Genomic DNA, 57671 nt, shown 5'->3' with positions numbered 1-57671 from the left:
ATGTGGTCTTGCCACAGCCGGACGGCCCCACAAACACCGTGAAGGAGCCCTTGGCCACGGACATGGTGAGTCCGTCCACGGCGGGAGCGCCGCCCTGGTACTGCTTGGTGACGTTCCGGAATTCGATCATCGCCTGGTCCATGATGCGGGTTTTACCTGTTCTGTTGGACAGCAGCTGACGGTGCCGGGACGAGGTCGTCAGCACACTGATAGTTACGGTAACCCAATCTGCGGCACGCAACACCCGCCATGACGGAGATCGGCGCAAATGGAATCCCTACTGTGACCATTCGGCGTGGCGGTGGCTCGGGATGGCCGATGACCTAGGCTTCTTCGGCCAGGAGGTGGGGGACGCCAAACACCGGATCCTGGTCGAGGATCCTGACATCGGTAATTCCCTGGCCCCCGAGATGGGTCCGGAAGGCCTCCTGCAGGGCCGGCACGTTCATGCCGAGTCCACTGCCCAAGATCACCGGCCCCGGCAGTCCGAGTTGGCGAAGCACCTGGGCCGCAAGGTTCGCCAGGTCCGCCCCGGCCTGGTCCACCATGGCCAGGCTGGCTGAATGCCCCTGTTCGGCCTGCGCCACCACATGCCTGGCCTGCTGGGCCCAGAAACGGCGACCCTTGGCGGGATCGTGGAACAGGGCGATGAGTCGGTTGGGGTCATCCACCTGGCACGCGGTGAGGAGCGCCGCTGTCAGCGCGTCCACCGGCTGGCCGGAGTTCATCCGCTGCAGGCTGTACCTGACGGCTTCCCTGCCCAGCCAGTAGCCGCTCCCCTCGTCGCCGAGAAGGTATCCCCAGCCGCCTGCCCGGGCCTCGCCGCCGTCGGAATTCCTGCCCCAGGCGGCGGATCCGGTCCCTGCGATCACGGCCACCCCTGTGGTGGTGCGGCCAGCAGCAAGCAGCAGCCGGGAATCATGCACCACGGTGACGTCGGCTTCGGGGACGTGCGGCTGGATCAAGCCGGCGAGCGCCGCTGCGTCCTCTGGCGTGTCGATCCCGCCCGATCCGGCGTAGACCCGCGTGACGGCGCCCGCGCCGATTTTCGCGAACAGCTCGGCAAGGTTGGCGGCCGCTTCGTCCCGGCTGACGTTCTGGACATTGGCGCTGCCTGCAGATTCGTCGGCGACCGGCTGGCCGTCCTCAAAACGGACGCCGCGGGTCTTGGTGCCACCGATGTCCAGACCGATCACCACCCCTCGCAGGGCAGCGGGCACGGCGACGCTGGCGGAGGTGTGGTCTGGGATGCTGGCGCTGGTGGTCACGGCACAAGGCTACTGGCTGCGGGATACGCTTGCGCCATGCCCAGCGATACCCAGCCTGAATCCAGCGAAAACTCACCCCAGGGATGGGTTGGGCATCTGAAAGGTACGACGGCGTACTCGCGGGTCCTGGCCGGTCTCGCCTTTGCCGGGGTGGCCACCTTCGCCCAGCTCTATTCCACCCAGGCCATCCTGCCGCTGTTGGCGGCGGACCAACGGGTCAGCGCGGCTGCTGCCGCGCTCACGATCTCGCTGGCGACAGTGGGCCTCGCCATCACTGTCATTCCGTGGTCCTTTCTGGCCGATCGGATTGGCCGGGTGAAGGCCATGACGTGGGGGATCTGCCTGGCCACCGCACTGGGCCTCCTGGTTCCGCTGGCCACCAGTTTTGGCATGCTCCTGGCGCTGCGCCTGCTGGAAGGGATGGCCTTGGGCGGAATCCCGGCCATTGCCATCGCGTACCTGAACGAAGAGGTCAATAAGGTCAACGTCGCTGTCGCAGCAGGCAGCTACGTCGCCGGCACCACCTTGGGTGGGCTCGCTGGCCGCCTGGTGGCCGGGCCCGTGGCGGAGCTCTGGGGGTGGCGGGCAGCGACCCTGGCGGTCTCCGTCCTGGCGACCGTGGCCGCCGTCGCTTTTCTCTTGTTAATCCCCAAGGCGCGAGGATTCGTGGCGGTTCGGGGCGCCGGGTTCCGCGGCTCCATGAAGGTACTGGCCGGACACCTGGGAAACGTTCGCCTCCTGGCCCTTTACCTTCAGGCGTTCCTCATGATGGGCGGGTTCGTGGCCGTCTACAACTACCTGGGCTTCAGGTTATCCGCGGCACCCTTCGGTTTACCGGCCACGATCATCAGCTTGCTGTTCCTGGCCTATCTGGCGGGGACCATCACGTCCCGCTGGGGCTCCGGACTGACCATCCGGTGGGGCCGCCGAGCAGTGCTGCTGGCCGGGCTGGCCCTGTCCGTGGCGGGCTTGGCGTTGACGTTGACCACCTCGCTGCCGGTCATCATCATTGGCCTGGCCCTGTTCACCGGCGGCTTCTTCGCCGCGCACAGCATCGGCGCCGGCTGGACCGGCGCCATCGCCACCACCGGCAGGGCCCAGGCCGCCTCGCTCTACAACCTGTCCTACTACGTGGGGTCCAGCGTGCTGGGCTGGGCCGGCGGACTGGCCTTCCAGGCGTACGGCTGGACGGCGTTGGCGAGCGCCGTCATGGTCCTCGCCTGCATCACGGCGGTGAGCGTCGCCGTCGTGCATCCCCGCCGCGGACTAGGATGAATGCAGAAACGTGTGTGGAAGGAACTGCAGTGAGCACGAACGCAAGGAATGGCCGTCCGGTCCAGCCCCTGGAGCCTTTGGATGCCATTGACGAGCGACTGCTCGCCGCGCTGGTGGCAGACGCCAGGATCTCCAACAAGCAACTCGCCGAGCTCGTGGGAATTGCCCCTTCCACGGCTTTGATGCGGACCCGGGCACTGTCCGAACGCGGCATTGTGCAAGGCTACGAAGCCAAGCTGAGTCTTTCCGCGGTGGGCCGCTCGGTCCAGGCGCTGGTGGCCGTCCGGCTGCGCGCCCATGATCGGGACCAGATTGACCGGTTCACTGCCCGTGTGCCGCAGCTGCCCGCCGTCCTGTCCACGTTCCACACCTCGGGTTCGGTGGACTACCTGCTCCACATCGCCGTGGCCACCACCGAGGACCTCCGCGACTGGGTGTTGGATAATCTGGCCACTGATCCCGTGGTGGGCCACACCGAGACCACCCTGGTGTTCGAACACATCCAGGGCAACCGCGGTCCGCTCCCGGTCTAACGGCTGCGGAGCACGCTCCGGAACGTGCCGGCGGCCAGCAGCAAGGCTGCAGCGCCGCATAGCGACACGAACCCCAGGACGGCTGGCTCCAGCCCAAACTGTGCCGTGGCCCAGCCCAGGCCGAGCACCGGAACAGCGCTGCCCAGGTAGGTGATGACGTACACGGTACTCACGATCTGCGCGTGCCGGTCGGCTTCCACCTTCATGGCAACATCGTTGAACACTGTCCGGAACGCGATTCCCTGCCCCACACCTGCGGCGAGGGCAGCGACCACCAACAGCCACGGACTCCGCCAGGCACCAGCGGCACCCAGCAGGATCACCGCAACACCCAGGACTGCCAAACCCGCCGGGACCACCCAGCGCCCGCGCACCGCCAAAAGCTGGCTCAGCGCGGACGCACCCAGTGTGAGCCCAGCCAGGACACCGATGAGCGGCCGCGAATCGGTACCCAGGACCTCGGCGAAATAGCCGGGCGCCAGGGACAGGCAAAAGCCGAACACCGCGAAGCTGAGGAAGCCGACGCCGGAGGCCAACCAAAACGCTCCCCGCGCCGATTGGGAAACGAAGGGCCGCCGTGGCGCCAAAGCCTGGAACGCCCGGGACGGAACCGGCGGCTTGATGGCCGGGCGTGCCCGCAAAAGGTAGAGGGGCACCAGCAGCCCCGCCAAGAGCAGGGAGTGCACGTAGTACGGCGTTGCGGTGTGGTTCGGCAGCAGGGACATGACGCCACCAAGCATGGGCCCGGCAGCCACCCCACCGGCTGAGGCCAGCAAGGTGAAGCGGGAGGCCCACTCCGGCCGGGACGGGAGCAATTCGCGCAGCGCTGCCGAGCTGGCTCCAGTCGCCAATGCCACGGCGACGCCCTGCAAGGCTCGGCCGGCGCACAGTGCCGCCAGGGACGTTGCTTCGGCAAAGACCCACCCCCCAACGAGGCCGGCAAGGACTGCCAGGATGAGCGCGGCGCGGCGGCCGATGTGGTCGGACCAGTGGCCGGCCAGCATGAGCGTTGCCACCAGCACCACCACGTAGCTGGCAAACGCAGCCGTCACGGCCAGGCTGGAGAGTCCCAGCTGAATCTGGAGCAGTGGATAGAGCGGTGTGGCCAGGTTAGCCCCGACCAACAGCACGAAAATGACCGTCCCGGCCATGACTAGTCGCGCCGTGGTGGAGGCGTCCCAGCCGCGCACGGCCGAAGCGGGCGCGGGGCGCATCCTGAGTTCGCTGAAGACTGTCATGGTGCCGCCTTGATTGATCCCGGCGGGGTGGACCTTGTGGGCGCCCGGCCGGAGTGTGAATCTGATAGCACCAGAATGGGGCAAACCTGCTGGATCGAAGTGAATTCGATGGCAGAATTGAGCATAAGTATCAATTTGGTGCCCACGAAGCGCTGAGGAGTGCCGAAATGAACAGTCTGGATGCCACTGACCTCAAGATCCTCCTGGCCCTGATCCAAGACCCGCGGATCCAGATCAGCGAGCTGGGCGACTCGTTGGGGGTGGCCCGGAACACGGCACAGAACCGGGTTCGGCGGCTGATCAGGGCGGGCGTCCTGAACCCCGGCGGGCGTGAGGTGGACCTCGAAGCGGTGGGGTACGACGTCGTCGCCTTCATCACCATCGAGGTCTCGCACCGGGAACTGGACGGCGTGGTGTCCGCCCTGCGCACCATCGCCCAGGTGCTGGAGGTCCACGAAATCTCCGGGCGCGGAGATGTCTGGTGCCGGATGGTGGCCACCGACACGCACAATCTGCAGGCGGCCCTGCGCCAGGTCCTCCGCATCAAGGGCGTCATCCGGACGGAGACCGTCCTTGCCCTCCACACGCACATCCCCTACCGCACGGAGCCGCTCATCAGCGGCCTGGTCAAGGCGGCAGGGAACTGAAGCGCCCATGCTGAGTGCTGCCTGAGCGGCCCGCGGGGGCCGGGCGGCTAGGATTCGAACCGAGGACCGGCTTGGGCGCTGACCCCGGCACCACCAACCGTGATTGCACAAGGAACCACCATGACTATCATCGACAACGCCGTGTACGTAGACGGCAAGCGGCACACGGAACCGGAAACGCTGGAACAGACCTCAGAGGTCTTGGCCAGCTGCGGCGGGATGGCATGGATCGGGCTGTACCGGCCAACCCGCGAGGAGATGTTCGCGGTGGCCGCAGAGTTCGGCCTGCACGGACTGGCTGTCGAGGACGCGATTTCGGCCCACCAACGGCCCAAACTGGAACGCTATGACCACAACCTGTTTACCGTGCTCCGGCCGGCCCGTTACCTCGACGCCACGGAGACCGTGGAGTTCGGTGAGCTGCACATCTTCACGGGCAAGAACTTCGTGGTGACCGTCCGGCACGCGGAAATGGCAGGCGTGGCCAAGGTACGGCACCGGCTGGAATCCCGGCCAGACCTCTTGGCGCACGGTCCCGAGGCGGTGCTCTACGCCCTCCTGGACCAAGTGGTGGATGACTATGCCCCCGTGGTTGCTGGCCTGGAGAACGACATCGATGAAATTGAGGACCAACTCTTCAGCGGCGATTCGCAGGTTTCCCGGCGCATCTACGACCTTGCCCGGGAAGTCATCCACTTCCAGCGAGCCATCCACCCACTCCCGGAAATGCTGGAACAGCTTCGGCGCGGATTCGAAAAGTACGGTGTCGAGGCCGAGCTGCAGCACAACCTGCGTGACGTGGGCGACCACGTCCAGCGGGTCATCTCCCGGGCGGATTCCTTCCGGGACATCCTGCAGAACGCGCTCACCCTCGACGGCACCTTGACGGCAAACCGGCAGAACGAGGTCAGCGCCGAACAGAACGAACAGGTCAAGAAGATTTCCTCATGGGCCGCCATTCTCTTTGCCCCGTCCTTCGTGGCCGGCGTCTACGGGATGAACTTCGAGGAGATGCCCGAACTGCACTGGGCTTTCGGCTACCCCATGGCCCTCGGCCTGATGGTGGTCATTGCCGGGGGCATGTATGCGATCTTCAAGAAGAAGGGCTGGCTGTAAGCATCGCTGCGGCGGAATCCTCTGAGCTCATCAATAGGTCGCCCCGGTAGGCGTCCGCGAGCGCTCGCAGGGACCTGCCGAAGGTGTCCTGCGGGAGGCCCGCGCTGGCATCGGTCAGCGCGTGGTTTGCCCGGTCCCAGCTCGAAGGTGCGGCAGGCACGTCGGCCGGCCCGCAGCGCCAACTCCCGGCGGCCGCAGTCACCAGGCCCAGGGCGCGCCCCACAGCCGCGGCCGCGGCGGTGAAACTGTCGGTGCGGCCAGCCCAGCGTGCCCCCAACAGCACCGGGAGTTCGAAGAGGGTCCCGGTGCGCAGGAGCGCCACGTCGTCGGCTTCGTTGGTGCCGCGGTGCAGGCCAAGCAGCGTGCCGGCGCAGACATCGGCGCTGGCACGGCTCATCAGTTCCACGTAGCCGGCCCCCACCTGCGCGGACAGCTCAAACGAGCGGAACAGCAGGAAGTCCCCCACCGAGACAGCGAAGCGGTTGGCAGATCGGGTGGATGCGTGCCCGTCCGCTGGGGAGTCCAGGACATCCTCGTGGGCTACAAGCGCCAGGCAGGCCAGTTCGGTGGCCACGGAAAGCTGATGCGGGCCATCCCCTGCTTCCCGGGTTGACGGTGCGGCACCGGCGCACAGCAGGAACAGCGCCGTCCGGACGCGCTGGGCGGCACGATTTTCCAAGGCACCGACGGCGGCTGGCAGCATGGGGAGCTCATCCGCCGCCATGGATTCCAGGGCCTGCTCGACGGCGGCCACCGGCTCGCGCAGCCCGTGGCCGGCAAGCCACTGGTCCACTCCCGTGGCCGGGACTTCGGGGGGTCTCGAGGGGCGCTGGTAGGAGAAGATGGAACTGCGCACCGCCTGGTAGAGCGGCCGGTCCACGGTGGCGGTGTCGCTGGCTACGCCCCACACGAATTCGCGGTTGTTGACCAGGGACCACGCGGCGCGCATCCGCTGGCCGAAGCGGCGTTCCAGTTCGGCCCCGTAGCCGGGCACGTCCTCTGCACCGCAGTTCAGTGCCTCGCTGATGGCGTGTGCAGCGAGCGCGCCGGACTCAAGGGCCGTGTCGATTCCTTCCCCGGACAGCGGATCCACCAGCCGGGCGGCGTCGCCCACCAGCACCACTCCCCCGGCGGCGACCCGATCGGCGTCGAAATCGCAGGGCAGGGGCGCGCCGCTCAGGGGACCCCGCTGGACCATTCCGCGCCACTGCGGCTGCCGCGCCACCAGGCTCGCGCAGAATTGGTTGAACACCGTGCGGAGGTTCACGTCCTTATCTTCAGGCCGGGTCCTGAGGATGCCGACGCCGATGTTGGCTGCGTCGTTCGCCTCCGGGAAAACCCAACCGTAGCCAGCGAGGGTGCAGCCGGTGGCCGGATCGCGCAGGGGAATGAAGACGTGGAAATTGTCCCCCGCCCCGGGCACGTGGTCCATATAGGCGCGAACGGCGAAGCCCATGCGATCTCCGCGCCGGGACAAGCCGCTGGTCCTGGCAATCGCTGAGGTGGCGCCGTCGGCCGCGACCACGAAGCGGCACGTCACCGTCCGGGACGCAGCACCGCACTGGTACGTGACCCCGGAAACCCGGCCGTCGGCGTCGCGCGTCAGCCCTGTCACCTTGGCGTCATGCTGCACCACGGCCCCCAACGCCGCGGCGCGCTGGCTCAGGAGCAAGTCGAACTCGGCGCGGGGTACAACCCTGCCGGGATCTATGATCGGGGCGTGGTGCGTCCCGCCCGTCCCATCGAGGATCAGGTTGGTGCCTCGGACGGGCGCGTAGGCTGCCATCGTTGGCGCCAGGCCCAGCGACGTCAGTTCCCGCATGGAGGCAGGGGTCAATCCGTCGCCGCAGGCCTTGTCCCGCGGGAATACCGAACGTTCCAGGACGCGGACGCTGTGCCCGGCCGCGGCAAGCGCTGCCGCTGTTGCCGAGCCGGCCGGACCTGCCCCCACCACCACCACGTCAACGTCGAGATCACGCCGCATGCTGTGCCACCCGGAGCCAGACATCGTCCACCATCGTGTGGAGGAGGTCCCGCGACCACGACGGCGGCAGCGCGGCCAGGCCGTCATGGGCGGCGTCCGTGAGCCGGACCAGGGTTGCCCGCGCGCCGGCCGGGCCCGGGCCATCCAGGATCAAGAACCCGGCCTGCCGGGCTTCTTCAGCGGAGAGCCCGGACCGGCCCAGGAGCGCCTTGAGCTCCCGGGCACGGTCGCCGCCCGCCGCGAGCGTCAAAATAACCGGGAGCGTGTAGACGCCCTCGCGCACGTCGGTGCCTGCTTTCTTGCCCAACCTGGTGGTGGAACTGGTGATGTCAGCGATGTCGTCAGCGAGCTGGAAGGCCGAGCCCCAGAGCTTGCCGAACCGATCCCAGCCCGCAGCATCCGTCACCGACATGCCAGCCGCCATGGCCCCGCTGAAGCAGGCCAGGCCAATCAGCGAGCCGGTCTTGTCGCTGATGACGTCCAGGTATTGCGCTTCGGTCCGGTCGGTCCGGTACGCGCTGACGAGTTCGTTGGTTTGTCCGCGCCAGAGCGCAGCGGTACAGGCGGCAGCGGCCCGGGCGAACGGTTCGCCGGCCCGGGCCACCAGCTCGGTACCCCTGGCAAACAGGTAGGTACCGGCGAAGGTGGCGGCCCGGTTGCCCCGCAGTGCTGCGATGGTGGGCTGGCCACGCCGGAGGGGCGCCTGGTCTGCCACATCGTCGTGATGCAGCGTGGCCAGGTGAAGGAGTTCGATCCCGGCGGCCAACTCCACCGGCGGCGGCCCATCTGGAGAGACGGCCGCTGCTGCCAGGATGGTCATCCGCGGCCGCACCCCTTTGCCAGCCACTGCGGGGAGGTAGACGACGGTCTGGTCTACCTCCGGCAGGCAGTGGGCGGCCGCGGCCAGCACCGCCTTGGACACCTGGTCAAGCACGGCGCCAAGGTCCCGGACCGGCTGGCGGGAGGTGGGTGGCGCACTCACCTGAGAACTCCCACCACAACGTAACCTCCCAGCATCCTGCCGTCCCAGGCCTGGCCGATGTCTGCCACGATGAACTGGCCTGGCTTGAGCTGGTCCGGAACACCGATGCTGACTTTGAGCTGACGCCGTTCGCCAGCCTTGAGCTCGGCGCGTGACACCACTGCCAGGTCCTTCAGGTCACCGTTGCCGGCCGGGAGGTGCTCCACCAGGCGGGCCGCAAACCGCCGGTTCTTGGCGGTTGGCAGGACGTCCACGAGGTCTCCCACTTCGGCTTTGACCCACGTGTCCGCATCAAGCAGGCGCACCGGAGCTTCCGCCGGGATCTTGCGGTGATCCATGAGGCCCAGAAGGCCTGCCACCACGTTCACCTCGCCCAGCTGCTTCACAACGTCGGGGTCAACGTCGAAACAGGCCGTCCGCGCGGTCACGGCCATGGTGGCGGCGAAGGGCAGCACGTTGGTCAGGTGCAGCATGATCTCCATGGGCTCGCCCATCGGGGCGGGCAGCACGGCAATATTGCGCTGGCCCACGTGCCTGTCCAAGACCGGTGAGAAGGGCGCCTGGATGGGGTCGAAGGGCCCCGGAGTAGGTCCCAGGCCCGAGACGATGGTGGGGTTGCTGGTGTTGACCATCAGGCATTCGTGGCCGTTGTTCAGGAACGTGGGCACCCACGCGGTACTGCAGCGCACATCCAAGGAGGCACCGTGCCGGATCTCCACCCATTCCGTCCCAATGTGATGGAACGACGCCGGTCCAAGCCCCAGCGACGGGTCCGCCCAGTAGAAATCGACTTGGGTTGGCGCTGCGGTCGCCTTACCAAAATTGAACACCCTTGCGTGCACAAAGTTGTTCTCGCCGGCGCGGCCGGTGTAGCTGATGCCGCCGCTGTTCTCCACCAATATGTAGGGCGATGCCCAGTAGGCCTGCCCGCCGGGGACGGGCCGGACCCTGCCTTGATCGGTGGTGGCACCGGGCACCAGCGGCGCTACCGGAGCGTAAGGCACCACCAGGAACGGCGTGTAGGAACGTGTGCGGCGTTTGAGGTGCTGACGCCACGCCTGGAGGATCCGAGGATCCTCGTTAGCGCGGCCAGGCTTCTCACCGTCGCCCTGGAGTCCTATGCCGTCCCACCTGTCTGCCTGTAGTTTCATGACGCGCTCCTTAGGGAACCGGGTCGATGGCGACGGCGTTGGGATCGTATCCCCCAGTGAACTGCCAGACGGAGAACGCGGTGCCCCGGTCGCCGTCGAGGTTCCATTCGGGGCGTTTGTCGCCCAGGTGGGCGAAGAGATCGACGGCGTTGGCCACGGCATTCCCAAATTGCACGGCGTTACCGGCGGCATCCACCTGCACGGGGAACGGGCCAGGGTCACGGACAGCACCGTTGGAAAGTGGGTTGTTCAGGTCATCGTCGATGAAGAAGTCCGGATAGGCCTCGGTCCGGTACCCCACGGTCCGCGGATTCTCGAACCCCGGATTGGACGCTGTTGGCCGCTGGTTGAAGGACAGCAGGCCACCGTCCCAGGGCCGGGAGGGATATTCTTCCTTGCTGTTCCGGGACTTGACCAGATTACGGCCGGACTCGAACGGCAAGCCGCTCAGGGTCGAAGAGACGATCTGGTCCTCGGCCAGCATTTCCGGGTAAGGGTAGGAGAAACCGGTAAGGGCCAGTAGTTCATTCATACCCTTGAGGCCGTTGTAGAGGTACATCTTGTACCAAAACAGTTGGCACCTGAGCTTTTGCCACTCCACCACGTTGGAGCAGTCCAGAAGGGCCACGGCACCGGCAATGGCCGCGGCTCCGCCAATGAATCCGCCGCCCAGCAGCAACAGCCCGCCCAGGATGGCCAGGATGATGCCGCAGACTTTGGCAGCGGTGTCCTCCAGGTCAGAGTCAAAGCTGGGCGGCATGCTGGGCCCCCCGCCCGGACCGGGGATGAAGGGATCCAGCGCGCCCGGCTGGGTTCCGCAGTCACCGGGCGGAGCCATTGGTCCGTTGAAGTTACAGCCAACTATTTCCCCGCTGGTCTGGAACCACAGCATCAACCACGTCATCTGGTAGGCCTGGTTGAGCTCTTCTACGGCAATTCCTGCCGGATGGGCGCCGGGATTTGCTGCCTGGAAGGCCGTGAACCAGGCAGCCGCGAAGTCATCCGGCAGGACGTTCGCGGGCAGATCCCGGTTCTTCTTGACGTCCACCAGCAGCGAGGCGGGGTCCATCGGCTGCAGCTCGATGCGCTGTTGCAGGTTGGCCGCGCAAAGCGATGGCCACTGAGTGTAGGCCGGGGTGGGCATGTCCGCGGCGACCGGGCGAGGTGACTGCCGGTAGCGGCCAAAAACCCAGGCATCAATGAAGTTCTGGGTGAACCGTCGGCGCCACCACTGCGTGCGGTGCGGCCCACCCACGCACGAGTTGACGAACGGTGCGCCGCTGACATTTGCCGCGTAGGACACCAGGTAGCCGAAGGCGTAGGCCCGGAGCCGATCGTCGTCGTTGGTTTCCGCGGTGGCCAGCAGTGCGTCAACGAACTTTCCCGTGTTGCGCCAGTGCAGATATTCGCGGGCATGCCACGCCTCCGGCGGCGGGACGGGATCGGTCACGGCGGCCGTGTCCACAGCAGGTTTCAGCTTGCCGGTAATGCTGTCCGAAATCGTGCTGATGAGGGAACTCGAGGCCGGGTCCAGGCTTGAGATGACGGTGGCGAAGTCCATGGCTGTCTGTTCGATGTCGCCCATGCTGACGCCGGGAACGTTGCCGTCGCGGATGTCCTTGAGCCTGTCGCAGTCTTCGGCGTCGGCCACGGCGGAGAGTTCGTTGAGGATCCTTCGCAGTTTGACCAGCACGGCATGGAGGCCCAGGCCGCTGCCCGGGAAACGCGCCTCGTCGCCGCCCAGGATGCCAAAGATCTGCTTCCAGACGAAGGCGTAGGCGTTGGGGTCATTATTGAAATCCTCGGCCCTGCCTGCCGGCATGAAATCGGCCAGCGAGGGCCCGATCGCGCCAAGGTAGGCGTAGGACGGGTTGGCGTTGATCACCGTGGCGATGGCTTGCAGTCCTGGGTCCCCCGAGGCGTTAAGTCGTTCCAGGGTGAGGTCCAGAATGGTGAAGTGGGTTGCTATTCCGGGCACGGTTTCCTCCTGAATCAGGTGGTGATGAATCCCGGCCGCGCTGCCGCACCGCCGGGGATGAGGACGAGGGGTCCGGTAGGGTACTGCAGCCAGAGCAGGACGTGCGCGATACCAGCGGTACCGAGCATCAGGCTGGGATTCCAGCCTGGCGTTCCCAGCGGCCAACGGCCGCCAGCACCAAAGCGCGTGATGCCCCGGGCCGCCACACCTGCAGCGGCATCGGCGCCGCCGGGGAAGTCGACGCCGAACGCCAGGCTGCCGTACGCCAGGACTGCGGCGTTGCCCAGTTGGCCGTGGCAGATGGACTGGTCAGTTCCGTCCGTGGTGGCGATGCCGGCCACGAACGCCTTGGTGGTGGCCAGTGCGGTGTGCGACTCCTCGCGGTACCGTGCGTCCCCGGTGAGTTGCCAGGCGCGGATCCGGGAGATGCCGATCCCTGGTGCACCGTGGCACCAGTAGGTGGAGTAGGCGAGCGCACCGCCACCTACGGAACGGGATACCTGGGTCTCGCGGAGATCCGGCCAGTTTCCCTCGCCGGGGTCAAACCACTGCCGTTCGTAGCCAAACCCACGCTCCGCTGCCTCGCGAAAAATTCTCTCGCCCGTGGCGCCGTAGAGTTCCATCAGGCTCATGGCCACGCCGGCGGTGCCGTGCGATAGGCCCGTCAGATGGTACTCGCGCGAGCGGTTGGTAGTCCCCCAGGAAAGACCGTCACCAGCGTGCGTCGCAGCGGCAATCAAGGTCCCGCCCAACAGTGCTGCCGCGTCCACCAGTTCCGGGGCAGCCAGCAATCGCGCCAGTTCCAGCGACGCCAAGATCCTGCCAGCCACCCCGCTGATGAGGTCCAGTTGGGTGCCAGGCCGCTCAAGCGCCGACGACGCAAGGCGACGGGCCTCGGCACGCAACGGCCCGTCGTCGAGCATTCCACCCACGTGCGCGGCCGCGAGCGCCAGGCCGCAGCTGCCATCGAAGAGTCCGGCAGCTCCAGCCGCTGCGGCGGCGTCCAGGGCAAGCGCCTGGCGGAGCGCCGCGCGGGCCGTGTCAGCGTACTGGGGCTCCCCCGAGGCCGCGTGCAATTGGGCGAGGACCAGCGCCACGCCCGCCAGCCCGTCGTACAGGGTGGGGCCGAGCGTGGCAAGGACTTTGTTGTCGCCCGCTGGCACCACGGAACCAAGCCACGTACACCGGTCCCCGTCCCACTGCGCGCTGCGGAGCAACTCCGCGCCGATGCTGAGCGCCTCGTCACGGAAGCTGGCGAGCTGCTGTGGGCGGCGCAGTGGAGCGGTCGATACCGCTGGCTGCCGGGCGGTGGTCGCTACGAAGGGTTGGTAGCAGCGTTCTGAGCCCGGACGCAGATGCGGCGTGGCCAGGCTGATGCCGGCCTGGTCGAGGTGGCTGGCGACGGTGGCCATGCGGTTTCGGTGGGGGGCGCCAGCGCTCGCTGCCGTGACGAGGCCATCGGCGAGGGCCGTGCAACGGTGCATTCCGAAGGACCTGCCGTTATCCACGTCCTCGGCCAGCGACACTCCTGGCGCGAGCGGCTGGGTGAAGACCGGGCTTGCGGGATGGAGTTCAGCCGCAGAGTTCTCTTGGGCTCGGGCCAGGTGCGGCCGGATGCGCGCAAAATCGTCTGCGCCCACATAGAGCACCGCAGCGTCGCACCGATGGTAGGACCCTGGTTCGTCCAGGACCTTGAACCGGAACGGGACCTGCTCCCGGTTGAGCGTGCGGGTCAGGTCCGCCATCAAGGACACTGCCCCACGCGGAGTGCAGTTCCAGTACACCCGGACAATGTCCGTCCCCGTCGTCCAAGGCGTATCAGAGAGGGCAAAGTAATGGCCGGGTGATCTGGCCGGAAGCTCGTTCGGCAGCCGCAGCGACACCGGGCCGGGAGCGCCCCCGGTGAGCAGGGCCTTGTTGCGGACCGCGAGCCGGATACCGTCGCGGTCCAGGTGCGTCTCGGCGTCGTCCGCTGTGTTGGATGCACTCGCGGACGCGACGGACTGCCAACCGCTTTCCCATGTGCCGGTTCCTGCGTTGGCGTGCCGCAGCCGGTCCACCAAGGCGCTGTCCCGGCCGCCGGCGTCGGCCGGTTCCCAATGCATGGGGGCGGGGTAACCCTTCACGTAGAAGTAGGAGTAGAGGTGTTCGGCCAGGGCACCCACCAGGTATTTTCGCCGTACGGGCGGGTCGAGGGCGCGCAGCAGGTGGCCGGGGAGCCGGGGCGGGCGCTTGCCGAACCAGGCGAAGCCGTGATCCGCGATGATGGTGGTCGCTTCGACGGCGGTGGCCACCTGGTCCAAGGCGCCGCGCTGGCTGGTCACGGTTCGCCGCCGCCGGCCGGGACGCCGAGCAGGACGACGCTGGCAGCCGTCGGGTCCGCCAGGATGTTGTGGGCGAGTTGGAGTTTGAGCACCACCTGTCCGGAGAGTTCGCTCAGGTATTGGCTGGTCTCGTAGGCGGTCTGGACCAGCCGCGCTGCCGTAAACCGGACCGCCCGGTCCCACACCTCGGTTGCCGGTTCGATGCCAGTTCTGGCATCCCGATACGCCCGCCAGAACGCCTGGACACTGGGCTGCAATCGGTCCAAGGCAAAGACGCCGTGATCAAGGAACCGCTCGGGTGGAGTGTCCTCACTGACCGGGGCGTGGTCGAGCCAGAGCGACAGGTACTCGCTGATGACGGTAGCAAGATCCCAGGCGGGATCTCCCCACATGGCCATCTCCCAGTCGACCAGGCGAAGGTGCTTGCCCGTGCGGACCCGCTCCGCCGGCCGGAGGATGCAGTTGTCCAACCGCAGATCAGCGTGGATCAAGCACTGCGGCGTCCATTCGGTTCGCAGGTCCGCCAACCGGTCCGCGAAGTCGCCCATGGTGTGGAGCGCGGTGAACAGGGGCAGGCTGGCTCCACTGGCGCCGTAGTACACCGTCACGTCTGGCCGGTCGAAGGAGAAAACCAGCGGGAGACCGTCGGCTACCGGCGCGAGCGTCCGGATGGTCCCGCCGTCGAGCCCGTGCAGGGCCGCAACCGTGCGCCCGAGGCCCGCGGCGATCGCTGGCGGGAACCGGCGGACGGTGCGGTGGTGGGCGGCAAGGCTGACCGCGGCGGCGTCCAGTTCAAGGATCAGCAGCCCCGGCTCGAAGTAGCGCACCAGTTCAGGGATGGCGGCTTTGACGGTGGGTGGCGCCTGGCCGGCGAGCAGTCCGTACACCTGCGCTTCGTTGGCCACGGTGCGTGCCTTGTCCGGATCGCTGGCCTGCTTGATCAGGAAGGAACGGCCGCCGCTATTTTCCACCCGGTAATTATGGTTGCGGCGCGACACGTCCTTGACGCTCAGGCCCGCGACGAGATCTGCGGGCGCCAGCAGGTCCAGGGACAGCAGGAGTTCGACGGCGTCCGCGGCACCAAGGAGCCCTGCCGCGCCCGGGTGCGGCAAAATCTCCTCGGCAGTGCTCGCTACGGCCCCGGCCGCTTCGAGGACGTTGACGCCCACACCCATGATCAGCAGCCGCAGCTGAGCCCGACCGAGCTGCCGCCCGGGAGGGACGAACAGGACGTGGTGCAATGCGCGCACCCTGAACACGGACAGCCTTCAGAGTCCAACGCCATCAGGTTGTTGAGGCCTGAGAGTCCGCGCAAAAACCCAGTCCGGACCTGGCCCTGCAGGAATTCCACGGGCAGCGACCGTGAGGTGGTTTCGGTGATCTGCGCGCCGCTGTTGAGCCAGACCACCGTCTTGCCAGGTTCGATTTCCTCGGCGTGGACGCATCCTTACGCGAGAATTCGAAATAATGGGTCAGGTCGAGGTTGAGGTAGAGCCGCCAATTTTCGTCTGTGGGACTCTTGCCGAGGGTAAAGCCACGCAGTGATTTGGTGCCGGTGGTGGCGGCTGCGTTGCTGAGGCGTTTGCTGAACTCACTTTGGCTGAATGCGTCCGATGGCTCGGGGGACATGATGGCTCCATCTGGAGAGGTGATGTTGTTTCACGGGAAGTCGACGTAGCTCCCGTGCCCGCCCTCGGAGCATCTCCGAAAACGGTCACCGGTGAGCATCAGGCCACGCCAGAACCCGTAGGTGAGCACAGCCCGTTCGGCGTACTCGGTGCAGGAAGGCAGGTACACGCACTGCCGGCCTTCCGACTTGAGCCGATCACGCAGGGGTGAGCGCTGGTATGCGCCCACAAACCAGGTGACCGGGAGGCGGCTCCAACGGTGCGCACCCGCGGGTTGGGGATACTCGGTGTTGGGGCGGGGGGCGATCCGGATGAGCACCTTGACGGCCGCGTAGGCAGCCCAGCCCATGACTGAATCCAGCCACTGACCTGCCTGCGTGCGCCCGTGCCCATGCACGGCATAGGTTGCCATGGAGCCCCCTCAAGCAGGCTCATTTCGGGTTCTGAGGACCTGATGATGACGGCCTGCAAGGGACATAGTGGCCCTGCGCGATGGGTTTGTCCATCCCCCGCGCTAATTCATTCGTGGTCTTTTGGAGGGCGCATTCGGCGGCTCTTGGTTCCCCCGATCTGGCGGGCCTCTGCGGGTCATTTTGGCGACCCGACTTTAAGTCGGACCTAGTCCGTACCATGCCACCCATGACACAAGAGGACCGCCGTGAAGATCCGCCGAGGTATGAGGACATCGAGCCCGACTACGAATTCATGGCCGAGGAGCTGGCGTGCACGTGCTCCTGCCATTAGCAGCCGGTGCAGTCTGCCACACGGCTGTCCCACGCCGCCGGAATCCGGGCAAAAAGAATCCCCGCCGGTGCCGCTACTTCGGCGGACTGGCGGGGATTATTGGGGTGTGGAGCTAAGGAGATTCGAACTCCTGACCTCTTCGATGCGAACGAAGCGCTCTACCAACTGAGCTATAGCCCCTGATGTTGCTACAGGAAACCGGAACCGGTGACCCTAGGCTACAAATTTTCGGCCGTGATGCCAAACCAGCACCCCGAAAGGTTCTAGGCGCGGCGGCGCTGCAAGACGTCGTCGAGGTTTCCCAGGGCGCTGCTGGCCTTGGCGGGCTGCACGGCCGGGGCGGCCGACGCAACTGCGCCCTGCCGCAGCAGCGGCTTGCCCACGGCTTTCGGCGCCTCGGGCAGCTCCAGCGGAGCGGGCGCGGCGCGCTCGGCCTTGGCCGCCTCCACGTAGACGGGCTTCGGAACTTCCACGGGCTCCCACGGCGTATTGGCCGGGCCGGCAGGAGCAATCGCTGCGGGAAGGTCTCCCGCGGCCACGGCAACCGCCATTGCGGCTTCACGGAGGTCGACGGCGGTCAGCGGCCGGGGTGCGTGCCGGTCCGCTTCCGCATCAAAAGGGGGCTCCTCCGAGGGCGCCTTGCCGGCGTCGAGCGTTTCAGCGCGGTTCTGCGACTGCTGGCGCGGGGCCGGCGCCATCGCCTCCCGGAAAGCGGCGTTCACTCGCGCGGCACGATCTCGGACCGCGAGCCGCCGCAGACCCACAACCGCCAGCACGCCAAGAAGTAGGCAGATCAGCGGCAGCGCGGGCTGCCCCACACCGAACGGCAAGAGGGCGCCGGAAATGAGCGCCACGACCAAGGCCAGCACGCCAATCAGGGCGATGCCCGTTCGGCCATAGCGGATCCGGAATTGACCTTGCGGTGGGTTACCCGCGGCCGGGCCACCACTCGTCCTGCTCTCCATGACGCTCTCCTGCCGGGCGGAAACATTCAGTACAAGACCCGCTGAGGGGGCCGTAGTTTCTTCGAAAGCGGGCTCAGCCGGAACCTCAAGGACGGGGACAAACTGGCTCCGCCGGTTCCGCAAAACGTACGGACCAACCCACACCAACCACAGTGCAACGGCAGCCGTAAGGATCACTGAGCTGCTAAGGGGAAAGTCCACACTCAAAACCGTATGAGCAGGATGGCAACAGCCACCGCATTGGATGCGGTGTGTCGTGCCTGACCTCGCAATTCATTGGATTTAAACCGCTCTGGACGCCAACCATCTATGCAGAAGCCCCGCCGGGATCTCTTCGGACGTCAGCGCGAAGCTGCGATGATCCGCCCACTCCCCGTTGATATGCAGGTACCGGGGACGCAGGCCTTCGTCCCGGAAGCCCAGTTTCTCCACGACGCGGAGGCTTGGCCCGTTTTCCGGCCGGATATTGATCTCCATCCGGTGCAGCCCCAACGTCCGGAAACAGTGGTCCGTGGCGAGCGCCACCGCGGTGGGGGCAATGCCCCGGCCGGCCCGCTCCTGGTCCACCCAGTAGCCCAAAGTGGCCATCTTGGCCGAGCCCCACACAATCGACGAAACCGTCAACTGCCCCACGATCGCCGGAGCTGCCCGGGCCGGGCCCCGCTCAGTGATCAGGAAGGGCAAGGCAGTGCCCGTAGAGGCCTGTGAATTCAGCGAACGGACCATCTGCCGGTAGTTCGGCAGGGCCCCGCCCGGTTCCGGGTTTGACGCCTCCCAAGGCTCCAGCCACTCGTTGTTTCGGCCGCGTACGGCCGTCCACTCGCCCTTGTCCCGGTACCTGATGGGCCGGAGCACCAAGTCACCACATTCGAGGGTGACCGGCCAGATGGGACCAAGCCGCATGACGCTACTTGGAGAGCCCGGCTGTGAAGCCCGGCAGCCACTCACGAAGGCCGGAGCCCAAATCTTCGCTGTCGACCGCCAGCTGGATGCAGGCCTTGAGGTAACTGAGTTTGTCTCCCGTGTCGTAGCGGCGGCCCCGGAAGACCACGCCGTAGACCCCGCGCCCATCGCCGTCGGCCGTGGCCAGTTCCTGGAGCGCGTCCGTCAGTTGGATTTCGCCGCCGCGGCCTGGCCCGGTGTTTTCCAGGACCCCGAAGACGGCCGGGTGCAGGACGTACCTGCCGATGACGGCCAGGTTGGACGGCGCTTCCTCGACCGAGGGCTTCTCCACGAGCCGCGCCACACGGACGTAGTCCTCCCCCGGGATAACCTTCACATCAGCGCAGCCGTAGGCACTGATCTGCGACGGCTCAACTTCAATGAGGGCGACGACGGACCCGCCAGTTCGCGCCTGCACCTCAATCATGGTGCTCAGGAGTTCGTCCCTGGCATCGATCAGATCGTCACCCAGCAGTACCGCGAAGGCTTCGTTGCCTACGTGCTGCTTGGCGCGGAGAACGGCGTGGCCCAGGCCGTTGGGGTCACCTTGGCGGACGTAGTGGATGTCGCCAAGCTGGCTGGCGGCCTGGACGGCGGCGAGCTTGCGCTCATCGCCCTTCTCCGCCAGCGTCGTTTCCAGGGACGGAACCCGATCGAAATGATCTTCCAGTGCCCGCTTATTGCGCCCGGTGATCATGAGGATGTCGTTCAGCCCGACGGCCACAGCCTCCTCCACTACGTATTGGATGGCTGGTTTGTCCACCACCGGCAACATTTCCTTGGGCATCGCTTTGGTGGCGGGCAAAAACCTGGTGCCCAACCCTGCAGCGGGGATCACGGCTTTGCGAACTCTGGGGTTGCTGGTAGTCACGGGACTAATCTAACCTCAGCGGCAGGCATTCAGTAATCCCAGCGCAGGCATGAAGGGCCAGAAATGACAGATGCAAGGGCGGCGGCCAAGGAGGAGATCCGCGCCGCGCACCGCAGGCAGCGGGCCACCCGATCGGCGGCCGACCTCGATGTGGCAGGCAATGGGCTTGCCCACCACGGATTAGCGTGGCTCCGAGCGCAGCATCTCGACGCCGGGACCACCGTCTGTGCCTACTGGAGCGTCGGCATGGAGCCGCCCACGCAACCGCTGCTGACGGCCCTGCACGACGCCGGATACCAGGTCCTGCTGCCCGTCTGCGAACCGCACCGCGAACTGAGTTGGGTGCACTGGACGCCCGGTGTTGCCTTCACGCGCAGCAGGTACGCACCGATCGACGAGCCAGTCGGCCCCGCGCAGCCGACGGCGGTGGCCGCAGCCGCGGACGTCTTGTTCCTGCCAGCCACGGCTGTGGATGCGTCGGGCAACCGCATCGGCCAAGGCGGCGGCTACTACGACGTCTTTCTAACGCATTTGACGACGGCGGGAAGCCAAGTGGCGCAGGCCGCGATCGTTTTCGACGCCGAACTTCTGCCGCCCCGCAGCATTCCCGCCGAGCCGCTGGATCGACCGGTACCGAATGTGCTGACTCCATCGGGGCTCCACCGGTTAGACCAGACGGAGTGACCGCTCCCCTTGGCAAATCGCCAGGAGTGCTAGAATTGGCACTCAGGCCCTGTGACTGCTAACGGACTTCCCGTGAGCTACAGGACCTTACCTTTGCCCACGAGGAGGAGCACCGTGCCAACTTACGCCTACGCCTGCAAGGATTGCGGCCACGCCTTCGACATCGTGCAGTCGTTTTCTGACAGCACCCTCACCACCTGCCCCGAATGCGGCGGCACCCTGCGCAAGAAGTTCAACAGCGTCGGCGTGGTCTTCAAGGGCTCCGGGTTTTACCGCACCGATTCACGCTCCGGCGCAGGCAGCACCGTTTCGGCTGCTCCGTCCAGCGCGCCGGCGGCACCAGCAAGCACCCCCGCAGCGGCCCCAGCGCCGGCGGCCAAGGCCAGCTGATCCCGGCGTTGTCCACATAGGACTTTCGCTCCCTGTTTGCGGGCAGGTCTGGCCGCCTACCGTGAGGCATGACGTCCCCACGGTTTCGTAGTGTCGGTAATCCCGGCGTCCGGGCTTTCGGTCCCCGCCGCCCGGCACGCCCCAATTCCAAGCTGACGGCCGGGCCGTTCCTTCGCTGGCTGGCACGCAACCGCCGTCTGTGGGCTGCTCTTTTCCTGTGCGCTGCTGCAGCCGTCACCGTTCAGCAACTGACTCCGGCCCCTGAGCCGACGGTGCTGGCCTTGGCCGCATCCCGCGACCTCCCGGCGGGGACAACTTTGCTGGCTTCGGATATTGCCGGCATCCGGGTTCCGCTGGAACTGGCGGGAAGTGGCTATGTCCGCGATGCCAGCCTTCTGGCGGGCAAGCAGCTTGCTGCTCCCGCTCGAAAGGGCCAACTGCTCACCGACAGCCAACTGCTGGGTCCGGGCCTGCTGGCGGGGACGGTCGCCGGCACCTCTGCCGTGCCGCTGCGTCTGGCCGACCCAGCATCCATCCAGCTGGTGTCCCCCGGCCAACGCGTCACCATCGTCCTGACCAGCACCGACGGCAGTAGCGCGCAAGGACCATCAAACGTCTTGGCCACCAATGTTCCTGTGCTGTGGACCTCCGCCCAAGGCGGCTCGGGCGGCCAATGGCTCGGGACCTCGGACACGGAAGGCCTGCTGGTGGTGGCAGCCACCGCCGAACAAGCGCCACAGCTCGCTGGGGCATCCACCCGCGGCAAGCTCTTCTTCGTCCTGGTGGCGCCGCCCTGATGACCCTAATCCGAGCCCCTCTAACCCGCTATGAAGCCGAGACCGGAGGTGGCCATCAGCCCCAGTGCGGCGGCTTCTGCTCCTTCAGCCAAGCGTCATGGTCCTCGCCACGGTCGCCCCAGCTCTGTGCATCATCTTCAGCAGCCTTGTTGGGAAGGATGCCTGCCGGCTCGCTGCGCGCCACGGCAGGAGCCTGCGGGGTCTCCGCTGCGGGGGTCGTCTTGTTATCCGTCGTCATGGTGCTCGCCTGCTCACTCCTGGGGCCAGCGGCCCGTTGTCCATGGTTGTTGGCGCTGATGCCATTCAGCGCCTGATCAACATCATCGTCAAGGAAGCCAGCATGATCCGCTACCCGGCCCGCCTGGACCAGGTTCTCCAGGCCAAGATGGCTGGCGATTCTGTCCGCGCACGCCGAAGGATCAGTGAAGACCTCGATGGTCCACAAGGGAAGATACTGCCAGCCAAGGCGTTCCAGCAACTGCGGCCGGAGCCGGCTGCGTTCCCGCACACTCATGCTGCGGTACTGGGCGGTGCCGTCAGACTCGATGGCTACTGGCCTGTTGGACCGGAACTCGTCGTTCCCCATGGACCCGAGTGGGTCAGCGGCCGCCACCACGTCGATCACGCCGTCGTACTGGTGCCATACTCGGGCACCCCGAGCCCGCAGCCGGTCACCGAGGTCGGCCACCAGCGGATCGGCGCCCAAAGCCTGCTCGCTGGCAGCGGCCCGCGAGGCAGGCGTGCCAAGATCTGTGTTGCCGGCGATCTCACGGTCCAGCAGCGTGAACAGGTCAATTGCGCCGTGGGTCAACCGGGTGCGATCCAGGTCTTCCGGGCGGAAGCACGTCAGCACGTGGATGGAGCGGCGAGCCCGCGTCATGGCCAGGGCAAACTTCTCCCGACCGCCCTCAGCCGAGAGCGGCCCGAAGTTGTGCAGGGCGCGGCCATGTGGAGTCCGGCCGAATCCTGGCGAGAAGATTACGTGGTCTCGTACCAAGCCCTGCGCACGCTCCAAGTCCACCACCCGGAAGGACTCCGGGCCGGCGCCAAAGAAACCGGCAAGGCTGGGGTGATTCGGAAGCTGCAAACGGATGGACTCGCCGATCCGCGCAGCGTGGCGCAGGCTGGCCGTGACTACGGCCAAGGACGTACGTGGCCGGCGGCGGGCATGATCAAAGACCATCTCCACCACCCGGTTAACCTCGGCAACCACCGACTCCACACCCTCGTGATCGGCGCTGGGCAACCCAGTACCGTCCGGCAGGTACTCAACGTAGAGCGCGCGGTCCAGGCCGGTGGCGGACTGGCCTTCCGGCAGCCGGCGGAGCCCGCCGTCGTAGAAGTTCCTGCTCAACTGCAGGATCAGATCCTCGTCAACGGCGCGGTACACAAAGTTCAGGGCCCACACGGGAAGCACAGCCGAGAGGGCAGAGAAAGCGCTCTCCACCCGCTGGTGCGTGGAGTCTCCCGGCGCCAGACGCTCCACCCCAACGGTGAACATCCGGGGCGAGGCAATCTTGGCATCCCCAAACGCAATAACCTGCCCGGCGCGGGCAATCGCGGGAAGCACCGCCTGCAGCGAGGTCGCCTCAGCATCGAGAATCACCACCGCGTCGAAGCGTTGCTCGGCCGGCAACATCCCCGTCATCAGATACGGGCTGACAGACCACACGGGAACCAGGGTTCCCATCAGGTTGGGGGCCTGGGCGCTGAGCGCCGCCAGCGACACCCGACCGTCCTTCAACAAGCTGCGAAGGAGGTCCGCCTGGCGAGGTTGGGCGGTGATGGCCGAGCGCCAGCGCTGGGCAAGATCCCAGCGAAGCCGGGCGGCACCGCTGGCCACGTGGGCGTTGTCAGCCAACCGGTATTCGGCTTCAAGTTGACGCAGGGCATCGCCATCAGACATGGCCAGGTAGTCGTCCCCGCTGATCATTGCCTCGAGCGCTGACTGCCACCAGGCAAGTTCGAGCTCCGCGGCCACAGATTCTGCCGGGACTTCACGGTCAGCAAGGTCGGTCAGCAGCTCGGCGAGTCCGTGCTCGCGCAGGCTCTCTACCAGTAACGTCCGTTCGGGCAACGTACGGAGTGCGTCAGCGTCCTCCACCAGAAGTTCAAGCCTGGCGATCAGCTCCTTGTAGTGGGCAGTGGACAGCTCACCGCCATCAGGCGTATGCCGTAGGGCCAAGCCCAGCTGGCCGAGCTGCCGCTCCACATCGCCGTACAACACTTTGAGCTCGGCCAGCCCTGATGGAACGGTGGGATGCCGTTGCGTCGTAGCGTACCCAGCCCACAGAGCGCGTTGGTCCTGCACAAGTCCTAGCGACGTGTGCAGGTCTGCAATGTGTACGCCTGGGCGCACATATTCCTTAGCCACCCGACGCAGGCGCGAGCGCTGCATGGAGGTCATCTCAATGCCGCGCTCTTTCCGCCACGACGAAGAGCTGGTGGCGGAGATCAGGTCGGTGACCGGGCGGTCGAAAATGTCCGGGGTGAACTTATCAAGGCTGCCGCGGACGGCAACGAGCAGTTCAAGCTGCTCACCCCACTCGGCCAGCGAATCCCCCAGCCGAATCTCGGCGTGCTCGGCCACAGCGTTCATCCGGCCGCGAAGCTCGGGCAGGCTCTTGGCCACAGCACCGACCAGCTCCTGGGCTTCCTCGGTTTCCTTGCGGTTCAAGAGCCGTGCACCATGCCACGGGCTGGTGGTGGATGTCTTGCTGAAGCTGCCCAGCTCGGCTGCCCTGCGCAACCGGCCAGCAATTTCTTCGCGGTCGCGGATATTGTCCAGGACGCTGCGCTTGAGCCGAACGGTAGTGGCGGGCGCCGGGTGGATGGAGGTCAGTTCGGCGAGGGACTGCATGGCCTGGTAGGGCGAGCAACCCCAGCGGTCGCGGACGTTGTGCAGCGACGCCACATGGTCCATCAATGCGTGCCGATGCTCCACCAAGGTGCTGTGCAGGTTCGCCAGCTGCGGTTCCAGGGACTTTTCGTTCCGCACAATCGCCCGGACAAGCTGGCTTTTGAGTTGCTGTGCCGTGACGTTGCCGGAAAGTTGGAAGAGGATCGACTCCAGGCCGAGGCTGTCGAGCTGGCCGGCCACCTCATTGAGGCTGGCTCGCCGGTCCCCCACCACCAGGACTGTCTTGCCAGCATCCACCAACGTGCCGATGGTGTTGATGGCCGTTTGTGTCTGTCCGGTGCCGGGCGGGCTGCTGACCACGATCGAGTCGCCTGCCCGGGCAGCGTCGAGGACGTACTGCTGGTCCGCATCCGCGTCGAGGAGCAGTAATTCGTCCTGCGGCTCACGATTGTCCAGCGCCGCGAAGCGTGCCGGGTCAGGTGCCACCACGTCCACCATTTCGCCACCGGCTGCGGTGGCAAGCGCAGCCACCAGCGGGTTGGCGTCATTGATCCAAGGATCATCAAGGTTCCCGGAAAGGTCCGCAAACGTGGACACCAGGAGGTTGTGCTGGGCCTCGGCGCCGTGGATGGGTGCAATCAACGTCGACAACCGGTCAAGAACAGGTTGCGGGTCGAAGCGGGCGGTGCTGTACGCGAGCCGGGTTACGGCGTTGACGTCGAAGACGATCCCGTGGGTGGTTTTAAGGTGCCGGACCAGTGCCGGGTTAATGGAGGCCTGCTCCGTCAACTGAAGCTCGAAGTCGTCTTCACCGGGGCGTACCGTCAAGGAAATAGCCGTCAGCATGACGGGAGCCGAGATGCGCTGGGGTTTGCCGCCCACCGCAGAGGTCCAGACGACGGTCCCGGCCGAAAGGTAGCCCGCGTCAATGCCACGATCGTTGGCCAGTTCGAAAATCTTGGAGCGAATGTTCCGTGAGGCGCGGGCTGCAACAACGTACTGTTGCCTGTCGCGGATCAGGGTGGAGAGCCTGGTCTTGCGGCCAGCCATGAGCTGGGCGAGGCCAGACGGATGCGCATGCGTCAGGTCAATGGATCCCTCAGGGGTCTTGGTAAACCGCAGCATGGTGTCTGCACCCGTGACGGGCTTGAGCCCTGAAAGCCATTTGCGGAGCTCCTCCGAGCTTTCCGGGTGGCCTTGACCAACTGACACTTCTGCCTTCTTTTCTGCGCTAACACGAGACGCCCTGGACCATACCGGCATACCTTCGAGGGTAGCCGCTTCAGCGCCGGACGTGAGCGACCGCAACACTGGCGGGCCGCTTTTTGCACCGTTTCCGGCCGAAAACAGGATTGGCTGGCCTCCTTTCGGAGGCCAGCCAATCAGAGCGTCATTCCCACTCGATGGTTCCCGGCGGTTTGCTTGTCACATCAAGAACCACACGGTTCACACCTTCAACTTCGTTGGTGATGCGATTGGAGATCCGCGCAAGCAGATCGTACGGCAGCCGCGACCAGTCCGCCGTCATGGCATCTTCGGACGAGACGGGCCGGAGCACAATCGGGTGCCCGTAGGTCCGGCCGTCGCCCATCACTCCGACGCTGCGGACATCTGCCAGGAGTACCACCGGCATCTGCCAGACGTCGTCATCCAAACCAGCTTTAGTCAGTTCGAAGCGGGCAATGGCGTCAGCCTTACGGAGGAGGTCCAACCGCTCCTGGGTGATGTCACCAACAATCCGGATTCCCAAGCCGGGGCCGGGGAACGGCTGGCGGCCGACAATTTCCTGCGGCAGCCCCAACTGGGCGCCCACAGCGCGGACCTCGTCCTTGAACAGTGCCCGCAGCGGCTCCACCAGTTCGAACTGGAGGTCCTCAGGAAGGCCACCGACGTTGTGGTGGCTCTTGATGTTGGCTGCGCCTTCACCGCCGCCGGATTCGACGACGTCAGGGTACAGGGTGCCCTGGACGAGGAACTTGATCTTCTCGCCATCCGCGGCGGCTTCGGCGATGATGGCCCGTTCAGCCTCTTCGAAGGCGCGGATGAATTCGCGACCAATGATCTTGCGCTTGGTCTCAGGGTCACTGACTCCCGCCAGGGCGGACAGGAAGCGTTCCTGTTCGTTGGCCACGTAGAGCTTGACGCCGGTGGCGGCCACGTAGTCGCGCTCCACCTGCTCGGCTTCACCTTCGCGGAGCAGTCCGTGATCAACAAAGACGCAGGTCAGCTGATCGCCGACGGCGCGCTGCACCAGGGCGGCGGCCACGGCAGAGTCCACGCCACCGGAGAGTCCACAGATCACGCGGGCGTCGCCCACCTGTTTGCGGATCCGGTCCACCTGCTCTTCGAGGATGTTGCCGGTGGTCCAGTTTGGTTCCAGCTTGGCGCCCTTGAACAGGAAGTTCTCCAACACCTGCTGGCCGAAGGCGGAGTGCTTGACCTCGGGGTGCCACTGCACCCCGTAAAGGCACTTCTCTTCGTTGGCGAACGCGGCAACTTCAGCGCCTGCCGTGGTAGCCAGGACCTCGAACCCTTCAGGTGCCTCGTGCACGGAGTCGCCGTGGCTCATCCAGGTGTTCTGGTGCTGCGGCATGCCTTCGAGGACGGAGCGGCCCTCACCCAGGAGGGTGGTCTCGGTGGAGCCGTACTCGCGCAGGCCGGTCTTGTCGACCTTACCGCCGAGCGCGTTGGCCATGGCCTGGAAGCCGTAGCAGATACCGAAGACGGGGATGCCTGCCTCGAAGAGGTCCGCCCCCACCGTTGGAGCGCCGTCAGCGTACACACTTGACGGGCCGCCGGAGAGAATGATCGCGGCGGGATTCTTGGCCAGGAGCTGCTCGGTGGAGTAGGTATGCGGAACCACTTCCGAATACACATTCGCTTCCCGGACGCGGCGGGCAATCAGCTGCGCGTACTGGGCACCGTAGTCAACAACCAGCACCGGCTTCTGGGAAGTCTGGGATGCAGTGGGAGTAGTCACCCCACTAGCCTACGTTGCGTCCACATACTGGCGCACCTTCAGGGGCTTCGCTGTGACCGAGCGAACGCAGGTGCTCAGTAGCGCTGGGGCGCCTGCGGGTTCGCCGCCAGTTCCGCTTCAACCTCGGCATGGAACTTCTTCTCCACGAAGAACGACAGGAAAGGGATCACACCGCCCAATGCCAGCAGGATCATTTTCAGGAACGGCCAGCGCATCAAGGTCCAGAGTCGGAAGTTCGAAATCAGGTACACCACGTACATCCACCCGTGCACGATCAGCACCGCGATGGACAGGTTGACTCCGCCCAGGACAGCCGGGGGTTCCGCACTGGCAAAACCGAAACCGAAGGGCTGGCCGGTCAGGGCGTCAGTCCCGCCGGCGAAGAGGTACTGGCCGAAGACATAGCGGGCAATAAGTTCGGCGCACAGCAGAAGCAGCATGGCGCCGGTCAGGTAGGCCAGAACCTTGTAAAACTTCAGGGCAGAACGGATCTGCGCTTCGGTTCCTCCGAAGCGGCGCTTCTTGCCTGCGGTGGCGTCGGCTGAGGGGGCTGGTGATGCCGGTTTCGGCTCGATCATGGCTGTACCTTTTGCTGGGTCGGTTCGGGGGCGGGTTCGTCGTCGTCAAGTTCTTCAAGGTCTCGCTGGTAGTCATCCTTGACCAGCCGCCACCAGATGAAGAGGGCGAACCCGGCAAAGACCACCCACTCGAGGGAGTAGAAAAGGTTGAGCCAGTTGACTTTCTGGGCCGGAGGCTGGGGACCGATTTCCAGGGGCTGGAGGGTGCCGGGGACCGCAGCAGCGCTGACGTCCTTGCCGCCGGATATCTCAGCAGTGGCTGAGACGAAGCCCGGATAGCTGCTGATGTTCCACCTGTTGATAAGTTCGGCAACGGAGACGGCGGTGGCCTCCCCCGCGGCTGGCGCCTTGGCAGGCAGCGGCGCCTCAGAGGGGAGTAGCCGGCCGGTTAGTTCAATGAGGCCCGACGGCGGTGCTGCCGCGTCGCCCGGGTGGGCCACCCAGCCGCGTGCCACGGGGATCCATGTCTGCGGCGTTGCGGCGGCTCCCTGCAGGACCGGGGCACCGGTGACGGCGAAGGCAGAAACCACCCAGTACCCGGACGCACCGTCCTTCAGGCGATCCGGAACCAGGACTTGCCGGTTGGGATCGTAGGTTCCGGAGGCGGACACCATCTGGTCGGCGTCGGACCCGTGAAAAAATTCGCCGGGGGCCAACGTGTCAAGCAGGGGCTGCACCTGCTCGGTGGTGGGGCTGACCGTCACTTCGGGTTGGACGGAACGCCCAAACTGCCACTGGCTGAGCAGCACAAACACCCCGGAAATGGCGATCGCGAATATGAATCCTGCGATCCATCGGGGCTTTCGGGCTGTTTTCCACACGTCTTAACCGTACTTCGTAGCGTTGTAGAACAACTAACCGACCCTGCGGTGCGAGGCACGTAAGGTGCCACGGATGGCCTGTCAGTGGTCGAAAAATACCAGGCTGGAGTTGATGAGCTCCGCTATGACCTCGGCGTCGTAGGCGCGCCGAAGGGACTCGCGGAAAGACTCCTTGGAGAGTGACCTGGCCAACGTTGCCAGGACTTCCAGGTGATCAGAGAAGGAACTCGCCGGCGTGGCGATGAGCAGGATGACGGTGGCAGGGCCGTCCGAGGCACCGAAATCGAGAGCGTGCCCATACTTGGTGATGCCCACGGCGATCGAGGTCCTGGATACGAACTCACTCCGGGCGTGCGGCAGGCCCACCCCGCCGGGGAGGCCTGTCGCCAGCTGGTGCTCACGCGCGTTTACGTGTTGGAGGAACCCGGGCAGATCAGTGATGCGGCCGGCGTCGAAAAGCCGCTCAGCCAGCTGGTTCGCGGCATCAGTCTTGTCTGTGGCCACCAGTTCCAGAATCACCATTTCGGGGGTGGTGAGTTCGGCATCATAGGGGTCAAGTGGTTCCGCCAAGGCGCATCCCTTCAATCAGCGGTGCAGGGCCGCACCCCTCAGCGCAAGGGCACGATATCTTCCACGCCCAACCGGGCGGCGTCTGCGGATTCGTCGTCCGGCTGTTGCTGGCTGAGGCGCTCGGCCTCCACGCGTGCAATGTAGTTACGGACCTCGCTTTCGCGTTGGGCCTCACTCCAGCCAAGGACGTCACCCACCAGTTTAGCGACAACGGGCGCTGCTGAGACTCCCCGGTCCCAGGCTTCAATGGAAATCCTGGTGCGCCGGGTCAAAACGTCAGTCACATGCCGGGCGCCTTCGTGGCTGGCGGCATAGACGGCTTCCGCCTGCAGGTAGTCATCCGCGCCGGGCAGCGGTTCGGCCAATTCAGGCTTCTCAGCAATGATGCTGAGAACCTCGGGTGTCATGGCGCCGTAGCGGTTCAGGAGATGTTCAATCCGCGCCACGTGCACCCCTGACTCTTCGGCGGTCCGGTTGCGGCGGTTCCAGGCGGCCTTGAATCCGCTGGCACCAAGGAGTGGGATGGTTTCGGTGCAGCTGGGCGGTACCCGTTCGTCCATGGTGCGGGTGGCTTCATCCACGGCATCCTTGGCCATCACGCGGTAGGTGGTCCACTTTCCGCCAGCCACCACCACGAGGCCGGGGACCGGGTGTGCCACCACGTGCTCGCGGGAGAGTTTGGCGGTGGAATCATTTTCGCCGGCCAGCAGCGGCCGCAATCCTGCATAGACGCCCTCAACGTCCTCGCGGGTCAGCGGGCGCTTGAGGACCTTGTTGACGTGCTCAAGGACGTAGTCGATGTCCTTGCTGGAGGCGGCAGGGTGGGCCTTGTCCAGGTTCCAGTCCGTGTCAGTGGTGCCAATGATCCAATGCCGGCCCCAGGGAATGACGAACAGGACGGACTTTTCGGTCCGCAGAATCAAGCCAACGGTGGATTGGAACCTGTCCCGCGGCACCACTAGGTGGATGCCTTTGGAGGCCCTGACCTTGAGCTGGCCACGGTCCGTGACCATCGCCTGGGTTTCGTCCGTCCAGACACCGGTCGCGTTGATGACCTGCTTGGCCCGGATGTTGAATTGCGTGCCGTCCTCATGGTTGACCACCTTGGCACCAACCACCCGCTCACCTTCGCGGAGGAAGTCCACTACGGCCATCTGATTCACGGCATGCGCGCCGTAGTGCGCCGCAGTGCGGATCAGGTTGGCGCAGTACTTGGCATCGTCCACCTGGCCGTCGTAGTACCTGATGGACCCCACGAAGGCGTCGTCTTTCAGGCTCGGCGCAGCACGCAGCGTGCCGCGACGGCTGAGGTGCTTGTGGAAGGGCACGCCGCGGCTGTGGCCGCTGGAGACGGACATGGCGTCGTAGAGTGCAATGCCGGCACCCACGTAGGGGCGCTCGAAGAAGGGCTTGGTCAGGGGGTAGAGGAACGGCACGGGCCGAGCCAGGTGCGGAGCCAGTTCAGAGAGCAGCAAACCGCGTTCCTGCAGTGCTTCCTTGACCAGGGCGAAATCAAGCATTTCCAGGTAGCGCAGGCCGCCATGGATGAGTTTTGAGGACCGGGACGAGGTTCCCGCAGCCCAGTCGTTAGCCTCGACAATGCCCACACTCAGGCCGCGCGTCACGGCGTCAAGGGCGGCACCCGTACCCACGATTCCGCCACCCACAATCAGGATGTCGAGCTCTTGCCCGGGCTCTGTGGTGGCTTTAAGCCGCTGGATGGATGCTTCTCTGGCGTTGGGTCCCAGGACCCCGCCGTCCGGAATGGTCTTCATTGAACGCCTCCAGTGCCTCGTGTGACGGTATGCCACCACACTACTTGCTGGACGCGTTCTTTGGGCAGGCCTGTCAACGCACTAGGGCCGGTCAACGCAGTAGACAGCGCTGGCCGGCCCTACCAACACGGCTACGGCGTGTAGGGCGAGACGACGACGTCCACGCGCTGGAATTCCTTGAGGTCCGAGTAGCCGCTGGTGGCCATGGACCGGCGCAGCGCACCAATGAGGTTCGAGGTGCCGTTGGTGTGGTGGCCCGGCCCGAAGAGAACTTCTTCCATGGGCCCAACGGTGCCCACATTCACCCTGTCACCGCGGGGCAGTTCAAGGTGGTGCGCTTCTGGGCCCCAGTGCCAGCCGCGGCCCGGTGCCTCGTCGGCACGGGCCAGTGCGCTGCCAAGCATCACGGCGTCGGCGCCCATGGCGATGGCCTTGACCATATCGCCCGAGGAGCCCATTCCGCCGTCGGCAATCACATGCACGTACCGGCCGCCGGATTCGTCCATGTAGTCACGGCGCGCTGCCGCGACGTCCGAGATGGCGGTGGCCATCGGGGCGTGGATGCCCAGGGCACGGCGCGTGGTGGTAGTGGCACCGCCGCCGAAGCCCACCAGGACGCCGGCGGCGCCGGTGCGCATCAGGTGCAGGGCAGGGGTGTAACCGGCAGCGCCACCGACCACCACGGGAACGTCGAGTTCGTAGATGAACTGCTTGAGGTTCAAGGGCTCGTGGTTTTTGGAGACATGCTCGGCGGAGACGGTGGTGCCGCGGATGACGAAGACATCGACGCCGGCAGCCACCACAGTCTTGTAGTGCTCCTGGGTGCGCTGTGGCGTCAGCGAACCGGCAACCGTGACGCCGGCAGCGCGGATTTCAGCCAACCGCGAGGTGATCAGTTCGGGCTGGATGGGCGCCCGATAGAGGTCCTGCATCCTCCCCGTCACGGCGGGACTGGTGGTTTCGTCCGCCAATGCCGCGATCTCGTCCAGGACTGACTGCGGATCCTCGTACCGGGTCCACAGCCCTTCGAGGTCCAGTACGCCGAGCCCGCCGAGGCGCCCCAGGGTGATGGCCGTCTGGGGTGACATGGCGGAATCCATGGGGGCGGCGATCACCGGGATGCTGAACTGGTAGGCATCAATCTGCCAGGCGACAGAGACGTCCTTGGGGTCGCGGGTACGACGGTTGGGGACGAGCGCAATGTCATCCAGGGAGTAGGCTCGACGCCCACGCTTGCCACGGCCGATCTCAATCTCGTAAGTCACTGCTCTAGGTTATCCCAGCTACGCACCAGACCTCGGCCCGGACCGGCCGCTACAGTGGTCAAATGGCTGAACGCTGGATCTTCAAGGGGCACATTGCAGGCCTCGGCAGCACGTCTGGCCTGCGCGCAGTGGTGGGCATCTGGCAAGAGTCGCCGTTCGGTGCCTTTGCCGACGTCATGGTCCAAGAGCCCACCGGACACCGCACCCTGCTTGCGCCCAACAGGGAGGTGGCCGACTTTATCGCCGGCACCTACTCGTTCGACACCGTCGACGTCCTTGACGTTGCGGCGGTGCTGACCGCTGAGGCCCTGACGGTCGACGCCGGTCCCCTGGCTGTCCGCGCCGGTCTCGGACAGCGGTCCCTCCTGGGCTGGGGGTTGCGTGCGGTGCCACGGCCCCTGGCGGTGCAACCACGGTGGCTCAGGCTGGTGGGCCCGCTGGCCGGTGTCTTGAGCCCCGGTGCGCGGACCTCCGGATCGGCGGGTAGCGGCAGGGTGGAGTACTACGGCGTCACCGACCTGCGCAGCATCACCACAGGATCATTGCAATGGTCAGGCCGGGATGCTGGCGCGCTGGCCACGGTCCGGCCGCCGGTGACGTTCGGCTTCAGCAGCGTGCCGCCGCAGCCAAGCCTCGCCACCGTGCAGACAACGATTGTGGGCACCTGACCCGGGCACAGGCTCTTCAGGGCTGAGGTTCTTCTGGTTCAGGTCCTTCCGGGCTGAGGTTCTTCTGGGCTGAGCTGGGACTCGAACATCCGGAAATACCGCCCCCGCAGGGCAACCAGTTCCTTGTGCGTGCCCTGCTCAGCAATCAGGCCATCTTCGAGCATGTAGACAATGTCTGCCTTTTCGATGGTGGCCAGGCGGTGGCTGATGGCGATGATGGTGCTGCTGTGATCGGCAAACAGCCGGGTGAAGATGCGGTGCTCAGCCAAAGCGTCGATGGCGGATGTGGGTTCATCCATGACCATGAAGGATGCGTCCCGGTAGAAGTTCCGCGCCATGGCCAGCCGCTGCCACTGGCCACCGGAGAGCCCACTGCCTTTCCGGCCGCGTGGATCCTCCATCCAGTTGCTCACGTGGTTTTCCAGGCCGTTGGGCAGTTTGTTGATGAATTCCAGAGCCTCGGCATCTGCTGCGGCGCGCCGGATGCGTTGGTCGTCTCGCGGCGATTCAACGTCGCCAAACCGGATGTTGTCCGCGGCGGTGGCAAATTCGTACTTCAGGAATTCCTGGCTGAGGACGGCCAGATGCCGGTGCCACGAAGTGACATCGACGCTGGCCAGATCGACGCCGTCGAGCAGTACCTGGCCTGAGTCTGGCGCATAGAGCCCTGCCAGGATCCGGATCAACGTCGACTTGCCAGCCCCGTTCTCCCCCACGATCGCCACGTGCTGGCCTTCTCGGATGGTCATGCTGATGCCGCGGATCACTTCCGTCTCACTGCCGGTGTAGGTGAACCGAAGGTCCCGCAGCTCCACCACGCGGGGCGCTGCCAGCAGTTGCGGCGAACGGTCGGTGTGGGCTGGCAGGTCCATGAAGAGCTCATAGTCCTTCAGGTTGGCCAGGTCCTCATCGATGGAACTGAGCGACGTCACCAGGTTGTTGGCGGTGGACAGCGCCCTGCTGACGATCTGCTGGACGTACAGGAACTGGCCCACCGGCTGGGCGCGGGCAATGATTTGGCCCACCACCCAGATCAGCGAGACCACTTCCGCGCCGTACTGGAGGGCGTCTGCCGCCAACTGTTTGGGGATGTAGCGGCGTTGGAAGTCGAGCCGGCGGCGTTCGTCAGCATCGCGGAGCCGGGAGCGGAGGTCCATCAGGTGCCTGACAATCCCGTACAGCCGCATCTCGGCAATGTGCTGCGGCCGGAGCAGGTTGGTCTCGATCATCCGCCGTTGCCGACGTGAATCTACCTGCGTGTTCCAGTGCGCAATCTGCTCGCGGGAGAGTTTGAACTGCAGGTACACGCTGGGCACAATCGCCACCAACACAATCACGGCGATCCACCAGCTCACCAGCAGCAGGGCGCCGATGGCGAGCAGGACAGAGATCAACTGCGTGAAGATCGCGGCGATGCGGTCCAGGACCCGGGCATAAGAATCAGAGAACCGCTTGGCCCTGTCATACAGGTCGACGGTTTCCTTGTCGTCGTAGCGCCAGAACTCGAGCGCCAAGAAGCGCTCATACATCTGGTCCCCCACAATGGCGCCCACCTTGAAGCTCATGAGTTGCTGGATGTATCGGTCGACGCTGTTAAAAGCACCCCACAGGAGGCCCAGGGCGGCGGTGATGATGACGTACACGATGGCCTGCTGACCGGCGGCTGAATCGCCGGCGTATGCCGCAGCGAGCGCCGTGGTGGTCAGGGCAGCGAAGTACGTGGTTACCAAGGGCAGCACTGCCGAGATCAGGGAGCCCAGGACCTTCATCACGACGGCGGCCGGCGAGGCCCGGAAGCTGACGCGCAGCACCTGCGCCACAGCCTTGGCGTACGGCCGCAGGGTCAGGCGCCGCTGCGCGTCGCGCTTGGGGTTCAACTCCGCTGGGTGGCGTGATTCCGGCATGGGCTCAGCCTAGTTCCCTGAACAGACAACGGCAGGCCGCGCCCAAGAAGGACGCGACCTGCCGATATTCAAAATGTTCGTGTGAGGTCAGCGGGAACCGTAGTTCGGCGCTTCTACCGTCATCTGGATGTCGTGCGGGTGCGATTCCTTAAGCCCGGCAGCGGTGATGCGGACGAACTTGCCGCGGGCTTTGAGCTCGGGAATGGTGGGTGCGCCCGTGTAGAACATGGTCTGGCGGAGGCCGCCTACCAGTTGGTGGGCCACGGAGGCGAGCGGCCCACGGTAGGCCACGCGGCCTTCGATGCCCTCGGGGATGAGTTTGTCGTCGCCGGACACGTCTGCCTGGAAGTAGCGGTCCTTGGAGTAGGAGGTGTTCTTGCCGCGGGTCTGCATGGCCCCCAGTGATCCCATTCCGCGGTAGAGCTTGAACTGCTTGCCGTTGACGAAGATCAGGTCACCCGGGGACTCGTCGCAGCCGGCCAGCAGGGAACCGAGCATGACGGTGTCGGCGCCGGCGACCAGCGCCTTGCCGATGTCGCCGGAGTACTGCAGGCCGCCGTCGGCGATCAACGGCACCCCGGCCGGGATTGCCGCCTTGGCCGATTCGTAGATGGCCGTGATCTGCGGGACGCCGACGCCAGCTACCACGCGGGTGGTGCAGATGGAGCCGGGGCCAACACCCACTTTGATGCCGTCCGCGCCGGCATCAATCAGGGCCTGCGCACCTTCGCGTGTGGCTGCCTGGCCGCCGATGATGTCAACGTGCGCCACGGCAGGATCAGACTTCAGGCGACGGATCATGTCCAGGACGCCCTGTGAATGGCCATTGGCGGTGTCAACGAACAACGCGTCTACGCCTGCGTCCACCAGGGTCATGGCGCGCTCCCAGCCGTCACCGAAGAACCCGATGGCAGCGCCAACCCGGAGGCGACCTTCGTCATCCTTGGTGGCGAGGGGGTACTGCTCGGCCTTGGTGAAGTCCTTGGTGGTGATCAGGCCCCTGAGCCGGCCCTGCTCATCGACCAGGGGAAGTTTCTCAATCTTGTTGGTGGCGAGCTTGTGTGAGGCTTCCTCACGGCTGATTCCCACGCGGCCGGTGACCAGCGGCATCTTGGTCATGACGTCGCTGACCAGCCGCAGCGGGAAGTCGGCTTCCGGCACGAACCGGGTGTCGCGGTTGGTGACGATGCCCAGAAGCCGCATGCCCTCATCGACCACGGGCAGGCCGGAAACGCGGTAGTGGGAGCAGATCTCGTCCAGTTCCGCCAGTGTGGCCTCAGGGCCGATGGTCAGCGGGTTGGTGATCATTCCCGACTCGCTGCGCTTGACCCGGTCCACCTGGTCGGCTTGGTCCTGGATGGAAAGGTTGCGGTGCACCACGCCCAAGCCGCCCTGGCGTGCCATGGCGATGGCCATCCGGGATTCAGTGACGGTGTCCATCGCGGCGGACAGCAGTGGCGTCTGCACAGTGATCCGCTTGGAGATCCGGGAGGAGGTGTCCGCCTCGGACGGGATCACGTTCGTGTGGCCCGGGAGCAGCAGGACGTCGTCGTACGTGAGGCCGATCAGGGCGAAGGGGTTGTGTTCGGGCTCGGTCATGAGTGCGCCTCTTACCTTGGTTGCTTGGCGGGGAAGGGGTTGCAGCCGATGACCGGCCCGTTATTACGGGACCGGCCTGTGCAGAACGCCCGGGACGCCTACCGGAGGGTGGCAGCCATCGCTGGGCGGGAAGTGTTGAGTAAATATTAGAACCTTCACGCCCATCCCCCTATTCCGGAACGGGAATGTGAGCAACCGCACCCTGGGCTCCAGCCCTCAGTTCCAGCCGGTGGCAGCCAGCAGGCGTTGCTCAAACATGGGGATCATGCTCTCCACATAGGTGCGGGTGAGGTGGTTGTCATCCTTGTAGACGTACACATTTCCTACCACGGCAGGGCAGATCCCCTCGGCGCAGATGAAGTCGCTCATGTCCATGAGGTGCAATCCAGGCATCTGGCCGCGGTAATTCTCCAGCGGTGAGGGGTCTACCAGGGACTCGTTCAATGGAGGATTGCATCGACTGGCTTCCGCCCCGTGCCGCTGGACGCACTCGGGCAAGCTGAATGTGAACCGTGGATTGTCCCGGATGCCCACGATCTCAATACCAGCGTCGGCGAACGGCCGGACGCCGTCCAGGTAGCCGGGAACCTCGGTCTCGAAGGGCGCTTCCTCGTGCGTCAGCGACGCTACGGTGAAGACGGCATCGGGCTGGTGTTCCACGGCATAGGTGGCACTGGCCTGGTTGTAGGCGTTGCACTCCGCACTGCGAGTCTCTGACTCGGCGCCGAAGCGGCACGCTGGCATCAGCAGGGTCACCAACTCCCAGCCGCGCGATGCGGCAATCGGGGCCAGTGCGGCCAGGTACTGCTGGGAGTGCGAGTCCCCCAGCACCACGATCCGTTTGGTCACCGGTCCAGACGGGATTTCCTGCCTGCAGCCGGCAAGGACGGGATCCGTGGTGGCATTGGCGTCGATGCACGGCGCATGGATTCCGGCCCAGTCGCTGTCCAGCGCCACCGGCCCCGGGATCACCCTCGCCGCCGGGGCAGGCTGCCCCGCGCGTTCCGGTGCGAGGACCGCGGCGCCGGGCGTGAGCTCCCGCGGTTGGGCCGCCGTCGCGCTTTCCTCAGCGGTGAGCGTGGTCTGCCAGACGGCGACCGGTCCGGCCAGCACGGCACCGCAGGCCACCACCACGACGGCGGTGCGCCAGGCACGCAGTTTGGGCCACCGCCAGTCCCGCAACGGTTTCTCGACGAACCGGGTGGTGAGCACGGCCAGGAGGAGGGCGGCGCCCACGATGCCGAGGCCCTGCATCAGGTTGGGTGCTTCCACCCCGGTGGCTGCGAGGGCGAACACCAGAATGGGCCAGTGCCACAGGTAGAGCGCATACGAGTTGTCCCCCAGCGCCACCGCTGTCCTGGTGCGCAGGATCAGGTCAACGCCGAAGCGACTGCCGGTGTTACCGGCAACGATGATCGCGGCGGCGGACAAGGTGGGCCAGAGTGCCACGAACCCTGGGAAGGACCGATCCACGGTGAGCAGCAGCCCACATGAGAGCATGCCCACCAGGCCAACCCAGCCCAGTACCAGGCGAAGGATCGGACCGGGCCGCAGGTACGGCAGGCTCAGTGCTACCAGGGATCCGAGCGCAAACTCCCAGAGCCGGGCATGTGTGTCGAAGTAGGCGTAAGCCTGGTTGGTGTTCGTCTGGTCAATAGAAAAGGCCAAGGACACCGCGAAGATACCGCCAAACACCACAGCCAGCAGGCCGCGGTAGCTCACCCTGCTGGCCAGCGGAGTCCGGCGCAAACCAGCAAGGACCAGGCCGCCGGCTGCGAAAATCAGCGGCCACAGGATGAACACCTGGCCTTGGATGGACAGGGACCAGAAGTGTTGCAGCGGGCTGGCGCCAGCGTGATCCTGGGCGTAATAGTCCACGGCGGTGTCTGCCAGCAGCCAGTTCTGTTGGTAGAGCAGCGACGCCCAGGCCTGGTCGAGGACCTGCGGCCACCGGCTCTGCTGCAGGATCAGCCAGGTTCCGGCCAGTACGGCCAGAATGACCACGACGGCGGCCGGCAGCAGCCGCTTGAAGAGGTGCAGCCAGTACGTCAGCAGGCCAAAGGGCATACCGGATTCGACCTTGCGGACAAAGGACAGCGTCAGCAGGAACGCGGAGATGAGCAGGAAGATGTCTACCCCGCCGGACACCCTGCCAAGCCACACGTGGTACGCCACCACCATGAGGACGGCCAGGGCACGCAGTCCTTGGACCTCGGGCCGGTAGCCGGGGCGGGCTTTTCCCCGCGGGGCGCCCTTTACTGTGTCGCTGATCGTAGCCCGCATCAGGGTTGCCACCCGGTGGCTGCCATGAACTCGCGTTCAAAGACCGGAGCGAGGGTCATAAGGTACGAACGCGTCACATGGTTGTCGTCCTTGTAGACAATCACGTTGCCGATGATGGGCGCGCAGATCCCTTCAGGGCAGAAGTAGGGGGTGAAGTCCAGGAAGGAAACGTTGGGGAGGGCCACGGCGTCGGTGGGTGATACCGCGCTGAAGTTTTCTGCAGCAGTGGATCCACACACCGCGGTGTCACCGGGATTGGCCTCCAGACAGGCCGGAACTGGGCTGGGCATGCGGGGGGTGTCCCGCACGCCAACAACTGCAATGCCGGCGGCCGTCAGCGCCTGTACTTCCTGGACCCAGGCATCCGTGAGGACTTCCGGCGCGTCGGCGCCACTCGCCGTACGGGTGCTGGTGGTGACCACCAGGTCAGGCTTCATCTCGAGCACCTTGGCCATGGCGTCGGCATTGAAGGCCAGGCATTCGTCGCTGATGCCCTGATCCGGCTGGGACGTCAGCGGACAGTAGCCCTTGGTGATGGACGTGAGGTTCCAGTGGTACTTTTCCGCCATCAGCAACAGCGGAGTATTAAGGACGTGGGCGTGTGAACTGCCCAGCACCACCACGCTCTTGGTGCCGTCTTCAATGCCGTTGGCACAGATGTTCTCGTCCGGGCCGTTACTTTCGCAGCCGTTGGGAAAGACTGGCCAGTCATCGGCGATGACTTCAAGTCCCGGCGCTGGCGGAACTTCCGGATCCGCGCGAAAGGTGTAGCCCTCGTTGAGGGACACCGCACCCAGGTAGCGAGGGTCGGCGCCGACCGCCAGTTGGGAGTTGGACTGCACAATCTGCTGGCGCCACAGGGCCAGCGGCGTGGCCGCAACAGCTACCGCGAGAACCACGGCCAAGACTGTCCGGCGCCGGTTGACCTCAGGCCATTTCCACTCCCGCCAAGGCTTTTCGATGTACCTGGTGGTGAGGTAGGCAAGAGCCAATGAGGTCAGGATGATGACCGTGCCGGACAACCAGCCGGCTTGCTCTTTGCCGGTCCAGGCCAAGGCAATGACCAGGACGGGCCAATGCCACAGGTACAGGGCGTAGGAGTTGTCACCCAACCGGACCAGTGGTCCTGAGGACAGAATCCGGTCCACCCCGAAACGGCTCTGCGTCTGACCTGCCACAATCACCAGCGCCGCAGCAACGGTTGGCCAGAGCGCTGCCACGCCCGGGAAGGCGCCTTGAACATCAAGCACGATGCCGCAGGCCAGCATGGCAAGCACACCGATCCAGCCCATGATGATGCGGGGGATCCTGCCCAGCCCAAGACCGGGCAGGATCAGCGCCACCAGCGTTCCGAGCGCGAACTCCCACAGCCGAGCGCCGGCGTCGAAATATGCCTGACCCTGGTTGGTGGCAGTGAAGACGATCGAATAGATCAGGGAAACCACAAAGATGCCGAAGAAAATGTAGACCAGCAACGGCCGGTAGGACAGCCGGAACCGGCGGGCCAGCAGCGCTGCACCGGTGAAGATCAACGGCCACAAGATGAAGACCTGGCCCTGGATGGAGAGCGACCAGAAATGCTGCAACGGGCTGGCGAGGCTGTGGTCGTTGGCGTAGTAGTCCACGGCCTGGCGCTGCAAGAGCCAATTCTCTGAGTACGTCAGGGCAGCCCAACCGTGATCAATCAGGTCCAACCACCGCGTCCGCGGCAACAGGAGCGCCGACGCCGCCAAGGTGGCCACGATGACCGTGACCGCTGCCGGAAGCAGCCGGCGGAACAGGTGCAGCCAGTGTTTAAGCAAGGCCATGGGTTCGCGCCGCTGATAACGGCCCACGAATTGCAGGGTCATCAGGAAGGCCGAAACGAGGAGGAAGACGTCCACACCGCCAGAGACCCGGCCAAACCAGACGTGGTAGGTCACCACCATCAAAACGGCGAGCGAACGCAGGCCCTGGATCTCGGGGCGGAAGGTCGCTTTGCGCTTTCTGGGGCGCATTTTCGGGTCTACGATGGCAGGCATTTGGGAGCGCGTTCCAGACATGGACGATCCTCCTGCGGTAGGCAAAGCATCTATTCTACCGGAGAAGACAGAAAAGGCCGGTCCGGCGGACAGCCGGACCGGCCTTTTCAGGCGGCTACAACCTAGTGGCTGTGGCCTGCGTGCTGGTCTTCGTCAGCGGGCTTTTCGACAACAAGGGTCTCGGTGGTGAGGACCAATGCGGCGATCGAAGCGGCGTTGCGAAGGGCGGCGCGGGTGACCTTGACGGGGTCAATGACACCGGCAGCAATCAGGTCTTCGTACTCGCCAGTCTTGGCGTTGAAGCCGTGGTTGGCTTCGAGTTCGGCAACCTTGGCAACGATGACGTAGCCATCGAAGCCAGCGTTCTGCGCGATCCAGCGCAGCGGCTGGGTCAGGGCGCGGCGGACGATGCCAACAGCTGCGGCAGCGTCGCCTTCCAGGGCGGTCACGGTCGGATCCTCATCCAGTGCCTTGAGGGCGTGGATCAGGGCCGAGCCGCCGCCGGAAACGATGCCTTCTTCGAGGGCAGCGCGCGTGGAGGAAACAGCATCCTCGATGCGGTGCTTCTTTTCCTTGAGTTCAACCTCGGTAGCGGCACCAACCTTGATGACACCGATGCCGCCAGCCAGCTTGGCCAGGCGCTCCTGGAGCTTTTCCTTGTCCCAGTCGGAGTCGGTGCGGGTCAGCTCGGCGCGAAGCTGGGCTACGCGGGCAGCAACGTCTTCAGCGGAACCGGCACCGTCAACAATGGTGGTGTTGTCCTTGGTGACCGTGATGCGGCGGGCAGTACCCAGCACCTCAAGGCCAACGGTGTCCAGGCTGAGGCCGAGTTCCGGCGAGACAACCTGCGCGCCGGTGAGGGTGGCGATATCCTGCAGCATGGCCTTGCGGCGGTCGCCGAAGCCGGGAGCCTTGACGGCTACCACGTTGAGGGTGCCGCGAATGCGGTTCACGATCAAGGTGGAGAGCGCTTCGCCGTCGATGTCTTCGGCGATGATGAACAGCGGCTTGGAGCTCTGCAGGGCCTTCTCCAGCAGCGGCAGGAAGTCCTGGACCGAGGAGATCTTGCCCTGGTTGACCAGGATCAGCGCGTCTTCGAGGACAGCTTCCTGGCGCTCAGCGTCGGTGACGAAGTACGGCGACAGGTAGCCTTTGTCGAACTGCATGCCCTCGGTGAGGACCAGTTCGGTCTGCGTGGTGGAGGATTCCTCGATGGTGATCACACCATCCTTGCCGACCTTGCCGAACGCCTCGGCCAGCAGTTCGCCAACCTCGTCGCTCTGCGCCGAGATGGCGGCCACGTTGGCAACGTGGGTACCGGATACTGGGCGGGCGTTTTCCAGCAGGCGGGCTGCGACGGCTTCAACAGAAACCTCGATGCCACGCTTGATCTGGCCGGGAGCGGCGCCGGCGGCTACGTTGCGCAGGCCTTCCTTGACCAGGGCCTGGGCCAGGACCGTTGCGGTGGTGGTGCCGTCGCCGGCAACATCGTTGGTCTTGGTGGCAACTTCCTTGGCCAGCTGCGCGCCAAGGTTTTCGAACGGGTCATCCAGTTCAACTTCACGGGCGATGGTGACACCGTCGTTCGTGATGGTGGGGGCGCCCCACTTCTTGTCCAGTACGACGTTGCGGCCGCGGGGGCCGAGCGTTACCTTGACCGTGTTGGCGAGCTTGTCGATGCCGGCTTCGAGAGCCCGGCGGGCAGCGTCGTCAAACGCTAGCTGCTTTGCCATGGTTTTGTCCTTTCAAGACAGAAACCCCGCGCCACTGACCACTACGTGGAATCAGCGGCGCGGGGATCCGGAAGAGTTACTTTACGACGATCGCCAGAACGTCGCGGGCGGAGAGCACCAGGTACTCGGCACCGCCGGTCTTGACCTCGGTTCCACCGTACTTGGAGTAGATAACGACGTCGCCAACGGCTACGTCAACGGGAACGCGGTTGCCATCTTCGAAGCGGCCGGGGCCAACTGCAACAACTTCGCCTTCCTGCGGCTTCTCCTGTGCGGAGTCCGGGATGACCAGGCCAGAAGCCGTGGTCTGCTCGGCTTCGAGCGGGCGAACAACAATACGATCCTCAAGAGGCTTAATAGAGACCGACACTCGGACCTCTCCTTTACGTCAGCAAATTTGTGGACTGGAGGGCTTTTTGCCAAGGCTGGCAAACCGTCGTCGCGGTGCCGGCAGCAGCCTGGCTGGCAGCTCTCCATGTGTTAGCAGCCTCCAAGGGAGAGTGCTAATGAAGACTCTATGTAAGGGTTAGCACTCGGTCAAGGCGAGTGCCAGAATTTCGTCATGGGCGGACGACGGCGACCCTACCCTGGGCGCCCCTAAGCACCTACCGTGCGAGGTCGTCGAAGCCCACGTCCTCGCCGCCGTCGGGCGCTTCAACCAGCTGCTTCCGGAACCGTCGCAGCAGGAGCCCGCCACACACGGCAGTGATCAGCGCCGCTACCAGCAGCACGATGCTGCCGATCCGCGCACCCGCATAGAGGCCCCGAATGTCTTGGGCTTCCTGGGTATTGTCCGAGACACTGTTGCCGCCTACCGAGTAGACGGTGGCGTTGAACGTGTCGAGGAAGAAGATGATGATCAGCACAGCGATGCAGACCACCGCTACGAGGGATCCGACGATCAGGGCGGTGCGGGCCAGGCCCGTATGCGGGTGTGGCGCGGGCTCCTGCTCGCCGGGCTGCAGTGATCCAGTGCTCATGCCTCAACCCTATCGGGATCAGGGCGAAAGAGCGCCGATCACGCGGGGCCAGCCTGTCCGTTCAGGCGGGGACGCTGGCGACGTCACGAGCCGCTGCAAGGAATGCTGCCAGGAGGCCCGGGAATCGGGTCTCCAGATCGCTGCGACGGAGCGAGCTCAGGATGGCAGTGCCCTGGTAGCGCTGCTCAATGACACCAGCCTCACGCAACACGCGGAAGTGGTGGGTTGAGGTGGATTTGGTGACGGGTAGGTCGAAGGCTATGCAGGACTGGTCATCGTGGCCAGCCGCCAATTGAGCGACAATCCGCCGCCGGATGGGGTCGGCCAGTGCGGCCATGACGCCGTCGAGCTCGATCTCACGGCATTCCGGGTGAGCCAATGTCCGCATATCCAACCTCTCCTAGTGCCTGCCTGCAGCACTCTAAAGTATGACATGGCTAGTAGTACGAATAAATCCGTAGTACGGTCAATGGCGTACCAGTTGACGATTTCCAGGAGAACCCCGTGGCAAACGTGTTTGATCCCATCAGCCTTCGTAGCGTGCAGATCCCCAACCGGTTCTGGATGTCACCCATGTGCACCTACAGTGCATCGGCAGAGCAGGAAACCGCTGGCCGCCCCACTGATTTCCACCTCGGCCACTACGCTGCCCGGGCTGCCGGCGGCGTGGGCCTGGTTGTTGTTGAAGCCACCGGAGTGCGCCCCGAGGGTCGCATCTCCCCGTACGACCTGGGCCTGTGGGACGACAGCCAAGTGCCGTCCTTCTCCCGGTTGGCCGCGGGAATCAAGGCAGCAGGCGCGGTACCCGGCATCCAGCTTGCCCACGCCGGCCGGAAGGGCTCTCTCAACCGCCCTTGGCTCGGCGGTAATCCGGTGGGTACGGATGACCTGGGCTGGGACACGGTTGGCCCCAGCGAAGCAGCCTTCCCCGGCTATCCCGCACCGTCTGCCCTGACCACAGACCAGATCGGCGACATCGTCAACGCTTTCGGCGAGGCCGCGCATCGCGCGGACGAGGCGGGCTTCGACGTCGCCGAAATCCACGGCGCCCACGGCTACCTCCTGCATTCCTTCCTTTCCCCAGTCTCCAACCACCGGACTGACGAATACGGCGGCAGCTTTGCCAACCGGTCCAGGCTGGTGCTTGAGGTGATTGATGCTGTCCGTGCCGCGTGGCCCGCGGATAAGCCCGTGATACTCCGGGTCTCCACCACGGACTGGATCCTGGAAAACCCTGAGGACGACCGGCAGGCGTGGGGACTCGACGAAACGGTGGAACTTGCGCGACTGGCCCAGGAGCACGGCGTGGACTTGTTGGACTGCTCTTCGGGCGGCAACGACCGCGTGCAGATCCCCGCTGCACGCGACTACCAGACCGCCAACGCAGCTGCCGTCCGGGCTGCAACCACCCTTCCGGTCGCGGCAGTGGGCCGGATTGACGATGCCCAGTGGGCCAACGAACTGGTCAGCACCGGCCAGGCTGATGCCATCTTCCTCGGCCGCATCCTCCTCCGGGACGCCTCGTGGGTCAACAACGCTGCGGCCACGCTTGAGGCCGCACCGCGTTTCATCGAGCAGTACGGCTACGCACTGGCGCCCGTAGGCTGACCACCCCGCGCCACCCCTGGATTGAAGTCAACTAGGCTGGAAGCCATGCCAGACGCTCCCCAGGAACAGATCGCACCCCTGCTCACAGCCGAGGGGTGGGAACTCCTCGGTTCCCTGGGCCCTTACCGGGACGCGGACTCCTACGAACTCAATGCCCGGCTCCGTAAGGCTGGGCATTCCCCCGAACTGGTCTCCGCCGTGCTCACGCAGTCAAGGCTGCGGACCAAGGCGGAGGCCAAGTTCGGCGAGTTCGCGTCCCGGATGCTCTTCACCCAGGCGGGCTTGGAGCAGGCCACCCGCCTGAACGTCGCCGCCCGGCACGCTCAGCGGTTTGTTGCAGCAGGTGTCAACCACGTTGCCGACCTGGGCTGCGGACTGGGAGCAGACTCGCTGGCCTTGGCGTCCATGGACCTCACGGTCACGGCCGTGGAAATGGATGAGACCACTGCGGCCTGCGCCACCGTCAACCTGATCCCGTTCCCCAACGCCACGGTGGTTCACGCTGATGCCACGGCCGCACCACTCGACGGGGTCGACGGCGTGTGGTTGGATCCGGCACGGCGCGTCACCACCAGTTCGGGGACCCGGCGCATCTGGGATCCGGAAGCCTTCTCGCCGCCACTGTCCTTCGTGGCGGAGTTGGCCGCCTCAGGGCGCGCAGTCGGCGTCAAAATGGGACCCGGCATGCCGCACGAGTCAGTACCGGACAACTGTGAGGCCCAGTGGGTTTCCGTGGCTGGCGACGTCACCGAAGTGGCCTTGTGGTTCAACGCGGTACGCCGGCCAGGCATCCGCCGCGCCGCCCTCGTTCTCGGTCCACAGGGCGCTGCGGAGATGACCAGCGACTCCGACTTCGGCGAAGGGCCACAGCCGGACGTGGGCCCGGTAGCGGGCTACCTCTACGAACCCGATGGTGCCGTCATCCGCGCTGGCCTGGTGGCCGACGTCGCGCGTGACCTGGGCGGACACCTGGTGGACGAACACATCGCCTACATCTGCGCCCCCACCCTGGTGGATACCCCCTTCGCCCGGGCCTACAAGGTGCTGGCGGTGAAGCCCTACAACGTCAAGGCGCTCAAGGCCTGGGTGAAGCAGGAAGGCATCACCGTCCTGGACATCAAGAAACGGGGCACGGCCGTCACCCCGGAAGAGCTCCGCAAACAGCTATTGCCTGCCGGTAAATCCATGACCAAAAAGGGCCTCGGCAAAACTGCCACCCTGGTCCTCACCCGGATCGGCGAGGACCGGGTAGCCGTGGTGGTGGAACCCGTCCAGGCGGCTACTGCGCCCGCATGAAGTCTTCGGCGGCCTTAACCTGATCGATGGTGGGCCTGACGCCGGTGTAAAGCACGAACTGTTCCAGGGCCTGGATGGTAGCAACTTCAGCCCCGGTGATCACCGGTTTGCCGGCCGCGCGGGCAGCCGTGATGAGGGGCGTTTCGGCAGGCAGCGCCACCACGTCAAACACCAGCTGGGCAGCATCGATGGCAGCGGCTGGGAACGAGACGGCATCAGCATCGGGACCGCCTGCCATGCCCAACGGCGTGACGTTGATGAGTAGATCGGCTGTTGCACCTGCCAGCTCTGCGCGCCAAGGAAACCCGTACTGCTCGGCGAGCGCCCGGCCGGCCGACTCATTCCGAGCGATCACCGTGACAGCGGTGAAGCCTGCATCGCGCAGTGCCGCGACGGTGGCTTTAGCCATTCCACCGGCACCCTGCACCAGGACTGAGTGGCTGGTGCGGACGTGATTGCTGGCGAGCAGCTGCTCAATCGCCGTGTAATCGGTGTTGTACGCCTTCAGGTGGCCGTCCGTGTTCACAATCGTGTTGACCGACTCGATGGCCGTGGCGGAGGGGTCCATTTCGTCAACGAGTGCCATCACGTCCTCCTTGAAGGGCATGGACACGGCACAGCCGCGGATGCCGAGGCCCCGGACGCCGGCGATGGCCTGTTCCAGGTTGGTGGGCGCAAACGCCTTGTAGATCCAGTTCAGGCCGAGCTGTTCATACAGGTGGTTGTGGAAGCGGGTTCCGTTGTTACTGGGCCGCGCGGACAGGGAGATGCAGAGAGTCATGTCTCTATTCAGGATGGGCACCCTCCCATTAAACGCGCTGCCGGGTTGATCCCGGTCAGGACGCGCAGCCAGTTCCTGCAGGATGCGGCCCGACGGCGGCGGGCAGCTTCCCGGGTGCCGTCGCCTTGCCGGCCAGCACCGCAGCCACGGCGTCGAAGGCGCCGTCACTCCGGCCGTAGGCGGCCAACTGAATGGGAGCTGTGGAACCCTGCAACGACCACGGTGCGTCGAGGGACACGGCGATGTCGCCACCGGAAGGCTGTCCACCGTAGCCGATCAGGTTGACCAGTGGGCCGGATCCAATGGCCAGGCCCGCCCGCGCTGCCGCGGCTTCAAACCTCGCCTTGTCGCCCGGGCCGCCACCGCTCACCCGCACGGCATTGGGCACCAGGGGACCGCTGCAGGGGCCCGCCACCACCGTGACAGCAGCAGACGAAATCTTTGCCGAGAGTGCGGCGCCCGCGCCGGGAGCGGCACCCGGGGTCGCTGCGGTCCGACCGCGCCACACCATCATGGTGACCACCTGCCGGGCGGCCTCAGCCAACCGTTGCGCAGGCAATGCACCGGAAGCCACCGCCTGGACGATCCCCGCATGCGCCTGGTCGACGTCGGCTGGCATCAGCAGCAGATCCGCGCCCGCGGCCAGTGCCTTGACCGCCGCGGCTCCGGCTGGGTACTGCTGGTCTACCGCTTCCATGTTGAGTGCATCGGTCACGGTCACCCCCTTGAAGCCCAGGCCGCGCAGGGCAGCGTACGTTGGCGCAGAGAGCGACGCCGGGACCCCGGGTTCCATGGCAGGCACGGCAATGTGCCCGGTCATCATCATCGGCGCGCCAGCTGCCGCCGCCGCGGCAAACGGCTTCCAGTCGCGGGCCTTGAGCTCGTCGACAGACGCGGGCTGAACCGGCAGCGCAAGGTGCGAATCGGTGGTGACTGAACCGTGGCCGGGGAAATGTTTGACCACGGGGAGGACTCCGGCTTTGAGCATGCCCTGGGAGAAAGCCATGCCCAGGGTGGCAACGACGTCCGGGTCGGTAGAGATGGAACGCGAGCCAATGGTGGGATCCTGCGGCCCGATGGTCACGTCGGTGTCCGGCGCGAAATCGACGGTGTAGCCCAAGGGTGCCAACTCGGCAGCAATGCCGCTGCCGGCCTCACTGGCCAACGGGGTGCTGCCGGCAGCACCCAGGCTCATGGGAGTGGGCCACTCAGTGAGGGGTGCGCCCAACCGCGCCACGATGCCGCCCTCCTGGTCTACCCCGATCAGGCCGGGCCACGAATCACCGTCGGCTTGGGTTGCCTGCGAGAGCAGCCTGTTGGTGGCGGTCATCGCGGCGGTATCCACCTGGCCTTGGGACTGCGGGACGTTATCGCCCATGATGATGGCGCCCGCCAGGTGAAGCCGCTCGATCACGGCAGCGTGGCTGGCCACGTCTGTTCCCTGGAAGAACGGCAGCAAGACCTGGCCAGCCTTCTCCTCGGTACTCATGCTGGCCACGGCGGCCGAGGCAGTGTCCAGGTCTTGCTGCTCGGGTCCCCAGCCGAGTGGCCGGGAACCAGCCGAAGGAGCAGCGGAAGCTGTGGCGGGGCCCGGCGTCGTGCGTTCGGTAGGAACGGGCGACGCCGAACCTGGCGGCACTGTCTGCGAGGCGGCCTGCGACGGCGGCGCAGTCACCGGCGTCGGGGTGCAGGCCGCGAGGGCAAGGGCAGCAAGCGCCGCTGCAAGGGCTCGAATCTTCACAGGACGTCGTGGCTGGTGCTGGAACGAAACCATTATCTCGATGCTACCCCTGCACTAGACTGAAGGAACCGTGTGCCCGTTGCAGCATCCTGCCAGCAAGAGCCAACGGCACCCGGACAGCAAAGGACACATGTGAAGATCGACTTCGCCACCTCTCGGCAATCCACCCTCGGGGTGGAATGGGAACTGGCACTGGTCAATGGTGCCACTGGCGAACTCGCATCAGTAGCCAACCAGGTCCTTCGCGGCGTGGCCGCCCGGCATCCCGAACTCAATGAGGATGACGAGCACCCGCACATCAAGCAGGAACTCCTGCTGAACACCGTGGAACTCGTCACGGGCATCTGCGAAACGGTCGCTGACGCCAAGGCGGACCTCAGCCGGTCCGTGGCAGCCGTCCGCGAAATCACCGATCCCATGGGTGTTGAGCTCTTCTGTGCCGGCAGCCACCCGTTCAGCCCGCCGCAGTTGCAGCCCGTCACGGACAAGGAACGCTACGCAAAGCTGATCGACAGGACCCAGTGGTGGGGCCGGCAGATGGTCATCTACGGCGTCCACGTGCACGTGGGACTGGACCGCAAGGAAAAGGCCCTGCCCGTGCTGGACGGCCTGGTGAATTACTTCCCGCACTTCCAAGCGCTGTCCGCCTCCAGCCCATTCTGGGGTGGCGAAGATACCGGCTACGCCTCACACCGGGCGCTGATGTTCCAGCAACTTCCCACGGCCGGCCTGCCGTTCCAGTTCTCTTCCTGGGCTGACTACGAGTCCTACGTCCAGGACATGTTCACCACCGGGGTGATCGACACCCTGTCCGAAATCCGTTGGGACATCCGCCCGGTCCCCAACCTCGGCACCATCGAGATGCGCATCTGCGACGGCCTCGCCACCCTGGAAGAAGTCGGTGCCATCGCCGCGCTCACCCAATGTTTGGTGGACGAATTCTCCACTACGCTCGACAACGGCGGCACCATCCCCACCATGCAGCCCTGGCACATCCAGGAAAACAAGTGGCGTGCCGCCCGCTATGGCATGGACGCGATCATCATCCTGGACTCCGCCGGCAACGAGCAGTTGGTCACCGAGCACCTGATGGCCACGCTCAACCGGTTGGAGCCGGTCGCAGCGAAACTCGGTTGCTCCGACGAACTGGCGGACGTCGAAAAGATCATCACCCGCGGCGCCGGCTACCAGCGGCAGCGGCGTGTCGCTGCTGAGAGCGGTGGCGACCTGCAGGCCGTGGTACTGGACTTGGTCAAGCAGATGCGGAACGGTCCCGCCGCATAACGGACGGGAGACCCCTGGCGTTCAGGCTGGCGGTCAGGTAGTCAGCCGGCGGTCAGGCGTCCAGCAGCACCGAGGTGACCGGGAGCGAGGAATCCGGTGCAAAGCCGATGTCACTGGGTTCCTTGCCGGCCATGACCAGCTGCGCGCCCAAGGCGGCCACCATGGCGCCGTTGTCCGTACAAAGGTTCAGTGCCGGCACGTGTAGCCGGATCCCGGCCGACCCGCAGCGCTGCGCGGTCAGTTCCCGGAGCCTGGAATTGGCGGCCACTCCCCCGCCCAGCAACACGTCCGTGATGCCGTGCTCCCGGCAGGCGAGGACCGCTTTGGACGTGATAATATCCACCACTGCTTCCTGGAACGACGCCGCGATGTCTGCCACCGGCACCTCTTCGCCGCGCGCCTCGAACTGTTCAACGCACCTGGCCACGGCAGTTTTCAGGCCGCTGAAGGACCAGTCATACCGATGCTTGCCCGGCTCCTCGGCCGTGCCCATGTACTTGGGTTGGCTGAGGCCGCGCGGAAACCGGATCGCCTTACCGTTGCCGGTTCGGGCCAGTTTGTCGATCGCGGGGCCGCCGGGGTAGCCCAGGCCCAGGATCCGGGCCACCTTGTCGTAGGCTTCGCCGGCAGCATCGTCAATGGTGGAACCCAGGAGTTGCACGTCATCGGTGAGGCTGTTGATCTTCAGGATTTCGGTGTGTCCGCCGGAGACGAGCAGCGCGCCGAGATGGGCGGGCAGCTGCGGGGCACCACCTGGTTGGGCGCTCCCACCCGGCGTGCCGCCGTCGGCCGCGTTTTGGTCCAGCAACCCCACGCCCACGTGCGCCACCAGGTGATTGATCGCGTACAGCGGTTTGCCGGTTGCCACGGCGAGGGCCTTGGCGGCGCACACGCCCACCATGAGGGCCCCGGCGAGGCCTGGACCTGCGGTGACGGCGATGGCGTCGATGTCGGCGAGTCTCACCCCAGCGTCGGCGAGGGCTTGGTCAAGGGTGGGGATGAAGGCGTCGAGGTGCGCCCGCGAGGCGATCTCCGGGATCACACCGCCAAACCGGACGTGTTCGTCCATGGAGGAGGAGACCGTGTTGGTGAGCAGTTCGGTGCCCCGGACAATGCCCACACCGGTCTCATCGCAGGAGGATTCGATACCCAGGACCAATGGTTGCGCGCGGTTCATGGCTTACCTGCCTCGGAAGATTGTGGGGACGTCTCGATCAGGGGCAGGCGCATGATGAGGGCATCGACGCCGTCACGGTAGTACCCGGGCCGGACATGGATCTGCTCGAAGCCAAAGCGCACGTACAGCGCCTGCGCCCGGGGATTGTCCGCACGGACCTCGAGCAGGACGTCCGCGGCACCCCTGCCCTTCGCTTCGGTGATGAGCCGCGTCAGCAGGGTGCTGCCGATCCCGCGGCCTTCATATTCGGGCACGACGGCGATGGTTTGGACGTCAGCGATGGGCTCGATGCACATGAGGCCGGCGTAGCCCACAATTCCGGCCGCATCCTCGGCAACCAGATAGTGCCGGGTCTCCGGCTGCGACAGCTCGGCCACGAACATGTGCTCTGGCCACGCGTCGATGGGGAACAGTCGCTGTTCGAGGGCGTTGACCGCTGGAATGTCGGCCGTGGTCATGGCGCGCACGGTGACGCCGTCCGCTGCTCCAGCCGGATTCACAGTGCACGCTTCCGTGGCCCCGGGACCTGGGCGTCGGATTCACGTAAGTAAAGCGGTGTGGAATCCAGCAGGGACTCCCCAGTAGTCAGCTTGGCCAACGCGAATTGGCCGAGGAACAGCGCATCGGGTTGCTCTGCGGCGAAGTCAGGGTCCGCCCGGAGCACGTCCCGGTAAAGCCCTGCACCCGCGCCAAAAGCAGGCAGGTCAGGCAGGTCGGCGGCGAAGCCAACGTGCGGGCCGTCCACCAGGCGCGGCAGCTGACCCGGCGCCAGCGTGTACCGGGCCCAGTAGACTTCCTTGCGCCGGGCGTCGGTTGCCACGACAAACTCGGGGACCGCCGCGGTGGACTCCGCGACCTCAAGGGCCACGGCGTCCAGGCTCATCAGCCCGTGCAGGGGTTTGCCCCACACGTAGGCCAGGGTCCGGGCGGTGGCGATGCCGGAGCGTAAGCCCGTGAACGGTCCGGGCCCCACCCCCACCACCACGGCGTCAACGTCTGAGCCGGACACTCCGGCCTCGGCAAGCATGGCCGCGATTCCCGGCGCCAGCACCTCTGCGTGGCTGCGGGTGTCCTCGGTGGCGAAGCTGGCCAGGACAGACTCTGGCGCATCATCGCTGACCAGTGCTGCGCTGGCCACGGCGGACGTGTCGATGGCGAGGATCAGCACGGGGAGTCTCCTTCTGCTACGAGGTCTGGGGCTGCGGCCCAACGCGGACCATAGCCGCGCAGCACAATGGTCCGGGGCTCGTCCGTTTCTTCTGCGTCGAAGTCGAGCGCGCCGTCGAGCCCGATGGCCCGGTGCAGGTCGATTTCCAAGCGGCTCTCGCTCAGGTGCTCCACCCGATCGCGTCCCCACTCCACCACCGTCACGGAACTATCCATGGTGTTCTCCAGGTCAATATCGTCTACTTCCGCGGCGGAGCCCAGCCGGTAGGCGTCCACATGGACCAGGTCTGGTCCACCCGGACGAGGCCCCGTGGCGAGGTTGGGATGGATGCGGACCAGCACGAAAGTGGGCGAGATGATCCCCGCTCGGACACCCAATCCCGCCCCCAAACCTTGGGTGAACGTGGTTTTGCCCGCACCCAGCTCGCCGGTCAGCACCAACAGATCGCCGGCAGACAATGCCGCTGCCAGCGTACCGGCGAGGGCGAACGTCTGCTCCGCCGTCGTCGCCGTGATGGTGTGTTCCCAATTCGCCTGGCTTCCGTTGGCACTCATGCGCGCACCATTGTTGCCCCTGAGTCAGGGCTCGCCTGCTCGTTGACGTATTGGCGGGGGACGCGCGGGCTGATTCTGGTGACCACCTCGTAGTTGATGGTGCCGGCGGCGAGCGCCCAGTCATCAACCGTTGGGCCGCCGTCGGCACCGTCACCAAACAGGACCGCCTCGGCGCCGCCGCTGATGGGTTCGATCTCGGCATTGTCAGGTCCGAGGTCGATCACCATCTGGTCCATGGCGATCCGCCCCACCACGGGGTAGGTGCGGCCAGCAATGCGGACCGGTCCTCCGGTGGCGATCCGGGGAACGCCGTCAGCGTAGCCCAGCGGAATCAACGCCAGGGTGCCCTGGGCGGCCGTCCGGTAGTGCAGCCCGTACGACACGCCCTGATCGGCCTGGACCTCCTTGCACTGCGAAACTTCCGTGCGCAGAGTCATGGCCGGCCGCAATCCGAGCTCCGCCGAACTCTGCCCCGCGAACGGGGAAAGCCCGTAGACCCCCAGCCCCACCCTGACGAGGTCAAAGTGGGTGTCAGGCCGGGACAGCGCCGCCGGGGTGTTGGCGAGGTGCCGGACCTCCAGGTCCACGCCGGCATCTTCGGCGGCCGCCAGAACTTCGCGGAACGTGGCCAGTTGCTGGTCCGTCTCGGGTCGATGGGGTTCGTCCGCGACGGCCAGGTGGGAGAAGATACCCACCACGCGGAGCAGGCCCTCGTCCTGGTACTCCATCGCCTCGCCCACCAGCGCATCCCACATCTGCGTGGTGGCGCCGTTGCGGCCCAGGCCGGTATCCACTTTCAAGTGCACGCGTGCGGGACGCTGCTGGTCGCGGGCGGCCGCGACGATGCGTTCCAGCTCCCACCCCGAACACCCGATGTCGATGCCAGCAGCTACTGCTGCGCCGAAATTGCTGTCTTGGGTATGCAGCCAGGCCAGCAGCGGAGCATCGATGCCGGCCGCGCGCAGGGCAAGCGCCTCGGAAATGTGGGCCACTCCCAGCCACTTGGCACCCGCTTCCAAGGCGGCTCGCGCCACGGGGACAGCACCGTGGCCGTAGGCATCCGCCTTGACCACTGCCATCACCTTGGCGGGCGAGGCGACAGCCACGAGCCTGCGGACGTTGTGCCGGATCGCTTCGAGGTCAATCACGGCGGACCGCTCGTATCGGGGACTCCGGCCGGAGCGGGGATTCGTTTCGCCGGGCGTTGCAGGGTAAGTCACCTTAGTGATTCTAGTGCTGGGCCAACTGGCCGAATAATCGGGCGCGTTACGTCCTGCCAGCACACCGGACACGACGGCGGAGCGTAGGTTGGGAGTAGTGTTTTAGCGAATGCGCACCGTCGCGTCGCCCGGCTGGGGCGCCGCCGCCCGGAAGGAGGTCCCGTGGCATTGATCCGCAGGGTCGCTCTGCTTTCCCTCCACACCTCCCCCATGGAACAGCCCGGCTCCGGCGACGCCGGCGGCATGAATGTCTACGTCCGGGAGTTGGCCTCCTCACTGGCCGAGGCCGGAGTGGATGTGGAGATCTTTACCCGCGCCACAGCGGCCAACCAGCCCGCCGTCGAACATCCCGATCCCGGCGTCTGCGTGCACAACGTCCTGGCCGGCCCGCCGCGGAAGATCCCCAAGGAAGAGCTGCCGGGCCTGCTGAGCAGCATGGTGGCCGAGGTGGAGCAGATCCGGCGCCGGCAGCAACACGGCCGGTATGACATCATCCATTCGCACTACTGGGTGTCGGGGCTGGCCGGTCTTGAGCTGTCGCGGCTGTGGGGAGTGCCGCTGGTGCACACCATGCACACCATGGCCAAGGTCAAAAATCTGTTGTTGGAGTCGGGCGAAGCTCCCGAGCCGCGCCGCCGGGAGGTAGGCGAGCAACGGATTGTAGGCGGTGCTTCGCGGCTGATCGCCAACACCAATGCCGAGGCGCGCGAACTCGTCTCGCACTACGGTGCAAACAGTGAACAGATCGACGTGGCCCCGCCCGGCGTGGACCTGGGCACTTTCACCCCAGCGTTCCGGGCCCGGTCCCGCACCGAACACCGTGTCAGCCCCACCGCCTTCCACATTGTCTTTGCCGGCCGCATCCAACGACTTAAAGGACCCCATGTGCTGGTCCAGGCCGTGGGTCTACTCCGGCGACGGCGGCCGGATATCGAGCTGCAGCTCACCATCCTGGGCGCCATCAGTGGCAATCGGGACTTCAACCTCCGCACACTGGTTGCCGAGGCCGGACTGGACGACGTCGTCACGCAACTTCCCCCGGTCAAGGCACCCGAGCTTGCGGCCTGGTTCAGGGCCGCTGACGTGGTGGCTATGCCATCCTTCAGCGAATCCTTCGGCCTCGTGGCGTTGGAAGCTCAAGCCTGCGGCACCCCGGTGGTTGCGACCCGGGTGGGTGGGCTGTCCCGTGCCATCTTCGATGGCCGCACGGGTCTCCTGGTCGACGGGCACGATCCATCGGACTGGGCCGATGCCCTCGAAGCGTTGCACGACGATCCCGCCACCCGGGCCGACATGGGCCGCGCCGCCGCCATCCGCGCCCAGAGTTCCGGTTGGCAACGGACTGCAGCGGTGACCCTGGACAGCTACCACGCTGCTGCCGATTCCTTCGCCGCCCCGCACCTGGTTCCGGTGATCCCGGCGTCATAAGGGCCGCCGTCGGCCGCCCCAGCATCCTGTGCACTGCCCCTCGCCAGCACTTCGAAAGGACACCGTTTGCCCGAGCTGCCGTCCGACCTTGAAATTGCCCGTGCCGCCGCGATCCGGCCGATTGCGGAGATTGCAGAAGCCGCCGGGATCAATGCCGAGGCGCTGGAACCGTACGGCAGGTTCAAGGCCAAGATCGATCCAGCCCGACTGAACGCACCCGAACCAGCGGGCCAGGTGGTGTTGGTGTCCGCCATGTCGCCCACACCGGCTGGGGAGGGCAAGTCGACCACCACGGTGGGGCTGGCTGATTCGTTGGCGCGGGCTGGCCACAAGGTGATGATTGCGCTGCGGGAGCCGTCGCTGGGCCCCATCCTGGGGATGAAGGGCGGCGCAACGGGTGGCGGCTACTCGCAGGTGCTGCCCATGGACGAGATCAATCTGCACTTCACCGGTGATTTCCATGCCGTGACCAGCGCCAACAATGCCCTGATGGCCCTCGTGGACAACCATATTTACCAAGGCAACGAACTGGGCATCGATCCCCGGAGGCTGACCTTCAAACGGGTTCTTGACATGAACGATCGGGCGTTGCGCGAGGTGGTCATTGGCCTCGGCGGACCCACTCAGGGCGTGCCCCGGCAGGACGGATTCGACATCACGGTGGCGTCCGAAATCATGGCCGTCTTCTGCCTCGCCACTGACCTGCACGATCTCCGCGACCGGCTGGGCCGCATCACGTTCGGGTTCACCTACGATCGGGCCCCGGTCACTGTGGCTGACCTCAAGGTGCAGGGCGCCCTCACTCTGCTGCTCAAGGACGCCGTCCGGCCCAACCTGGTGCAGACCATCGCCGGAACGCCAGCCCTGGTGCACGGCGGCCCCTTCGCCAACATTGCCCACGGCTGCAATTCCCTCATTGCCACCCAAACCGCCCGTCGGCTGGCCGATGTGGTGGTCACAGAAGCAGGCTTCGGCGCGGATCTTGGGGCCGAAAAATACATGGACATCAAGGCACGCACGGGCGGCGTGGCTCCGTCGGTCGTGGTGGTGGTCGCCACCGTCCGGGCCCTGAAAATGCAGGGCGGGGTGGCCAAAGACCAGCTGGCCCATCCTGACCTTGGCGCGTTGGCTTCAGGCGTAGCGAATCTCAAACGCCACCTGTCCAACGTGGCGAAGTTTGGGGTTCCGCCCGTGGTGGCCATCAACAAGTTTGCGGCAGACACCGCGGAGGAACTTGAGTGGCTCCTGGCCTGGTGTGCCGACGAAGGGGTCCCGGCCGCCGTCGCGGACGTCTGGGGCCGGGGCGGCGGAGGCGACGGCGGTGACGCACTGGCAGCCCTGGTCGCCGAGGCCCTCACCGGGCCCAGCACCTTCCGGCATCTTTACCCCTTGGACATGCCCGTCGCGGACAAGATCCGCACCATCGCCCAGGAAATCTACGGTGCCGACGGCGTGGACTTCTCCGTGCCCGCCCTCAAACGGCTTGCGGACATCGAGCGCCACGGATGGGGCTCGCTGCCTGTCTGCATGGCCAAGACCCAGTACTCGTTCACCGACGACGCCTCCAAGCTGGGCGCCCCCACCGGATTCACCATCCACATCCGCGACCTGCTGCCCAAAACGGGAGCGGGTTTCATCGTGGCGTTGACCGGTGCCGTGATGACCATGCCCGGACTGCCCGCGGTCCCGGCAGCGCTGCGGATGGACGTGGACGACGCCGGCAACCCTGTGGGCCTCGCCTGACGACCCTCCCGGACTTTTTGAACTGGTCCCCGTTTGTTGGACTGGTTTATTGGGATTCTAGGCTGCGGTGGCTTGGGCCCGGTATTGGACCGGGCTTAGACCGTTGAGTTTGGTTGA

The 57671-nt window shown here is 65.7% G+C and carries 48 protein-coding genes and 1 tRNA gene (1 of these 49 running past the window's edge); 13 read left to right on the top strand and 36 right to left on the bottom strand.

Features of this window, described 5'->3' with window-relative positions:
- Both PSET11_RS09030 and PSET11_RS09025 read right to left on the bottom strand, forming a co-directional pair.
- Nucleotides 1-142: the start of an ABC transporter ATP-binding protein gene (locus tag PSET11_RS09030; protein WP_124091769.1), read on the bottom strand. It extends 959 nt beyond the left edge of the window; only the first 142 of its 1101 coding nucleotides appear in the window; its start codon is at nt 140-142; its stop codon lies off the left edge, out of view.
- Nucleotides 143-323: 181 nt separating this feature from the next.
- Nucleotides 324-1250 carry an N-acetylglucosamine kinase gene (locus PSET11_RS09025; protein ID WP_238989094.1) on the bottom strand — a complete coding sequence of 309 codons (927 nt, stop codon included), beginning with the start codon at nt 1248-1250 and terminating at the stop codon, nt 324-326.
- Between the two features lie 54 nt (nt 1251-1304).
- Between PSET11_RS09025 and PSET11_RS09020 the strand changes: the two genes are divergently transcribed.
- The gene (locus PSET11_RS09020) at nt 1305-2543 is read left to right on the top strand and encodes an MFS transporter (RefSeq protein ID WP_124091768.1); all 1239 of its coding nucleotides are present in this window, start codon (nt 1305-1307) and stop codon (nt 2541-2543) included.
- Between the two features lie 29 nt (nt 2544-2572).
- Nucleotides 2573-3076 (top strand): Lrp/AsnC family transcriptional regulator, encoded by a 504-nt coding sequence (locus PSET11_RS09015; protein ID WP_124091767.1) that lies wholly within the window; start codon nt 2573-2575, stop codon nt 3074-3076.
- Here the strand turns inward: PSET11_RS09015 and PSET11_RS09010 are convergent.
- Entirely contained in the window at nt 3073-4314 is a 1242-nt protein-coding gene (locus PSET11_RS09010; RefSeq protein ID WP_124091766.1) for an MFS transporter, read from the bottom strand. The genes PSET11_RS09015 and PSET11_RS09010 overlap by 4 nt on opposite strands.
- A 167-nt stretch (nt 4315-4481) precedes the next feature.
- Here PSET11_RS09010 and PSET11_RS09005 point away from each other — a divergent pair, with 167 nt between their 5' ends.
- Both PSET11_RS09005 and corA read left to right on the top strand, forming a co-directional pair.
- Nucleotides 4482-4961, top strand: coding sequence for an Lrp/AsnC family transcriptional regulator (locus PSET11_RS09005; RefSeq protein ID WP_124091765.1), 480 nt, complete (start codon nt 4482-4484; stop codon nt 4959-4961).
- A gap of 120 nt (nt 4962-5081) precedes the next feature.
- Complete coding sequence (gene corA / locus PSET11_RS09000; RefSeq protein ID WP_124091764.1) at nt 5082-6077, top strand: magnesium/cobalt transporter CorA; 996 nt, start codon at nt 5082-5084, stop codon at nt 6075-6077.
- Here the strand turns inward: corA and PSET11_RS08995 are convergent.
- The 11 genes from PSET11_RS08995 to galU all read right to left on the bottom strand — a co-directional run bounded on the left by PSET11_RS08995 (nt 6055) and on the right by galU (nt 19646).
- The gene (locus PSET11_RS08995; RefSeq protein ID WP_160118978.1) at nt 6055-8061 is read right to left on the bottom strand and encodes a geranylgeranyl reductase family protein; all 2007 of its coding nucleotides are present in this window, start codon (nt 8059-8061) and stop codon (nt 6055-6057) included. The two genes, corA and PSET11_RS08995, sit on opposite strands and share 23 nt — an antisense overlap.
- Nucleotides 8051-9043, bottom strand: coding sequence for a polyprenyl synthetase family protein (locus tag PSET11_RS08990; protein ID WP_160118977.1), 993 nt, complete (start codon nt 9041-9043; stop codon nt 8051-8053). The genes PSET11_RS08995 and PSET11_RS08990 overlap by 11 nt, the downstream gene beginning before the upstream one ends.
- On the bottom strand, nt 9040-10194 hold the full coding sequence (locus tag PSET11_RS08985; protein WP_124091761.1) for a hypothetical protein: 1155 nt from the start codon (nt 10192-10194) through the stop codon (nt 9040-9042). Before PSET11_RS08985 ends, PSET11_RS08990 begins: the two co-directional genes overlap by 4 nt.
- Before the next feature lie 10 nt (nt 10195-10204).
- A complete protein-coding gene (locus PSET11_RS08980; protein ID WP_124091760.1) occupies nt 10205-12172 on the bottom strand; it encodes a hypothetical protein in 1968 nt (655 codons plus the stop codon).
- A 14-nt stretch (nt 12173-12186) separates the two neighbouring features.
- On the bottom strand, nt 12187-14496 hold the full coding sequence (locus tag PSET11_RS08975; RefSeq protein WP_124091759.1) for a lanthionine synthetase LanC family protein: 2310 nt from the start codon (nt 14494-14496) through the stop codon (nt 12187-12189).
- Complete coding sequence (locus tag PSET11_RS08970) at nt 14493-15755, bottom strand: phosphotransferase (protein WP_124091758.1); 1263 nt, start codon at nt 15753-15755, stop codon at nt 14493-14495. Before PSET11_RS08970 ends, PSET11_RS08975 begins: the two co-directional genes overlap by 4 nt.
- 400 nt (nt 15756-16155) lie before the next feature.
- Nucleotides 16156-16536 (bottom strand): membrane protein insertion efficiency factor YidD, encoded by a 381-nt coding sequence (gene yidD, locus PSET11_RS08965; RefSeq protein ID WP_124091757.1) that lies wholly within the window; start codon nt 16534-16536, stop codon nt 16156-16158.
- A 439-nt stretch (nt 16537-16975) separates the two neighbouring features.
- Nucleotides 16976-17048 (bottom strand) — tRNA-Ala (locus PSET11_RS08960).
- 83 nt (nt 17049-17131) lie between these two features.
- On the bottom strand, nt 17132-17833 hold the full coding sequence (locus PSET11_RS08955; RefSeq protein ID WP_345788821.1) for a hypothetical protein: 702 nt from the start codon (nt 17831-17833) through the stop codon (nt 17132-17134).
- A gap of 282 nt (nt 17834-18115) precedes the next feature.
- Nucleotides 18116-18736: a GNAT family N-acetyltransferase gene (locus tag PSET11_RS08950; RefSeq protein ID WP_124091756.1), complete on the bottom strand. Its 621-nt coding sequence runs from the start codon at nt 18734-18736 to the stop codon at nt 18116-18118.
- A gap of 4 nt (nt 18737-18740) precedes the next feature.
- Nucleotides 18741-19646, bottom strand: coding sequence for a UTP--glucose-1-phosphate uridylyltransferase GalU (gene galU / locus PSET11_RS08945; protein ID WP_124091755.1), 906 nt, complete (start codon nt 19644-19646; stop codon nt 18741-18743).
- A 63-nt stretch (nt 19647-19709) separates the two neighbouring features.
- Here galU and PSET11_RS08940 point away from each other — a divergent pair, with 63 nt between their 5' ends.
- The 3 genes from PSET11_RS08940 to PSET11_RS08930 all read left to right on the top strand — a co-directional run bounded on the left by PSET11_RS08940 (nt 19710) and on the right by PSET11_RS08930 (nt 21517).
- The gene (locus PSET11_RS08940; protein ID WP_124091754.1) at nt 19710-20330 is read left to right on the top strand and encodes a 5-formyltetrahydrofolate cyclo-ligase; all 621 of its coding nucleotides are present in this window, start codon (nt 19710-19712) and stop codon (nt 20328-20330) included.
- Nucleotides 20331-20444: 114 nt separating this feature from the next.
- Nucleotides 20445-20720: an FmdB family zinc ribbon protein gene (locus PSET11_RS08935; RefSeq protein ID WP_124091753.1), complete on the top strand. Its 276-nt coding sequence runs from the start codon at nt 20445-20447 to the stop codon at nt 20718-20720.
- A 68-nt stretch (nt 20721-20788) separates the two neighbouring features.
- Nucleotides 20789-21517, top strand: a complete 729-nt coding sequence (locus tag PSET11_RS08930) for an RcpC/CpaB family pilus assembly protein (RefSeq protein WP_124091752.1) — start codon at nt 20789-20791, stop codon at nt 21515-21517.
- Between the two features lie 55 nt (nt 21518-21572).
- On the opposite strand, the gene PSET11_RS08925 is transcribed toward PSET11_RS08930, so the two are convergent.
- From PSET11_RS08925 to PSET11_RS08895, 7 genes are all read right to left on the bottom strand, one after another.
- Nucleotides 21573-25640, bottom strand: a complete 4068-nt coding sequence (locus PSET11_RS08925) for a DUF4011 domain-containing protein (protein ID WP_124091751.1) — start codon at nt 25638-25640, stop codon at nt 21573-21575.
- Between the two features lie 127 nt (nt 25641-25767).
- Entirely contained in the window at nt 25768-27357 is a 1590-nt protein-coding gene (gene guaA, locus PSET11_RS08920) for a glutamine-hydrolyzing GMP synthase (RefSeq protein WP_124091750.1), read from the bottom strand.
- Between the two features lie 74 nt (nt 27358-27431).
- A complete protein-coding gene (locus PSET11_RS08915; protein ID WP_124091749.1) occupies nt 27432-27935 on the bottom strand; it encodes a DUF3817 domain-containing protein in 504 nt (167 codons plus the stop codon).
- Nucleotides 27932-28756: an SURF1 family protein gene (locus PSET11_RS08910; protein WP_124091748.1), complete on the bottom strand. Its 825-nt coding sequence runs from the start codon at nt 28754-28756 to the stop codon at nt 27932-27934. The genes PSET11_RS08915 and PSET11_RS08910 overlap by 4 nt, the downstream gene beginning before the upstream one ends.
- A gap of 81 nt (nt 28757-28837) precedes the next feature.
- Complete coding sequence (locus tag PSET11_RS08905) at nt 28838-29326, bottom strand: PTS sugar transporter subunit IIA (RefSeq protein ID WP_124091747.1); 489 nt, start codon at nt 29324-29326, stop codon at nt 28838-28840.
- Nucleotides 29327-29364: 38 nt separating this feature from the next.
- Nucleotides 29365-31101 carry a glycerol-3-phosphate dehydrogenase/oxidase gene (locus tag PSET11_RS08900; RefSeq protein ID WP_124091746.1) on the bottom strand — a complete coding sequence of 579 codons (1737 nt, stop codon included), beginning with the start codon at nt 31099-31101 and terminating at the stop codon, nt 29365-29367.
- Nucleotides 31102-31232: 131 nt separating this feature from the next.
- A complete protein-coding gene (locus PSET11_RS08895) occupies nt 31233-32366 on the bottom strand; it encodes a GuaB3 family IMP dehydrogenase-related protein (RefSeq protein ID WP_124091745.1) in 1134 nt (377 codons plus the stop codon).
- 62 nt (nt 32367-32428) lie between these two features.
- On the opposite strand from PSET11_RS08895, the gene PSET11_RS08890 reads away from it, so the two are divergent.
- Nucleotides 32429-33034: a hypothetical protein gene (locus PSET11_RS08890; RefSeq protein ID WP_124091744.1), complete on the top strand. Its 606-nt coding sequence runs from the start codon at nt 32429-32431 to the stop codon at nt 33032-33034.
- A gap of 38 nt (nt 33035-33072) precedes the next feature.
- On the opposite strand, the gene PSET11_RS08885 is transcribed toward PSET11_RS08890, so the two are convergent.
- The 8 genes from PSET11_RS08885 to PSET11_RS08850 form a co-directional block, all read right to left on the bottom strand.
- Nucleotides 33073-34938: an ABC transporter ATP-binding protein gene (locus PSET11_RS08885; RefSeq protein WP_124091743.1), complete on the bottom strand. Its 1866-nt coding sequence runs from the start codon at nt 34936-34938 to the stop codon at nt 33073-33075.
- Between the two features lie 87 nt (nt 34939-35025).
- Nucleotides 35026-36537: an IMP dehydrogenase gene (guaB, locus tag PSET11_RS08880; RefSeq protein WP_124091742.1), complete on the bottom strand. Its 1512-nt coding sequence runs from the start codon at nt 36535-36537 to the stop codon at nt 35026-35028.
- A 216-nt stretch (nt 36538-36753) separates the two neighbouring features.
- The gene (locus PSET11_RS08875) at nt 36754-38820 is read right to left on the bottom strand and encodes an acyltransferase family protein (RefSeq protein WP_124091741.1); all 2067 of its coding nucleotides are present in this window, start codon (nt 38818-38820) and stop codon (nt 36754-36756) included.
- The gene (locus tag PSET11_RS08870) at nt 38820-40862 is read right to left on the bottom strand and encodes an acyltransferase family protein (RefSeq protein WP_124091740.1); all 2043 of its coding nucleotides are present in this window, start codon (nt 40860-40862) and stop codon (nt 38820-38822) included. Before PSET11_RS08870 ends, PSET11_RS08875 begins: the two co-directional genes overlap by 1 nt.
- Before the next feature lie 101 nt (nt 40863-40963).
- Nucleotides 40964-42574 (bottom strand): chaperonin GroEL, encoded by a 1611-nt coding sequence (groL, locus tag PSET11_RS08865; protein ID WP_124091739.1) that lies wholly within the window; start codon nt 42572-42574, stop codon nt 40964-40966.
- Nucleotides 42575-42650: 76 nt separating this feature from the next.
- The gene (gene groES / locus PSET11_RS08860) at nt 42651-42944 is read right to left on the bottom strand and encodes a co-chaperone GroES (RefSeq protein WP_124091738.1); all 294 of its coding nucleotides are present in this window, start codon (nt 42942-42944) and stop codon (nt 42651-42653) included.
- Nucleotides 42945-43179: 235 nt separating this feature from the next.
- Nucleotides 43180-43554, bottom strand: a complete 375-nt coding sequence (locus PSET11_RS08855; protein WP_203415943.1) for a hypothetical protein — start codon at nt 43552-43554, stop codon at nt 43180-43182.
- Between the two features lie 61 nt (nt 43555-43615).
- Nucleotides 43616-43942, bottom strand: coding sequence for an ArsR/SmtB family transcription factor (locus tag PSET11_RS08850; protein WP_124091737.1), 327 nt, complete (start codon nt 43940-43942; stop codon nt 43616-43618).
- A 116-nt stretch (nt 43943-44058) separates the two neighbouring features.
- On the opposite strand from PSET11_RS08850, the gene PSET11_RS08845 reads away from it, so the two are divergent.
- Together PSET11_RS08845 and PSET11_RS08840 are read left to right on the top strand one after the other, a co-directional pair.
- Nucleotides 44059-45162 (top strand): NADH:flavin oxidoreductase/NADH oxidase, encoded by a 1104-nt coding sequence (locus tag PSET11_RS08845; RefSeq protein ID WP_124091736.1) that lies wholly within the window; start codon nt 44059-44061, stop codon nt 45160-45162.
- Nucleotides 45163-45207: 45 nt separating this feature from the next.
- Nucleotides 45208-46458 (top strand): THUMP-like domain-containing protein, encoded by a 1251-nt coding sequence (locus PSET11_RS08840; RefSeq protein ID WP_124091735.1) that lies wholly within the window; start codon nt 45208-45210, stop codon nt 46456-46458.
- On the opposite strand, the gene PSET11_RS08835 is transcribed toward PSET11_RS08840, so the two are convergent.
- Nucleotides 46442-47239 carry a shikimate 5-dehydrogenase gene (locus PSET11_RS08835; protein ID WP_124091734.1) on the bottom strand — a complete coding sequence of 266 codons (798 nt, stop codon included), beginning with the start codon at nt 47237-47239 and terminating at the stop codon, nt 46442-46444. The genes PSET11_RS08840 and PSET11_RS08835 overlap by 17 nt on opposite strands.
- Before the next feature lie 55 nt (nt 47240-47294).
- Nucleotides 47295-48728 (bottom strand): glycoside hydrolase family 3 N-terminal domain-containing protein, encoded by a 1434-nt coding sequence (locus tag PSET11_RS08830; protein WP_124091733.1) that lies wholly within the window; start codon nt 48726-48728, stop codon nt 47295-47297.
- Nucleotides 48729-49112: 384 nt separating this feature from the next.
- Between PSET11_RS08830 and PSET11_RS08820 the strand changes: the two genes are divergently transcribed.
- Nucleotides 49113-50264, top strand: a complete 1152-nt coding sequence (locus PSET11_RS08820; RefSeq protein WP_124091732.1) for a glutamate--cysteine ligase — start codon at nt 49113-49115, stop codon at nt 50262-50264.
- A gap of 52 nt (nt 50265-50316) precedes the next feature.
- Here the strand turns inward: PSET11_RS08820 and tsaD are convergent, their stop codons facing one another.
- The 5 genes from tsaD to alr are packed head-to-tail and all read right to left on the bottom strand — an operon-like array spanning nt 50317 to nt 54383.
- Nucleotides 50317-51441, bottom strand: coding sequence for a tRNA (adenosine(37)-N6)-threonylcarbamoyltransferase complex transferase subunit TsaD (gene tsaD / locus PSET11_RS08815; RefSeq protein ID WP_124091731.1), 1125 nt, complete (start codon nt 51439-51441; stop codon nt 50317-50319).
- On the bottom strand, nt 51438-51899 hold the full coding sequence (gene rimI / locus PSET11_RS08810) for a ribosomal protein S18-alanine N-acetyltransferase (RefSeq protein WP_124091844.1): 462 nt from the start codon (nt 51897-51899) through the stop codon (nt 51438-51440). The genes tsaD and rimI overlap by 4 nt, the downstream gene beginning before the upstream one ends.
- 38 nt (nt 51900-51937) lie before the next feature.
- The gene (tsaB, locus tag PSET11_RS08805; RefSeq protein WP_124091730.1) at nt 51938-52609 is read right to left on the bottom strand and encodes a tRNA (adenosine(37)-N6)-threonylcarbamoyltransferase complex dimerization subunit type 1 TsaB; all 672 of its coding nucleotides are present in this window, start codon (nt 52607-52609) and stop codon (nt 51938-51940) included.
- Complete coding sequence (gene tsaE, locus PSET11_RS08800; protein WP_124091729.1) at nt 52603-53163, bottom strand: tRNA (adenosine(37)-N6)-threonylcarbamoyltransferase complex ATPase subunit type 1 TsaE; 561 nt, start codon at nt 53161-53163, stop codon at nt 52603-52605. The genes tsaB and tsaE overlap by 7 nt, the downstream gene beginning before the upstream one ends.
- On the bottom strand, nt 53160-54383 hold the full coding sequence (gene alr, locus PSET11_RS08795) for an alanine racemase (protein ID WP_124091728.1): 1224 nt from the start codon (nt 54381-54383) through the stop codon (nt 53160-53162). The genes tsaE and alr overlap by 4 nt, the downstream gene beginning before the upstream one ends.
- A gap of 162 nt (nt 54384-54545) precedes the next feature.
- On the opposite strand from alr, the gene mshA reads away from it, so the two are divergent.
- Nucleotides 54546-55811 carry a D-inositol-3-phosphate glycosyltransferase gene (gene mshA, locus PSET11_RS08790; RefSeq protein WP_124091727.1) on the top strand — a complete coding sequence of 422 codons (1266 nt, stop codon included), beginning with the start codon at nt 54546-54548 and terminating at the stop codon, nt 55809-55811.
- Nucleotides 55812-55877: 66 nt separating this feature from the next.
- Nucleotides 55878-57554: a formate--tetrahydrofolate ligase gene (locus PSET11_RS08785; RefSeq protein ID WP_124091726.1), complete on the top strand. Its 1677-nt coding sequence runs from the start codon at nt 55878-55880 to the stop codon at nt 57552-57554.
- The last annotated feature ends 117 nt before the right edge of the window (nt 57555-57671 follow it).

It is taken from the genome of Arthrobacter ulcerisalmonis, from assembly GCF_900609065.1.
Classification (GTDB): domain Bacteria; phylum Actinomycetota; class Actinomycetes; order Actinomycetales; family Micrococcaceae; genus Arthrobacter; species Arthrobacter ulcerisalmonis.
This window is presented reverse-complemented; position numbering and strand designations above follow the sequence as displayed.

Coding starts and splice junctions, on each gene's coding strand:
- PSET11_RS09020 (WP_124091768.1), top strand. CDS start 1,305: ATGCCCAGCGATACCCAGCCTGAATCCAGCGAAAACTCACCCCAGGGA.
- PSET11_RS09010 (WP_124091766.1), bottom strand. CDS start 4,314: ATGACAGTCTTCAGCGAACTCAGGATGCGCCCCGCGCCCGCTTCGGCC.
- PSET11_RS09005 (WP_124091765.1), top strand. CDS start 4,482: ATGAACAGTCTGGATGCCACTGACCTCAAGATCCTCCTGGCCCTGATC.
- corA (WP_124091764.1), top strand. CDS start 5,082: ATGACTATCATCGACAACGCCGTGTACGTAGACGGCAAGCGGCACACG.
- PSET11_RS08995 (WP_160118978.1), bottom strand. CDS start 8,061: ATGCGGCGTGATCTCGACGTTGACGTGGTGGTGGTGGGGGCAGGTCCG.
- PSET11_RS08985 (WP_124091761.1), bottom strand. CDS start 10,194: ATGAAACTACAGGCAGACAGGTGGGACGGCATAGGACTCCAGGGCGAC.
- yidD (WP_124091757.1), bottom strand. CDS start 16,536: ATGGCAACCTATGCCGTGCATGGGCACGGGCGCACGCAGGCAGGTCAG.
- PSET11_RS08955 (WP_345788821.1), bottom strand. CDS start 17,833: ATGGAGAGCAGGACGAGTGGTGGCCCGGCCGCGGGTAACCCACCGCAA.
- PSET11_RS08950 (WP_124091756.1), bottom strand. CDS start 18,736: ATGCGGCTTGGTCCCATCTGGCCGGTCACCCTCGAATGTGGTGACTTG.
- PSET11_RS08940 (WP_124091754.1), top strand. CDS start 19,710: ATGACAGATGCAAGGGCGGCGGCCAAGGAGGAGATCCGCGCCGCGCAC.
- PSET11_RS08930 (WP_124091752.1), top strand. CDS start 20,789: ATGACGTCCCCACGGTTTCGTAGTGTCGGTAATCCCGGCGTCCGGGCT.
- PSET11_RS08925 (WP_124091751.1), bottom strand. CDS start 25,640: ATGCCGGTATGGTCCAGGGCGTCTCGTGTTAGCGCAGAAAAGAAGGCA.
- PSET11_RS08915 (WP_124091749.1), bottom strand. CDS start 27,935: ATGATCGAGCCGAAACCGGCATCACCAGCCCCCTCAGCCGACGCCACC.
- PSET11_RS08900 (WP_124091746.1), bottom strand. CDS start 31,101: ATGAAGACCATTCCGGACGGCGGGGTCCTGGGACCCAACGCCAGAGAA.
- PSET11_RS08890 (WP_124091744.1), top strand. CDS start 32,429: ATGGCTGAACGCTGGATCTTCAAGGGGCACATTGCAGGCCTCGGCAGC.
- PSET11_RS08885 (WP_124091743.1), bottom strand. CDS start 34,938: ATGCCGGAATCACGCCACCCAGCGGAGTTGAACCCCAAGCGCGACGCG.
- guaB (WP_124091742.1), bottom strand. CDS start 36,537: ATGACCGAGCCCGAACACAACCCCTTCGCCCTGATCGGCCTCACGTAC.
- PSET11_RS08875 (WP_124091741.1), bottom strand. CDS start 38,820: ATGCGGGCTACGATCAGCGACACAGTAAAGGGCGCCCCGCGGGGAAAA.
- PSET11_RS08870 (WP_124091740.1), bottom strand. CDS start 40,862: ATGTCTGGAACGCGCTCCCAAATGCCTGCCATCGTAGACCCGAAAATG.
- groL (WP_124091739.1), bottom strand. CDS start 42,574: ATGGCAAAGCAGCTAGCGTTTGACGACGCTGCCCGCCGGGCTCTCGAA.
- PSET11_RS08855 (WP_203415943.1), bottom strand. CDS start 43,554: ATGAGCACTGGATCACTGCAGCCCGGCGAGCAGGAGCCCGCGCCACAC.
- PSET11_RS08850 (WP_124091737.1), bottom strand. CDS start 43,942: ATGCGGACATTGGCTCACCCGGAATGCCGTGAGATCGAGCTCGACGGC.
- PSET11_RS08840 (WP_124091735.1), top strand. CDS start 45,208: ATGCCAGACGCTCCCCAGGAACAGATCGCACCCCTGCTCACAGCCGAG.
- PSET11_RS08835 (WP_124091734.1), bottom strand. CDS start 47,239: ATGACTCTCTGCATCTCCCTGTCCGCGCGGCCCAGTAACAACGGAACC.
- PSET11_RS08830 (WP_124091733.1), bottom strand. CDS start 48,728: ATGAGTACCGAGGAGAAGGCTGGCCAGGTCTTGCTGCCGTTCTTCCAG.
- tsaD (WP_124091731.1), bottom strand. CDS start 51,441: ATGAACCGCGCGCAACCATTGGTCCTGGGTATCGAATCCTCCTGCGAT.
- rimI (WP_124091844.1), bottom strand. CDS start 51,899: ATGACCACGGCCGACATTCCAGCGGTCAACGCCCTCGAACAGCGACTG.
- tsaE (WP_124091729.1), bottom strand. CDS start 53,163: ATGAGTGCCAACGGAAGCCAGGCGAATTGGGAACACACCATCACGGCG.